The sequence below is a fragment of the Kitasatospora sp. NPDC058243 genome (assembly GCF_042882025.1).
In the GTDB taxonomy this organism is placed as follows: Bacteria; Actinomycetota; Actinomycetes; order Streptomycetales; family Streptomycetaceae; genus Kitasatospora.
Genome location: NZ_JBHVWW010000019.1, coordinates 1 through 42,941, shown reverse-complemented (window position 1 = coordinate 42,941; position 42,941 = coordinate 1). Strand labels below are relative to the sequence as shown.

The following is a 42,941-nucleotide window of genomic DNA, read 5'->3' as shown; positions in this document are numbered from 1 at the left end:
CACCCCGCCTTCTAGGTGGTCCCCGAATGGTGTAAAGGTCCGACAACAGAAACGGGGGTGGATCGGGGGGGCGGCCCCCCCCCTCCCCCCCCGGGCCTGGTCACTTGACCAGGCGGGACCAGTCGGCCGGCTGCCCCGGGTCCAGCGCGCGCAACTGGTCGAGCACCTTGGGGTCCTGGGCGTCCAGCCAGTCGGCGACCTGGCGGAAGGACACGCAGCGGACGCCCTCCCGGGTGCAGACGCTCTTCATCACGTCCTCGATGGCCTGCATGTAGATGCCGCCGTTCCAGCTCTCGAAGTGGTTCCCGATGAAGAGCGGGGCCCGGCTGCCGTTGTAGACCCGTTCGAAGCCGTTGAGGTAGCCGTTGCGGGTCTCCTTCTCCCACGCGTCGTACTTCTTCGGATCGCCCTTGGTGGTGTCCCCGGACTGGTTGGCGAGGAAGTTGAAGTCCATCGAGAGGACCTGGGCCGATTTGCCCGGGTAGGGCAGCAGTTGGAGCGGGAAGTTCCAGATCCCGTCCTTCTTGCCGGGCCAGACCTGGAACTCGCCCGGTGAGCTGGCGTCGTACCGGAAGCCGGCCGCCTTCTCGGCCGCGAGCAGGTTCTTCTGGCCCTCCAGGCAGGGGGCGCGGCCGCCGACCGCCTCCTTGGTGTAGTCGAAGGGCAGCGGCGGGAGGTTCTTGAAGCCGGTGTTGGTCTTCCAGTTGGTGACGAAGGAGATCGCCTGGTCGAGCTCGCTCTTCCACTCCTCGGTGCTCCAGTCGCCGCCGCCCTTGGAGCCGCAGAAGTGCCCGTTGAAGTGGGTGCCGATCTCGTTCCCGTCCTGCCAGGCCAGGCGCAGTTGCTCCAGGGTGTCCTTGATGTGGGCGTCGGTGGCGAAGTCGATGGCGGAGGCGCCGGCGTCGTGCTGCGGCGGGTGGTAGAGCGTGCGTTTGGACTTGGGCAGGGTGTAGATGCCGCTCAGGAAGAACGTCATCTGGGCGTTGTTCTCCGTGCCCAGCTTGCGGAAGCGCGAGAACTGTTCGTCGTCGCCCTCCAGCGCGCCGTCCCAGGAGAACACCACGAACTGCGGCGGCTTCTCACCGGGCTTCAGCTTCTCGGGCCGGGGTTGTCTGGGCTGCGGGCCGGTGTCGGAGGTGGAGCCGTCGCCGAGCACCTTGACCTGGCCGTCCCAGGTCGGCGTGGCGCTGGGGGTCGGGGTGGGGTTGGTGCTGCTGGGACTGTCGGAGGGTGTGCCGCTCGGGTCGGGTGTGCTCTCCGGCGCGGCGCCGGCGGTGGCCGGTCTGCCCTTCGAGTCGGGGCCTCCCGTGCCCAGGCCGAGGGCCACGACGACCCCCGTTGCCAGCAGGACAGCCACGCCACGAGCAGGCCGCACCGTTCCTCCGCTTCTCCGACCCGCCGTCAAATGCTGGTCAGATAGTCATACGTATGGTGCGAACATCAGAACACCTTGATCGACAATGTGTCGAGGCTTGCATGGGACGGGAGTTGGGAGATAGGTGTGCGACAGGAGGCCGGCCGCGCCCCGGGTGGGTGCGGCCGGCCTCCGGTCGGGCGGGCTCAGCGGCCCGCGTAGACGTCCTCGACGTAGCGGCGCTCGTCGATCAGGCCCTGGAGCCAGGCCTGGGCCCGGCCTTCGTCGGCGCCGGGGGTCCGGCTCCGGTAGAGCTCGCGGAAGGCGGCGCGGACGCCCGGGGCCATCCGGGCGCCGTCGCCGCACACGTAGACCTCGGCGCCGGCGGCGAGCAGGCTCCAGACCTCTGAGCCCTCGGCGGCGATGCGGTCCTGGACGAAGCGCCGGCCGTCGACGGGCTGTTCGCTGAAGACCGGGCGCATCGAGACGGCGCCGGCCTGCTCGGCGGCGAGCAGTTCGTCGCGGTGCAGGTAGTCGGCGTCGGGCGCGTCGCAGCCGAAGTAGAGCAGGGCCGGGGCGAGTTCGGTGTCCCTGGCGGTGGCCTCGTCGGCGGTGGCCTTGTCGGCGGTGGTGGCGGCGGCGAGCAGGGCGCGGCGGTCGGCGACCGCGCCGCGGAACGGCGCCAGGCCGGTGCCGGCCGCGATCATGATCACCGGAGCGCGGTGGCCGATCCGGAACGTCTCGCGGCACGGCTGGAGGCGCGCCAGCACGGTGTCCCCGACGGCCACCCGGTCGAGGTAGCCGGAGCCGACGCCCCGGAAGGAGCCCCGGCCGGAGCGGGCCGGGGCGTCGAGCACGGAGACCATCAGGTCCACGTGGCGCGGGGCGCTGGTCGGCGAGGTGGAGATGGAGTACATCCGGGGTCGGATCGGCGGCAGCAGTTCCAGCAGCACCGGCCAGGTCAGGACCTCCCGCAGGGCCGGGTGGTCCTCGACCAGGTCCAGCAGCGTCCGCGGGTCGTCCTCGGGCAGCGCCCGCAGCGCGGCCCGCTCGGGCGGGCAGGGGTTGAGGTCGGCCAGCGTCGCGCGCTGGGCGGCGCTCGGGCGGTCCTGCAACTCGACGTGGTGGGTGAGCAGTTCGCGGACCGTCAGCGGCCGGTCCACGGCGAGGATGGTGCGCCGGTTCGCCACGATGCCGAGCAGGGTATCCGGGTCGGCGCCGAACACCTTGGCGGCGCGCTCGACCAGGGCCGGGTCGTTGGCCGGCAGCACCGAGACGTGGTCCGCGGTGCGGTAGTCGACGCCCTCCGGCAGGGCCAGCCGGACCAGGCGCTTGACCCGGGGGTAGGCGGGGTCGGTGAGGCTGCCGACCGCCGTGACGGTCAGCCCGATCACGCGGCGCTTCGCGGCCAGGGCGTCCAGCGGGCCGCCGGCCAGCTCGGTCACGGTGTACGTCTCCAGGGCGGCGGCCTCGGCGGGCGCGGTGCCGGTGCCGGGGGCGGGGGCGACGACGGGTGCAGCGGCGTCGCCGTACCGCTCCAGCAGGGCCCGGCTCAGCGCCGTGGTGAACTCCGCCACCTTCCCGGCCAGATCGCCGGAGGCGTCGGCCGCGCCCCGGGCGAGCAGCCGGGTGCCGCCGAGGGCGGCGAGGCCCTCGTCGATCAGCGTCGGCACGCGCTGGTACGTGGCGGCGTACGTCCGGTCGCCGATGCCGAGCACCGCGTACCGGACGTCCTTCGCGAACCCGGCGGTGCTCGCGGCGCCCTCGCCGCCCTCGGCCTGTTCGGCCTGCTCGGTCGCCGTCCGGAGCCGGCGGACGAACTCCGCCGCGTCGTCCGTCGGCTGGCCGTTGTACGAGGCGGCGGTGATCACCACCGGCCGGTCGGTGGGCAGCCCGTCCGCGTAGGCGTCCAGCGGGGCGACGGCGGTGTCGCAGCCGAGCGCGGCCGCCGCGTCGGCCAGCTGCCGGGTGAACTCGCGGCAGGCGCCGTAGTTGGAGCCGTGCAGGAGCAGCAGGCCGGTGCCCTGGCGGACCCGCCCGGGCAGGTCGGCGGCGCGGACGGGCGCGTCCGCCACCGCCGGGGGCGTGGGCGTGCGCGGGGCGAGGGCGAGGGTGAAGTCGTCGGGCTTGATGGTGAGCGTCTGCTTGATGGTCAGCTGGTAGTCGGCGTGGTCGATCAGCCGGTAGCGGTGGACCAGCATGCCGAGCAGCATGGTCGCCTCGTGCAGCGCGAACTGCCGCCCGATGCAGGCGCGTTCACCGGTGCCGAAGGGCTTGAAGGCGTGCGGTGAGCGGGCCGCCTCCGGCTCGGGGTCGAAGCGGGAGGGGTCGAACAGCTCCGGGTTGTCGCCCCAGACGGGGTCGCGGTGCAGCATCATCGTGGCCACCAGGACCGGCTCCCCGGCGCGGACCGGGATCCGGCCGCCGAGCAGGGTGTCCGCGCGGGCCTCGCGGCTGAACGCGGGGGCCGTCGGCCACAGCCGCAGCGCCTCGTTGAGCACCTGCCGGGTGTACCGGAGCCGGCCGATGTCCTCGTACGAGGGCTCCGGATCGGCCTGGTCGCCCCAGAGCGCGTCCACCTCGCGCTGGACCTCGCGGAGTACGGCGGGGTGCTTGACGAGGTAGTACAGCGCGAAGGAGAGCGCGCCCGAGGTGGTCTCGTGGCCGGCGATCAGGAAGGTGATCACCTGGTTGCGGATGTTCTCGGCGTCCAGTCTGCTGCCGTCGGCGGGGTGCACGGCGTCGAGCATCAGGCCCAGCAGGTCCTCGGCCGGGCCCTGTTCGGGGCTGCCGGCGCGGGCGGCGATCACCTCGTCCACCACCGAGGCCAGGTACCGGGCGTCGCCCCGGGCGGCCTGGTCGGGCTCGCTGTGGTCGAGTTCCGGGTCGCGCAGGAGCTTGTTCATCGCCCAGTTCAGGGAGCGGACCATCGCCTCGACGAAGGGGTGCGGCTCCTCCCGGTCGAAGGAGCCGAAGTCGAAGCCGAAACCGGCCAGCCCGATGGTGTCCAGGGTCATCCGGGTCATGTCGCCGGGCACGTCCACGACCAGCCCGGCGGCCGACCGGCCGTCCCAGGACTCGATCAGGCGGCGGGCCACCCGCAGCATCACGGGGTGGTAGGTGCGCATCGAGCCGAGCGCGAAGGCGGGCATCAGGATGTCGTGCGCCCTGGCCCAGTTCGGCTCCGCGTTGTACGCCGTGAACAGGCCGTCCCCGGTGAACTCGCGGACGTTCTCCAGGGCCGGTCCGATCGACTTGGTGAACCGCTCCTCGTCGGCCAGCTCCTCGACCAGGTCCAGGCCACTGACGATCAGGGTGTCCCGCCCGTGCAGGCGCTGGACGAAGGCCGGGGCGTGCCGCCGGGCCAGCTCCATGGTGCGCAGCAGGGGGGCGGCGATCGGCGGCGCCGACGAGATGTCGACCAGCGGCACCCCGGCGGGGCTCTGCCGGGGCACCAGGGTCCCGGGCGGGAGCCCGGCCCCGGCCGGATTCGCAGCCTCGGCTGCCGCCGGGGTCATCGTCTCGGTCATGGGTTGTCGCCTTCCGTGGCAGGAGAAACCTCGTCGTCCTCCACTCTCGCCCGATCAGGGCGGGAACCCGGGCCCGAGGACTACATGTTTGTGCAGTAGCGGCGGGCGCGGAAGACTTGTCAACGGACCGTCAGGTCTGCTGCACGCGCAAGTTGTACACGGGAGGGGCCGGGCATGAGACTGACCGACTGCGAGTCGACGGCGGAGAGCTGGCAGGACCTCGCCGTCATCTGGCGCAACCGGACGCTGCGGTTGCTCGACCACGTGCCGGTGGCGCTGGCGGTGTGCGAGTTCAGCGGCCGGATCATGATCGTCAACCGGGCGATGGCCGCCGAATTCGGCCTGCTGCCCGGGCAGTTGCGCAACCGGAAGATCCTGGAGTTCTTCACCCTCCGGGACAGCGCCACCATACCGGCGCTCGCCGAGGCCGTCCGCCTGCACCGCCGCTCGCAGTACCCGGCGCCGGTCTCCTGGTCGGCCGCCGACGGCACCGAGCGGAGTGGCGAGATGACCGTCGCCCTGGTCGGCGACACCCCGGAGGACGCCCCGAACCTGCTGCTCTCGCTGCCGGTCCGCACCGGGCCCGCCGGCCCGCCGGCCGCCCCCCGCCCCGAGGTGAGCCCGATCGAGGCCCGGATCCTCGCCGCCGCCGCCCGCGGCGCCACCACGGCCCAGATCGGCCGGGAGATCGGCCTCACCCCGGACGGCGTCAACTACCACCTCGCCCGGCTCACCCGCCGCTGGCGGCTGCCCAACCGCACCGCACTGGTCGCCCGCGCCTACGCCACCGGCGTCCTGGCCCCCGGCGCCTGGCCGCCGGAGCCGGCCCCCCGACCATGACGGGGGCGGCTCGCGGGGGGAGGCCGGCGGGCTGGGTTGCGCGGGCTGGGTTGCACGGGGCTGGGCCGTTCGGTGATTTAGTTATATGCTCACAATGATTTCAACAATACAAATACTTGTGGAGCCCCCACCATGCCGGACGCCGCCCCACGACGGCCCTGGCTCGTGCTCGCCATCTGCTGCATGAGCCTGCTGATCGTCAGCCTCGACAACACGATCCTGAACGTCGCCCTGCCCGCCATCCAGCGCGACCTGCACACCTCGGTGTCCGGGCTGCAATGGACGGTCGACGCCTACACGCTGGTGCTGGCCAGCCTGTTGATGCTCTCCGGCTCCACCGCCGACCGGGTGGGCCGCCGCCGGGTCTTCCAGATCGGACTGGTGGTCTTCACCGCGGCGTCGCTGCTGTGCAGCCTGGCCCCCGGGCTCGGCTGGCTCGTCGTCGCACGGATGCTCCAGGCGGTGGGCGGATCGATGCTGAACCCCGTCGCCATGTCGATCATCAGCAACACCTTCACCGACTCCCGGCAGCGTGCCCGCGCCATCGGCGTGTGGAGCGGCGTCGTGGGCATCAGCATGGCCGCCGGACCGATCGTCGGCGGCGCCCTGGTCGAGTCGGCCGGCTGGCGGGCCGTCTTCTGGATCAACGTGCCGATCGGCCTGGCCGCGCTGTTCCTGACCCGCAGGTACGTGCCGGAATCACGGGCGCCGCGGCCCCGCCGGGTCGATCCGGTCGGCCAGGTGCTCGTCATCGTCCTGCTCACCGCGCTCACGTACGCGATCATCGAGTCGCCGGAGCGCGGCTGGACCTCGCCGCTCGTCGTCGGCTGCGCGGCGGCGGCGCTGGGCGCGCTGCTGGGCCTGCTGTGGTACGAGCCCAGGCGCGCCGACCCGCTGATCGAGCTGCGGTTCTTCCGGTCCGCGCCGTTCGCGGGCGCCACCGTGATCGCGGTCGCCGCCTTCGCCTCCCTGGGCGGGTTCCTGTTCGTCAGCTCCCTCTACCTGCAGAACGTGCGCGGGCTCACCCCGCTGCACGCCGGGCTGTTCATGCTGCCGATGGCGGTGACGGCGCTGCTGACCGCACCGTTGTCCGGCCGCATGGTCGCCTCCCGGGGGCCGCGCATCCCCCTGCTCCTCGCCGGGGCGGCCCTGTGCGCGAGCGCCGTGCTCCAGGCGCTCACCTACTCCGAGCACCTTCCGACGGCCGTGCTGGTCGTCGCGTACCTGCTCTTCGGCACCGGCTTCGGCCTGGTCAACGCGCCCATCACCAACACCGCCGTTTCGGGCATGCCCCGTTCGCAGGCCGGTGTCGCGGCCGCGGTGGCCTCCACCAGCCGGCAGATCGGCCAGTCCCTCGGCGTGGCCGTCGTCGGCGCCCTGATGGCGGGCGGCGCGTACGCGCACACGGCGGCCTTCACCGACGCCGGGCGGACGGCGTGGTGGATCATCGCAGGCTGCGGCGCTGTCGTGCTGGTCACGGGTACGCTCACTTCCGGCCGCTGGGCCCGGGAGACGGCCCTGCGCACGGCGGAGCGGCTCGCCGCCGAGGAGACGCCTGAGACACCGGAGGCGCCGGGGACGAGGGAGACGAAGGAGACGGTGAACACCTGATGGACCGCCCGCACACCGGCGAGCACCACGAGGGGGACGAGGCCGCCACCAGCACGGCGACCAGGGTCTGGCAGGGGCTGAACGCGCTCGTCCTGGAGCGCTACGACCGCCGCAAGACCGTCGCCGAAGCCCTCGGCATGAGCTTCAGCCGGGTCAGGGCGCTGCGCCGCCTCGGCGCCGACCCGATCACCCTGCGGGACCTGGCCGAGCGGCTGGGCAGCGACCCGCCCTACACCACCGTCATCGTCGACGACCTGGTGCGGCGCGGCCTCGCCGAACGCGTCACCAATCCCGCCGATCGCCGGTCCAAGCTGGTCCATCTGACCGAGGAGGGCCAGGCGAAGGCCGCCCTCGCCGCCAGGATCCTCACCACCCCGCCCGACGACCTGCTCGCCCTGCCCCCGGAGGACATCCAGGCGCTCGACCGCGTCCTGGCGAAGCTCCTGGACTGAACCCCCCGGGGCGGGTGCCGTCATGGCCGCCGACGGGCTGTGAGGCCAGCGTGAAGGTCGTGGGTGGGGCCGGTGATCGGCCGTTGATCGGGCGTAGACGGCAAGCCTGCAGCATCTGGAACCGGAGGGGACCGGTTCGGAGGCCACAGCCTGACCACCGGGACCCACGCGGTCGGACCACGGACCGCGCGGGTGCCCAGCGCTGATGCCGCCACCGGTCCCGACCCCCATCAGGAGTCCGGACCACGAAGGGCAGACGAGGCATGGACGGCGGGCAGTGGGTGCAAGCGGTGAGGCCGGCGGCGGGCTTCGGCGAGCAGTTGAGGGTACGGCGCGAGCGGATCGGCCTGACCCAACAGTGCCTGGCCGATCACGCCACCCTGAGCGTGCGGGCGATCCGGGACATGGAGAGCGGCCGAGTCAGAAGGCCGCGGAACGAGACCGTCCGGCTGCTGGCGGACGCGCTGCGGCTGGAGGGCCGCAGCCGGACGGACTTCGAGGAGGCCGCCCGTCGGCACCCGCTCGCCGATGAGCCGGCGGCCGTGGCGCCGGTCGCCCCGCCGGTGGCGCGCGGGGCCATCGTCGGCCGGGAGATGGAGGCCGAGGTGCTGTCCGACGCCTTCGCCGTGCACGGGGACCGGCTGGTCTCGCTGGTGGGGCTCGGCGGGGTCGGCAAGACCCGGCTCGCCCTGGAGGTGGCCCGCCGCCTGCACCTGGCCGCCTGCTGGTCGGTGCGCTGGGTGGACTGCGCCGGCGACCCGGCCCCCTGGCACGGCCGGATGGACGACATCGTCCGGGACATCGGCGACCGGCCCGCCCTGCTGGTGCTGGACGGCGCCGACGGCGGGGTGGACGCCGGCCGGCTGGACGGGCTGTTCCACCACTGCCCCGGGCTGCGGGTGCTGATCACCGCCCGGGAGGCCTGGCCGCTGCCCGGCGGGCAGGTCGTCCCGCTCGCGCCGCTGCCCGTACCGGCCCCCGAACTCGACGCCGAACCGGAGGCGCTGGCGCAGATCGGCGCCGTCCGGCTGCTGCTCTCGCACCTGCGCCGGCTGCGCCCCGGCTACACCCTGGAGCGCTCCGAGGCCCCCGCCGTGGCCGCGCTCTGCCGCCACCTGGACGGCCTGCCGGGGGCGTTGGAGCGCGCGGCGGGGTGGACGCTGGTGCAGTCCACCGCCCAGCTGCTGGCCCGGCTGTCGGCCGGCCCGTTCACGCTGGCGGCACCGCCGGTGGTGTACGGCACACGCGGTGACGTCCGGGACGAGGTGGAGCCGGCGATCCAGCGGTTGACGGAGCGCCAGCGGGCCCTGCTGGACGTGCTCGTGGACGAGCCCGGCGACTGGTCGGGGGAGGACGCGGTGGTCCGCAGCGGCTGGGCGCCGCAGACCTGCCTGGCGACGGTGCACGAACTGCTGTCGCGCGGGCTGATCCGCAGCGTGCCCGCCCGCGACGGGGTGCGCTTCACGGTGCTCAACGTGTGCCGCCGCCTCCTCCAGGAGGAGCCCGGGCACCGGTTCGCGCCGGCCGGGGACGTCCAGCTGCTCGCCGTCGCGGGCTGACCACACGGCGGCCGGCCGGGTGATACTGCCGCATCTTGCCCGCATCTTGCCGCACGAGCTGCCGGTCGCCGGGCCCGATCGTTCCTAGCGTTCTCCGCAGGGCTGGACCGTCGCGGAATACGCGCCGGAATTCCCGGGCCGCCGGCTGGGGCGTCGGCGGAATTCCATCGAGGATCGCTACCGACGAGGGCTGGATTGTGGAGCACAGAAATGCTGGAGAGAGAAGACTGGACGTCGTCGTGACGACGACGGCCTCGGATTCGCACACCTGGAACCTGGTGTTCCTGCAACTGCTGCTGGAGGAAATGGGCCACCGGGTGACGAACCTGGGCGCGTGCGTCCCCGACGCCCTGCTGCTCTCCGAATGCCGCCGGATCGAACCGGACCTGATCGTGGTCAGCAGCGTCAACGGGCACGGCTACCAGGAAGGACTGCGGGTGATCCCGGCCCTGCGCGCCTGCCCGGAACTGCGGCGCACCCCGACGGTCATCGGCGGCAAGCTCGGCATCGCCGGAACCGACGACCCCGACCGCGAGCGCACGCTGCTCGCGGCCGGCTTCGACCGGGTCTTCGAGGAGGACTCCGCGGTGGCCGGGTTCCGCGAGTTCGTCGACGGGCTGCACTCCCGGGTCCTGCTGTGACGAGCTTCGGCGCGTTCGTGGCGCAGGCCGCGGAGGCCGGCGCACTGGTGGTCCAGCCCCGGATGGGGATGGCGCAGGCGGCCCGGATGCGGGAGGGCCTGCTCGCCACCCGGGCGGCGGCCGCCGTCACCGTCGGCACCATCACCCTGGACAGCTACACCCGCACCGGCGACCTCGACGCCGCGCGGCGGGCCCTGGCCGCCGGGGCCGGCCTCAACGGCTACCCGATCGCCACCCACCCGGTCGACGTCACCCGGGCGGTCCTGGCCGGGGTGGCGGACGCGGGCTTCCCGGTACAGGTCCGGCACGGCTCGGCCGCGCCGGAGCACATCATCGGGGCGCTGCTGGCGGCCGGCCTGGACGCCACCGAGGGCGGACCGGTCTCCTACTGCCTGCCGTACGGCCGCACCCCGCTGCACGAGGCGGTGGCCCGCTGGCAGCGCAGCTGCGAACTGCTGTCGTCCATGCGGGAGTTCGGTGCGGATCCGCACCTGGAGACCTTCGGCGGCTGCATGATGGGCCAGCTCTGCCCGCCCTCGCTGCTGATCGCCATCAGCGTCCTGGAGGCGCTGTTCTTCCGTCAGCACGGGCTGCGCAGCATCTCGCTCAGCTACGCCCAGCAGGCCAACGCCCGCCAGGACGAGGAGGCGCTGGCCGCGCTCGGCCGGATCGCGGGCGAACTGCTCGCGGACGTCGGCCACCACCTCGTGGTGTACGCGTACATGGGCGTGTACCCGCGCTCGCCCGGCGGCGCCCGGCTACTGCTGGAGGACGCCGCGCGGCTCGCGGTGCGCGGCGGCGCCGCCCGGCTGATCGTCAAGACCACGGCCGAGGCGCACCGCATCCCGACGGTCGCCGAGAACGTCCGGGCGCTGGAGACCGCCGCCGCGGCCGCCACGGCGGAACGCGCCCGCCCCCGGCCCGCCGCCCCGCCGGACACCGGGATCGAGGCCGAGGCCAGGGCGCTGATCGGTGCGGTGCTCGACCTGGACGCCGACCTCGGGCGGGCCCTGGTGCGGGCGTTCGCGGCCGGCTACCTGGACGTGCCGTACTGCCTGCACCCCGACAACGCCGGGCGGACGCGCAGCTCGCTCGGCCCGGACGGACGGCTGCTGTGGTCCGCCGTCGGCTCGATGCCGATCGCCGGGCTCGCCGAGGGCGGCCGCGCGCCGATCCTCGGCTCGGCCGGGCTGCTGGCCGCGCTCTCCCAGGTCCAGCAGCGCTACGACGACCGGGCCGGGCGCTCGCCCGCACCCGCACTGCGGGGGCTGCCCGCCGCGCGGTGAGACGCCCGGTGAGACGTCCGCTGAGACGCCCGGTGAGACGCCCGGTGAGACGTCCGGTGAAACGCCCGCTGAGAAACCACGCTTCACGCTTCACGCTCCACGAGAGAACGAGAGAAGAGGACCCCGACCATGCCCGACACCACGCCCCTGCCGCCGACCGACCCGGGCCGGCACCTGACCGCGCCGGCCACCCGCAGCGCGCTCCGGATCCAGCAGCACCTGCTCACCGCGGCCCGCGAGTTCCTGCGCGGCCGGGGCTTCACCGAACTGCTGCCGCCGATCATCGGCCCGGTCACCGATCCCGGTGCGCGCGGCTCCAAGCAGGTGGACATCGACTTCTACGGCCACCGCTACAAGCTGATGACCAGCGCGATCCTGTACAAGCAGGCCTCGCTGCTCGCCTTCGACAAGATCTTCTGCATCGCCCCGAACGTCCGCCTGGAACCGCTGGAGACCGCCGGGACGAACCGGCACCTCGCCGAGTTCCACCAGTTGGACGTGGAGGTCGCCGGGGCGAGCCGGGACGACGTCGTCCAGCTGGCCGAGGACCTGGTGGTGCACATGGTCGACAGCACCGTCCGCGCGCTGCCCAAGGAGTTCGCCGAACTCGGCCGGGACCCGCAGGCCTTCGCCGAACTGCTGCAGGGCTCCTTCGGCCGCATCCGGCACGCGGAGGCGGTCGCCGAACTCCAGGGCATCGGGCACCCGCAGAGCCCCGAGGCCGAACTCGACTGGGAGGGCGAGGCGTTGCTGTCGGCCCGGCGGGACCGGCCGTTCTTCGTCACCGACTACCCGAAGGGCTCGCGCGGCTTCTACGACCGCGAGCACCCCGACGACCCGGGCCTGCTGCGCAACTTCGACCTGCTGGCGCCCGAGGGCTACGGCGAACTGTGCAGCGGCAGCCAGCGCACCAACGACTACGCGGAGATCGTCACCCGGATGCGGGAGACCGGCGAGAACCCGCAGAAGTACCGCTGGTACCTGGACCTGGTGCGCGAGGGCGTGCCGGCCAGCGCGGGCTTCGGCATCGGGGTCGAGCGGCTCACCCGGTACGTCGCCGGGCTGGACGCCGTCTGGCAGGCCAGCGCCTTCCCGAAGATCGCCGGGGTGGTGTCCCCGTGAGCGACCTCAGCGCGCCGGGATTCCCGGAGGAGGAGGTCCGGCGCCGGGCCCGCGCCGGGGCGGCCGCCGCCTTCCCGCCCGCCGAGGAGTACGGACACGTGCTGTTCGGCGCCGGCCAGCCGGGCGCGGCGGACCGGGCGGCGCCGCCGGACGCCCTGGACGCGCTGCGGATCGTCCCGCCGCTGTTCCTGCCGCAGCGGCTGGCCAAGCTGATCGACCTCGGCCGCGAGCCCGACTACCGGGACGTCGAACTCACCACCGTCATCGGCGGGTTCGCCTCAGCGCTGCCGGTGTACGTCTCCGCGACCGGCTCCACCCGGGCCGCCGGCGGTGACCTCGGGCTGGCGCTGAGCCGGCAGGCCGGGGCACTCGGCATCCCGATGGTGATCGGCGAGAACGTGGTGCCGGTCAACGGCTACGGCCGGCTCGGCGAGGCGGCCGACCGCACGCTGCTCGGCCGGCTGCGCGCCTACACCGAAGAACTTCCGGACGGCCTCGGCGGCGTGGCCGTCCAGCAGAGCACCGAGGACGCCGACGCCGAGGTGTGGAACCTCGTCCACAGCGACCCGGCCGCCCTGCCGCTGCTGGAATCCGGGCGGCTGGCCTTCGAGTTGAAGGTCGGCCAGGGCGCCAAACCGGGCCTGGGCGGCATGACGGTGCTGGAGGCCGAGGCCGCCGCCGCGCTGGGCGACCGCTTCGGGCTGGACCCGTTGTTCGGCGACGGGCGGGTGCTGCGCGCCGCCACCCCGGGCACCTTCACCGCGGAGATCCTGCGCCAGCAGATCCGGCTGATGCGCAACAACTACCCGCGGGTGCGGATCTGGGTGAAGCTCTACCCCGGCCGGGACGTGGCCGAGGCCGCCCGGGTGGCGCACGAGGCCGGGGCGGACGCCGTCGTGGTGGACGGCGCCGAAGGCGGAACCGGCTGGGCGCCCGGGGTGTTCCTGCCGCACGTCGGACTGCCGCTCGCGGAGTGCCTGCGCCGGCTGGCGGTCGCGCCGCCGCCCTCGCTGCTGGTCTCCGGGCGGATCTGGGAAGGCGCCAGAGCGGTCAAGAGCCTGGCCTCGGGGGCCCGTGCGGTGGGCCTCGGGCGGGCGGCGCTGATCGCCGTGGCGGAGGACCGGGAATCCGGGCTCCGCCGTTTCGTGGACTGTCTGGCGCTGGAACTCCGACTGCTGATCAGCGCGCTCGGAAAGTACGCTCCGCAGGCCCTGAACCGGGAGGACGTCTGGTCCCCCGAGGAATGCGGAATCACCGCCGGCCGGTAGTCCCGGCCTGCCCGGGTCGATTCCTGCGGCATGTCCGGAAAGTGGCAGCGGAAAACTGCCGATTTCCTTCCTCCTTTCCTGCCGATAGGGCCGTCGAATTGCCCCTATCGTCGAACTCGTCGCCGATTCATCTCACTTCTGGGGCTGGATGATGTCCTCTCGCGGTTTCCCTACTGAGAATGCTGCGCCCGAAAGCGCGGCGCCCGAAATCACGGTGCCTGAAATAACGGTGTCCGCTTTCGAGCCGCCCGCTTTCGAGCCGTTCGCCTCCGCCGTCCGCCGCTTTCCGGAGCGGCCGGCCGTCCGCACCGGCGGCCGGACCGTCAGCTACCGGGAGCTGGACGGCCTGACCGCCGCGCTCGCCGCCCGGCTCGCCCCCGGGGGGACGGTCGCCGTCACCGGCCGCGACCGGCTGGACCACGTGGTCGCGCTGCTGGCGGTCCTGCGGGCCGGCGCCACCTACCTGCCGCTGGACCGGGAGGCCCCGGAGGAGCGCAACCGCTGGATCACCGAGGACGCCGGGGCCTCCCTCGCCCTCGGCGGCGAGGAGCTCACCGAGCTCACCGGGCGCAGTGCCGCAGCCGGTGCCGCTGCCGGCTACGTCATCTACACCTCCGGCACCACCGGCCGCCCGAAGGGCGTGCACGTCCCGCTCGCCGCGCTCACCGGCCACCTGGCCGCCGCCGTCCGGACCTTCGGCCTGACCGAGCAGGACGTGGTGCTGCAGTTCGCCCGTCCGACGGTGGACGTGGCCGTGGAGCAGGTGCTCGGCGCGCTGTCCGCCGGGGCCTGCCTGGTCCTCCCGGAGCACCAACTCCTCTCCCCGGCCGAACTGCTGGACCTGCTGGACGCCGAGGGCGTCACCGTCGCCAACCTGGCCGCCGGCTACTTCCAGGACGTGGTGGCGGCCCTGGGCGGCCGGGTGCCGCGCACCCTGCGGCTGATGATCTCGGGCAGCGACAAGCTGGAGCCCGCCACCGCCGCCGCCTGGTGGGCCGCGACCGGGGTGCCGCTGCTGAACGCGTACGGACCGACCGAGACCGTGGTCACCGCCACCACCCACCGGCTCGCGGGCGAGCAGCCCGAGGCGGGTGTGCCGATCGGGACCGCGCTCGGCGGGCGGCGGCTCTACGTGCTCGACGAGCGGCTGCGTCCGGTGCCGCCCGGCACGGCCGGCGAACTGTACGTCGGCGGGCCGCTGCTGGCCTCCGGCTACCTCGGCCGCCCGGGCCTGACCGCCGACCGCTTCGTCGCGGACCCGTTCGTGGACCCGTTCGCGGACCCGGGCGGGGCGGCGCCCGCAGCGCCGAGCGGCGCTCCCGGCGCGCGGATGTACCGCACCGGCGACGTGGTGCGCCGCACGACCGAGGACGGCCCGCTGGAGTTCGTCGGCCGCAGCGACCACCAGGTGAAGGTCCGCGGCTTCCGGGTCGAGCCGGGCGAGATCGAGCAGGTGCTGGCCGGGTACCCGGGCGTCACCGGCTGTGTGGTGGTGGCGCGCGAGGGCCGGCTGGCCGGCTACCTGACCGGCGCCGCGCCGCAGTACGCCGAGGCGCGGGCCTGGCTGGCCGAGCGGCTGCCCGAGCACATGATCCCGGCGACGCTCACCGCGCTGGACGCCTTCCCGCTGACCGGCGGCGGCAAGGTGGACCGCCAGGCCCTGCCCGAGCCGCAGGCAGCCCCCGAGGGCCAGCCGACCGGCCGCCCGCCGCGCACGCCCGCCGAGCAGCTGATCGCGGCGGTCTGGGCGGACGTGCTAGGGGTGCCCGAGGTCGGGGCGGACGACAACTTCTTCCACCTGGGTGGCGATTCGCTGACGGCCGTGCGGGTGGTGGGTCGGGTCTTCGACGTCTTCGGCATGGTGTCCCCGTACACCATCTTCGACGCGCCGACGCTGGCGGAGTTCGCCGCCGCGGTGACCGCCGCCTCCGGCGGTGAGCGCCCGGCGCTGGTCCGCTCGGGCGCCGCCGAGGCCCCGCTGTCCAAGTTCCAGCGCGGCCTCTGGTTCCTCGACCAGTGGAACCCGGACGCGCCGACCTACGTGGTGCCCTGGGTGTTCCGGTTCGCCGGGCCGGTCGACCCCGAGCTGCTGCGCCAGGCGCTGGCCGGGGTGGTGGCGCGGCACGAGAGCCTGCGGACGACCTTCGAGCTCGCCGAGAACGGCCCGCGCCAGGTCGTCCACCCGGCCGTGGAGCTGCCGTTCACGCTCACCGAGACCACCGCCGGCCAGGTGGACGACCTGGTGGCCGAGGCCGCGCTGGAGCCCTTCGACCTGGAGGCCGGGCCGCTGGTGCGGGCGCGGGTCTTCCGGGCCGCCGGGGCGACCACGCTGCTGCTGCTCCTCCACCACATCGTCTGGGACGAGGGCTCGCTGCCGGTGCTGGAGGCCGAACTCCAGGAGCTGTACGCCGCGGCGGCCGAGGGGCGCCCGGCCGAACTGCCGGAACTCGCCGTCCAGTACGGCGACTACGCGGCCTGGCAGTACCAGGACGACACCGCCGAGCGGCAACTCGATTACTGGCGCGAGCAGTTGGCCGACGCGCCGGACGCCGACGCGCTGGTGCCGGACCGCCCCCGCCCCGAGGAGCAGGCCTTCCGTGGCGCGTTCCACCGCTTCGCGATGGCGGATCCGGTGGCCGGGGCCGTCCGGGCGCTCGCCCGCAGCGAGGACGCCACCCCGTTCATGGTGCTGCTCGCCGGGCTGGCGCTCACCCTGCACCGCCGCTCCGGGCAGTGCGACCTGGTGCTCGGCTCGCCGGTGAACGTCCGTGGCCGGGCCGAACTCGACGGCCTGATCGGCTACTTCGTCAACCTGCTGCCGCTGCGCCTGAAGGTCGAGGAGGGCGTCTCCTTCCGCGAGCTGGTCCGGCACGTGCGCGAGGTGTCGATCGCCGGCTACCGGCACCAGGAGGTGCCCTTCGACGACATCGCGAACGCGGTGGTGGAGGAGCGCCCCGAGGACCGCAACCCGCTGTGCCAGGTGCTGCTGGAACTGCACCCGCTGGACACCCGCCCGCTGACCGTCGGCGGCTGCGAGGTCACCCGCGAACTGCACTCCAACCCCGTCTCCCGCTTCGACCTGTCCGTCTCGGTGGACGACCGCGGCACCGGCTTCACCGGCCGCTTCGAGTACGACAGCGACCTCTTCGAGGCCGCCACCATGGCCGGCCTGTGCGAGCAGTGGCTGGGCACCCTGGCCGCCGCCCTGGAGGTGCCGGGGCACGCCCTGTTCGAGGCGCAGGCCGCCCGGGCCCCGCAGGCCACCGCCCTGATCTCCGGTGAACGGACCGTCCCGTACGGCGAGCTGAACGCCGCCGCGAACCGGCTGGCCCGCCACCTGGTGGGCCTCGGCATCGGCCGCGGCGACACCGTCGCCGTACTCGCCGAGCGCGGGCCGGAGATGGTCACCGCGCTGCTGGCCGCCCTCAAGACCGGCGCCGCCTACACCCTGCTCGACCCGGACTTCCCGGCCGAGCGGCTGGCCGGCGCGGTCGCCGACACCGGCGCCGCCACGGTGATCACCCACGGCCACGCCACCGTGCCGTTCGCCGTCCGGCGCCAGGTGGACCTGGACGCCGCGGCCGCCGAACTGGCCCGGTGCGCGGCGCACGACCTCGGCCTGCCGGTCGACGGCGGCGACCTCGCCTGCGTGATGTTCACCTCCGGCTCCACCGGCCGCCCCAAGGGCGCGGCCGTCCCGCACCGCGCGCTCACCACCACCTACCTCGGCCAGGACTACGCCCGCTTCGGCCCGGACGAGGTCTGGCTGCAGTGCTCGCCGGTTTCCTGGGACGCCTTCGCGCTGGAGCTCTACGGCGCGCTCTGCTTCGGCGGAGCGTGCGTCCTGCAGCCCGGCCAGCGCCCCGACCCGCAGGCCATCGCCGAGCTGACCCGCCGCCACGGCGTCACCGAACTCCAGCTCTCCGCCAGCCTGTTCAACTTCCTGCTGGAGGAGCTCCCGGAGACCTACGACGGCCTCAAGCTGGCCATCACCGCCGGCGAGCGGGCCTCCGTCACCCATGTGGCCAAGGCCCTGGAGGCCTACCCCGGCCTGGTGGTCGCCAACGGCTACGGCCCGGTCGAGAGCCTCGGCCTGACCACCTGCCACCAGGTCGGCCCGGAGGACGTCACCGGCAGCTCCGTCCCGATCGGCGTCGCGCTGAACGGCAAGGGCATCCTCGTCCTGGACGAGCTGCTGCGCCCCGTCGAGCCCGGCGTGACCGGCGAGCTGTACGCCTCCGGCGGCGGTCTCGCCTACGGCTACCTCGGCCGGCCCGGCCTCACCGCCGAGCGCTTCGTCGCCTCCCCGTTCGGCGCCCCCGGCGAGCGCATCTACCGCACCGGGGACCTCGGCTACGTCAGCGCCGGGGGCCTGCTGGAGGTCACCGGCCGGATCGACGACCAGGTCAAGATCCGCGGCTTCCGGGTCGAGCCCGGCGAGATCGAGGACGCGCTCACCCGGCACCCCGCCGTCCAGGAGGCCGCCGTCACCGTCCACGAACCCGCCCCGGGCGACCACCGCCTGGCCGCCTACGTCACCGTCGGGGCCGACGCGCCGGACCCGGAGGTGCTCCTCGACCACCTGGCCGGCCTGCTGCCCGAGCACATGGTGCCAGCCACCCTGGACGTCCTGGACGCCCTGCCGCTCAACCACAACGGCAAGGTCGACCGGAAGGCGCTGCCCGCCCCCGCCGGGCGCCGGGCCGCCGCCCGCGACCCGCTGACCGAAGCCGAACGGCTGGTCGCCGAGGCCATGTGCGAGGTCCTCGACCTCACCGAGGTCGGCCGGGAGGACAACTTCTTCCGGATCGGCGGCAACTCGCTGGCCGCCGTCCGGGTCGCGATGCGGCTGTCCCGGGAGACCGGCACCCGCGTCCCCCCGCAACTGGTGTTCCGGGCCAGGACCGTGAGCGCCATCGCCGAACGGCTGGCCGCCCGATGACGGGCCGCACCGCACACGAAGGGAACGAGGCCGTGAGCCCGTCCGACCACCCGGCGCGCACCGCGCCCGCCTCGGGGCTGCAACGCGGCCTCTGGTTCCTCGACCGCCTCGATCCGCGGCAGGTCACCTACTGCACGCCCTGGACGGTCGACGTCACCGGCCCGCTCGACCTCCCGCTGCTCCAGCGCGCGCTGGACGCCCTGGTGGCCCGGCACGAGGTGCTGCGCACCACCTTCGCGCTGCACCCCGACGGCCCGCGCCAGCAGGTCCACCACACCCTCGCCGTGCCGCTCGCGGTGACCGACCTGCGCCCGCAGGGCGGCCCCGAGCAGGCCGGACGCCTGGAGGAACTGCTCACCGCCCGCTGCGCCGAACCCTTCGACCTGGCGGCCGGCCCGCTGCTGCGCGCCGAGGCCTTCCAACTGGCGGACGAGCGCACCACGCTGCTGTTCACCGTCCACCACATCGTCTGGGACGGCTGGTCCGCCGAGGTCTTCGAGCGTGAACTCGCCGACCTGTACGGCGCCGCGGTGCAGGGCCGGCCCGCCGAACTGCCGGAACTGACCGTGCAGTACGCCGACTACGCGGTGGAGGAGCTCGACACCTCCTTCGAGGAGCACCTGACCTACTGGAAGGAGCAGCTGCACGGCGCGCCCGCCCTGCTGGAGCTGCCCACTGACCGGCCCCGGCCCGCCGAGCACGGCGCGGCCGGACGGACCGAGGAGTTCGGGCTCGCCCCCGGCACGGCGGCGAAGGTGCGCGCCCTGGCCGAGGCGGAGGGCGTCACCCCCTTCACCGTCCAACTGGCCGCCTTCGCCCTGCTGCTGAACCGCTGGACCGGCGCCGACGACCTGGTGATCGGCACCCCCGTCACCACCCGCAACCGGCCCGAACTGGAGCACCTGCTCGGCTACTTCGTCAACCTGCTGCCGCTGCGCCTGCGGCTCGCGCCCGGGCTGAGCTTCCGCGCCCTGCTGGAGCACGTCCAGGACGTCGCCTTCGAGGCCTACGGCTACCTCGACGTGCCCTTCGACCAGCTGGTCGACCAGCTCGGCACCGCCCGCACCGCGCAGCACCCGCCGCTGGTCCAGGTGGTGTTCGGCGCCCACGGCGAGGACCGCACCCCGCTCGTGCTCGGCGCGGCCACCGCCGAGAGCCGGGTGCGCTCCAACGGCACCAGCAAGTTCGACCTCACCTGGTCCGTCTTCGACAGCAGCGGGACGGGCAGCGGGGCCGGCAGCCGGACCGGCGACCCCGGCGGCTCCGGCGGCGAACTGCGCGGCGAGGCCGAGTACCGCAGCGAGCTGTTCGACGCCGGGACGGTGCGCCGGCTGGCCGCCGACTTCGGCGCCCTGCTCACCGCGGCCCTGGACGACCCCGACGCCACCGTGCTGCGGCTGACCGGCCGCACCGCCGCGGCCGAGGCCGTCCGGGCCACCGACACCCCCGGCCACTGCCTGCACCGGCTGTTCGAGCAGGCCGTCGACGCCTACCCCGACCGGCCCGCCGTCAGCGACTCCGGCCACACCCTGAGCTACGCCGAACTCGACCGCCGGGCCAACCGCCTGGCCCACGCCCTGCGCGCCCGCGGGGCCGGCCCCGGCGACCGCGTCGGCATGCTGCTGGACCGCACGGCCGACGTCCTGGTCACCGTCCTCGGCGTGCTCAAGACCGGCGCCGCGTACGTGCCCGTCGACCTCGCCGCCCCCGCCGACCGCGCCGCGCTCGTCTTCGCCGACGCCGACGTCACCCTCGTCGTCACCGACCGCCCGGACCGGGCCCCCGAAGGCCCCTGGCAGGCCTACGACCTGACCGCCGAGGCCGCCGACCTGGCCGCCCGGCCGGACCACCGCCCGCCGGCCGCCGGGCGCCCCGGCGACGTCGCCTACATCATCTTCACCTCCGGCTCCACCGGCCGCCCCAAGGGCGTCGCCGTCGCCCACGAGCACGTCAGCCGGCTCATGGCGGACGGCGCGGAGCACTTCGGCTTCGGCCCGGAGGAGACCTGGACGCTCTTCCACAGCTACGCCTTCGACTGGACGGTCTGGGAGATGTGGGGCGCCCTGCTGCACGGTGCCCGCCTGGTCGTCGTCCCCTACGTCACCAGCCGCTCGCCGGAGGAGTTCGCCGAACTGCTGGAGCAGGAGCGGGTCTCCTTCCTCTGCCTCACCCCCTCGGCGCTGCGCCAGCTGGAGCCCGTGCTGCGGCGCGGCCCGCGCGACCTGTCCGCGCTGAAGTGGATCATGCTCGGCGGGGAGGCGCTGGACCCGGGCGTCGTCCAGCGCTGGTTCGAACTCGACCCGCCGCCCCCGGCCCGGCTCTGCAACCTGTACGGCATCACCGAGACCACCGTCCACGTCACCACCCACGACCTGGCCGGCAGCGCCGGCTTCGAGCGCAGCCTGATCGGCGCGCCCATGCCGCACCTCACCGCCCAGGTCCTGGACGACTGGCTGCGCCCGGTGCCGCCCGGCGCGGCCGGCGAGCTGTACATCGGCGGCGGCAGCCTCGCCCACGGCTACTGGGGCCGCCCCGGCCTCACCGCGGGCCGCTTCGTCGCCGACCCCTACGGCCCGCCCGGCGCGCGGCTCTACCGCACCGGCGACGTCGCCCGCCGCCTGCCCGACGGCGGACTGGAGTACATCGGACGCGCCGACTTCCAGGTCAAACTGCGCGGCTTCCGGATCGAGCTCGGGGAGATCGAGAACGTGCTCGCCGCCCACCCGGACGTCGACGCCTGCGTCGTCACCGTGCACGACGACCGGCTCGCCGCGTACGTCACCGGGCGCGAGCCCGCCGACGTGCGCGCCTTCCTCGGCCGCGCGCTGCCCCCGTACATGGTCCCGGCGAGCTTCACCGTCCTGGAATCGCTGCCGCTCACCGTCAACGGCAAGGTGGACCGCGCCGCGCTGCCCGCCCCCGGCCAGCGCAGCACGGCCACCGGAGGCCGCCACGTCGAGCCGCGCACCCCGGAGGAGGAGGCCTTCGCCGCCGTCTGGACGGAGGTCCTCGGAGTGGACGGCATCGGCGTCCACGACGACTTCTTCCACCTCGGCGGCGACTCCATCCGGGCCGTCCAGCTCGCCGGCGCGCTGCACGAGCGCGGCTGGGGGGTGAGCCTGCGGGACGTCTTCAACGCGCCCACGGTCGCCGCCCTGCTGCCGCTGGCCGAGCCCGTCGCCGAAGGCCCGGCCGACCACGAGCCCTTCGCCCTGATCACCCCGGAGGACCGCGAGGACCTGCCGCCCGGCCTCGCCGACGCCTACCCGATGGTCTCCATGCAGCTCTCCATGGTCTTCCACATGGAGATCGCCGGCGGCACCGACAGCTACCACAACGTCAACTCCTACCGGATCTCGGGCGACCTCGACGAACAGGCCTTCCGCCGCTCGGTCGCCGAGGCCATGGAACGCCACGCGGTGCTGCGCACCGGCCTCGACCTGTCCGGCTACGGCGAACCGCTCCAGCTCGTGTACGGGCGGCTGCCCGCGCCCGTCGAGTTCACCGACCTGCGCGGCGAGCCCGACCAGGACACGGCGGTCCGCGAGGTGTTCGACACCCACCGGTGGACGCCCTTCGACCTCGCCACCCCGCCGCTGTTCCGGATCACCGTGCAGCGCCTCGCCGAGGACGCCTTCCAGCTCACCATCTCCGAGCACCACGCCATCCTCGACGGCTGGAGCTTCACCTCGCTGTTCACCGAGATCCTGGAACGCCACACCGCCCTGGCCGCCGACCCGCTCGGCGCCCCCACCCCGCCGCCGCGCACCGCCTTCCGCGACTTCGTGGCCGTCGAACGGCAGGCCGCCGGGGACGAACGGTCGCTCGCCTACTGGCGCGACCGGCTGTCCGGCGTCAGCGGCCAGCTGTTCCCCGGCAGCGAGGACGTGCACGAGGCGCCGCGCACCGTCGAGCGGGTGCTGCCCGAGGCGCCCGAGCAGCTGCGGCAGGTCGCCGACGCACTCGCGGTGCCCCTCAAGTCGGTCGCCCTCGCGGCCCACCTGCACGCCCTCGCCGCCATCACCGGGCGACGGCGCGTCACCACCGGCCTCGCCGTGAACGGCCGGCTGGAACGGCTCGGCGGCACCGAGGTGTACGGGCTGTTCCTCAACACCGTCCCGCTGAGCTGCGAGCCCACCGACGACCTGCTCGCCCTGGTGCGCGAGGTGCACCGGGAGGAACTGGACATGATGCCGCACCGCCGGGTGCCCTTCGCCCGGCTCGCCCGGCTGATGACCGACACCGCGCTGGACAGCCAGTTCGGCTACCTGCGCTTCCACGCCCTGGGCCGGCTCAGCTCGGCCCGCATCGTGGACGGCCGGATCGGCTGCGAGCCGACCCTGCGCCACGAACCCAACAGCTTCGCGTTCGGCGCCTCGCTGATCCAGGACCCGGTCTCGCAGCGCGTGCTGCTCGCCGTGGACCACCAGCGCTCCCTGGTCACCGACACCACCGCCGAGCAGTTCATCGACACCTACACGGCAGCCCTGCACGCCATGGCCGCCTCCGTCCGAGAGTCCTGAGGAACCGTCATGACCGACCTCCTGCACCGCCTGCGCGATGCCGTCGCCGCCCACCCCGAGCGCACCGCCGTCCTCGCCGGAACGGCCCGCCTGGACTTCGCCGAACTCGACCTGCGCACCGCCGCGCTGGCCCGCGCCCTGCGCGCCCACGGCGTCGGCCGCGGCGACCGGGTCGGCGTCCACCTCGCCCGCACCGCCGACCTGCCGGTCGCCCTGCTCGCCGTCTGGCGGGCCGGCGCCGCCTACGTCCCGCTCGACCCGGCCTACCCCGCCGAGCGGCTGGCCTTCATGGCCGCCGACGCGCGGCTCGCGGCCCTGATCAGTGCGGACGGCCTCCCGGCGGCCCAGGGCGTGCCGGTCCTGCGCCCGGACGCCGCCGGGCCGGACACCGCCGCCGGGCCGGACACCGTCGAAGGCCTTGAGCTGCCGGAGGCGGCCGACCCGCTCGACCCCGCCTACGCCATCTACACCTCCGGCTCCACCGGGCTCCCCAAGGGCGTCGAGGTGCCGCGCGGCGCCGTCGCCGCCCTGGTGGAGGCACTGGAGGCCACCGGCGCCTACCGCGCCGAGCCCGGGGTGGTCGGCTGGAACGCCAGCGTCTCCTTCGACGCCTCCGTCCAGCAGTGGGCCCGGATCTGCCGCGGCGACACCGTCCTGGTCATCGGCGACGAAGACCGCGCCGACCCGGCCCGGGTGGCCGCCCTGCTGGCCGAGCACGCCGTCACCGACCTCGACCTGACCCCCTCGCACTGGGAGCTGCTGCGCGAGCCGCTCACCGGCGCCCGGGTGCCGCGGCTGTTCATGGGCGGCGAGCCCGTCCCCGAGCACACCTGGCGGGAGCTCGCCGACGGCGGCATCGACGCGCTCAACCTGTACGGGCCCACCGAATGCACCGTCGACGCCGTCACCGCGCCGATCAGCGGCCCCGGGCCGCACCTGGGCGAGCCGCTGCCCGGCGTGCGCCTCCACCTGCTGGACGAGAAGCTCGCCCCGGTCGCCGACGGCGTCGTCGGCGAGCTGTACCTCGCCGGGCCCGGGCTCGCCCACGGCTACCCGGGCCGCCCCGGGCTGACCGCCGGACGCTTCGTCGCCGACCCGACCGCCCCCGGCGAGAGGATGTACCGCACCGGCGACCAGGCCCGGCGCGGCGAGGGCGGCCGGCTGGAGTACGCCGGCCGGGTGGACCGCCAGGTCAAGCTGCGCGGCTACCGGATCGAGCTCGGCGAGGTCGAGCACGCGCTGGCCCGGCTGGAGGGCGTCCAGGCCGCCGCCGTCACCGTCCACGAGCCCGCCCCCGGCGACCGCCGGCTCATCGGCTACGTCACCGGCGCCGCCACCGCCGCCGAACTGACCGAGCGCCTGCGGGCCACCCTGCCCGCACACCTGGTGCCCTCGGCGATCACCGTGCTGGACGCCATGCCGCTCACCCCGAACGGCAAGGTCGACCACGCGGCCCTGCCCGCCCCCGCGGCGCAGCCCGCCCCCGCGGCCGAGGAGACGCCCGCCGAGGGCGCCGACGGGCTGGCGGAGCAGGTCGCCGAGGTCTGGCGCACCGTGCTCGGCCTGACCGGCGTCACGCCCACCGACGACTTTTTCTCGCTCGGCGGCCACTCGCTCGCCGCGCTGCGCGTCGTCCACCTGCTGCGCCGCCGGCTCGGCATCGAGCTCCAGCTGCGCCACCTGCTGGACTCGGCCGACCTGGCCGCCTTCACCGCCACCGTCGGGAAGGCCGTCGAGGCCGGCACCGCCGCCCCCCGGCCCGCCCTGACCGCCCGCTCCCGGGTGAGCGGCGCATGACCACCGCCGCGCGGGTGCGCCCCCGCGTCGAGGGGGACTGGCTGCTCGTCCCCGCGCCCCAACCGCACCGCCCGTTCCGGCTGTTCTGCTTCCCGCACGCCGGGGGAGACGCCACCGCCTACACCCCGCTCGCCCGCGCCCTCGCCCCGACCGCCGAGGTCTGGGCCGTGCGCCCGCCCGCCCGCGGCGGCCGCCTCGGCCACCCGATGCCCGCGAGCTTCGACCTGCTGGTCGACGCCGTCGTGGACGCCCTCACCCCGCACCTGACGGGCCGGTTCGGCTTCTACGGGCAGAGCTTCGGCGCCCTGCTCGGCTACGAGGTCGCCCGGGCGCTGCCCGCCGAGCGGCGGCCCGAACTGGTGGTCGCCGCCTCCGCCTCGCCGCCCGCCACCTGGGCCGGCCGGGACCGCCCGCAGCACACCGCCGACGACCTGCTGCGCCTCGCCGGCATGGGCGAACTCATCGAGGGCGACCAGGAGTTGAAGGAGCACGCGCTCCAGGGCATCCGTACCGACCTGGCCGTGGTCGCCACCTACCGCCCCCGCCCGCACCCGCCGATCGGCTCCGACCTGCACACCGTCGCCGGCGCCGACGACCCGATGCTCGCCTCCGCCGGACTCCAGGGCTGGGCCGTCCACACCCGCGGCGCCAGCGGCCACCACGTCGTCCCCGGCGGCCACCTGCTCGCCACCGTCGACGGGCCCGGCCCGGTCGACCTGCTGACCTCCCTCATCGAGCGACCGGGCCCGGGCCACCGGGCCGGCGCCGCCGCCGACCAGTCCACGACGGAGTAGCCATGCTGACCACCACCCCGGTCGACCTCACCGACCCGGACCTGTGGGCCCGCCCCGACACCCCCGCCCTGGTCGCGGAGCTGCGCCGGGAGGCCTCCGTCCACCGCACCGACACCGTCGACGACGGGCCGATCTGGTCGGTGCTCTCCTACCGGCACTCCGCGGAGGTGCTGCGCAACGCCACGCTCTACAGCTCCGAGCAGGGCTCGCTGCTCGGCGCCGGCGAAGGCAACGTCCCGGTCGGATCCGGCCGGATGATGGCCCTCACCGACCCGCCCCGGCACCGCGAACTCCGCGCGCCCGCCAACCCGTTCTTCGCCCCCGGCCCGGTGCGCGGAGCATCCCGCGGCATCACCGAACTCGCCGCCTCGATCGTCGACCGGGCCGTCGAGCTGGGCGAGGTCGACCTCGTCGACGCCGTCTCCGCCCTGCCGCTGTCCGTCATGTGCGACCTCCTGGACGTCCCCGAGAAGGACCGCGAGATGGTCGAGCGGGTCTGCGACGTCGCCTTCCTCGGCCGCACCCCCGAGGAGCGCCGGGCCGGCCACCAGCAGCTCATCCCCTACCTGCTGCACCAGGTGATGCTGCGCCGCACCGACCCGCGCGACGACCTGATCAGCAAGATGGCCACCTACCGGGTCGGCGGCAAGCTGCTGCCGATCGAGGACGTCGTCCTCAACCTGGACAACATCGTGGTCGGCGGCGTCCAGACCGTCCGCCACACCGCGGCCATGGGCCTCCACACCCTCGTCCAACACCCGGAACTGTGGCGGCAGTTGCAGCGGGGCGAGGTCGGCATGGACTCGGCGCTGGACGAACTCCTGCGCTGGACGTCCGTCGGGCTGCACACCCTGCGCACCGCGAGCCGCGACACCGAGCTCGACGGCCGCACCATCCGGCGCGGCGACCGGGTCGCGGTCTGGGTGTGGTCCGCCAACCGCGACCCGGAGGCCTTCGACCGGCCCGAGGAGATCCTGCTCGACCGCGCCCCCAACAAGCACCTCGCCCTCGGCCTCGGCGCCCACTACTGCATCGGCGCGCCGCTGGCCAAGGCCGAACTCGGCGCCCTGTTCACGGCGATGCTGGAGCGCGTCGCCGAGATCGAACCGACCGGGCCGGTCGTCCACAACCGCTCGATCATCAACTTCGGCCTGGACCACTTCCCGGTGCGCCTCACCCCGCGCTGAACCTGCCCGCCGCGGACCGCGCTGAACCTGCCCGCCGCGGACCGCCGACGGGGGCCGAGTCGAACTGCCGCGTTCCTGCCGCGACTCCTGCCGTTGCGCCCCCCGGCCCGCCCCTACCTTCGAAGCAACCCAAGGAGGACACCATGAGCAACCCGTTCGAGGACGACAACGCCGGCTACCTGGTGCTGGTCAACGACGAGAACCAGCACTCGCTGTGGCCGGTCTGGATCGACGTGCCGGCCGGCTGGACCACCGTCCACGGCGAGGACACCCGCCAGGGCTGCCTCGACCACATCGAGGCCAACTGGACCGACATCCGGCCCGCCAGCCTGACCGCCTCCCTCGCCCGGCAGTGAGCGCGACCATGCTGAACTGGGAACTGAACCCCGGCCGCCCGGCCCTCGCCCACGCCCCGCGCACCGCCGACATCGGCGAGGCCGGCGCGTGGCTGCGCGAGAACGAGACCGAGCTCACCGAAGCCCTCCACCGGCACGGCACGATCTTCCTGCGCGGCCTGCCGGTCGCGAGCACCGAGGACGTCGCCGCCGTGCGCGACGTCCTCATCCCCGAGCGCACCCCCTACCGGGAGAAGGCCACCCCGCGCAGCGACTACGGCAACGGCGTCTTCTCCTCCACCGACCTGCCGTCGCCCCAGCCGATCCGGATGCACAACGAGAACAGCTACACCCTCACCTTCCCGGGCCGGCTGCTCTTCGCCTGCCTGACCGCCCCCGAGGAGGGCGGCGCCACCCCGACCGCCGACTGCCGCCAGGTGCTCGACCACCTGCCCGCCCGCCTGGTCGAGCGGATGCGGACGTCCGGCTGGACACTCACCCGCAACTACTCGGACTACGTCTCCCTCGGCTGGCGCACCGCCTTCGCCACCGAGGACCGGGCCGCGGTCGAGGCCTACTGCCGGGAGAACGGCATCACCTGGGAGTGGCTGCCGGACGGCAACCTGCGCACCGGCCAGCTGCGCCCCGGCACCATCCACCACCCGGCGACCGGCGAGGAGGTCTGGTTCAACCACCTCGCCTTCTGGAGCGAGTGGTCGCTCGACCCGGACATCCGCGAGGCGATGACCGACGAGTTCGGCCCGGACGGCTTCCCGTTCAACACCGGCTTCGGGGACGGCGAACCGCTGGAGCGCGCCGACGTCGACGCCCTCAACGAGGCGTACCACGCCGCGACCGTGCGCGAGCGCTGGCAGGTCGGCGACGTGATGCTGGTCGACAACGTGCTGTGCGCGCACGGCCGGGACCCGTACCGCGGCGACCGCAGGATCGCCGTCGCGATGGGGCAGCCCCTGGACGTCCTGGACTGCCGGCCCAGCGTCCGGCCCACCCTGGCCTCCGCCTGACCGTCTGCCCAAGAACACCCCGTGCCGTGACGTGAGTAGAGGAAGCACCGTGATCCCGGTTTCGTACGCACAGCAGCGTCTCTGGCTGATCGACCAGATCGAGGGGCCGACCGCGCTGTACAACCTTCCGTTCGCCCTGCGCCTGCGCGGCGAGCTCGACACCGCCGCGCTGCGCGCCGCGACGGTGGACGTGGTCGCCCGGCACGAGGCCCTGCGTACGGTGTTCCCGGTGGACGGGGGAGTCCCGGTGCAGCAGATCCTGCCGGCCGAGGAGGCGCAGCCGCGCTTCCTGGTCGTGGACTGCACACCGGACGACTACCCCGCCCGCCGGGACGCGGCCTCCGCCGAGACCTTCGAGCTGAGCCGCGAACTGCCCATCCGGGTCACGGTGTTCACTCTCGCTCCGACCGAGCACGTGCTGCTCGTCGTCCTGCACCACATCGCCGGTGACGGCTGGTCGCTCGGCCCGCTGCTGCGCGACCTCGCCACCGCCTACCGGGCCCGGCTCGCCGGCCGCGCCCCCGACTGGGAGCCGCTGCCCGTCCAGTACGCCGACTACGCGCTCTGGCAGCGCGACCTGCTCGGCGACGAGCGGGACCCCGAGAGCCTGCTCGCCCGCCAACTCGACCACTGGCGAACCGCCCTGGCCGGACTCCCGGAGGAACTGGAGCTGCCGACGGACCGCCCCCGACCGCCCACCCCCACCGGCGCCGCCGACTCCGTCGACCTCGCCTGGGGCGCCGACCTGCACACCGCCCTGCTCGGCCTCGCCCGGACGCATCGCACCACCCTGTTCACCGTCCTCCAGGCAGGCCTCGCCGCACTGTTCACCAGGCTCGGCGCCGGCACCGACATCCCGCTCGGCACCGGCCTCGCCGGCCGCGCCGACGAGGCCCTGGACGACCTGGTCGGCTTCTTCGTCAATTCGCTGGTGCTGCGCGCCGACACGTCCGGCGACCCGAGCTTCGCCGAGCTGCTCGGCCGCGTCCGGGAGGCCCAGCTCGACGCCTTCGCCCACCAGGACATCCCCTTCGAGCGCCTCGTCGAGGAGCTCAACCCGACCCGCGCCCTCGGCCGCCACCCGCTGTTCCAGACCCTGCTGGTGCTCCAGAACCACGGACAGCAGGCCGAACTCGACCTGCCCGGGCTGGAGTCCGCGCCCGAGCCGATCGGCCTGCGGGTCGCCAAGTTCGACCTCAACATCGGCATCGCCGAACGCCACGGACCCGACGGTGCCCCCGCCGGGCTCACCGGCTCGATCGAGTACGCCGCCGACCTCTACGACCACGCCACCGTCGCCGCCCTGGCCGCCCGGCTCGGCCTGCTGCTGACCGGTGCCGCCGCCGACCCGCACGCCCCCATCGGCACCCTCGACGTCCTCGCCCCCGAGGAGCGCACCCGCATCCTCACCGAGTGGAACGCCACCGGCGCCCCGGCCCGGCCCGGCACCCTCGCCGAGTCCTTCGAGCGCCAGGCCGACCGCACCCCGCACACCACCGCCCTCGCCCACGACGGCGGCACCCTCGACTACGCCGAACTCGACGCCCGGGCCAACCGCCTCGCCCACCACCTGATCGCCCTCGGCGTCGGCACCGAGACCCCCGTCGCGATGCTGATGGAGCGCTCCGTCGAGGTCGTCGTCGCCACCCTGGCGATCCTCAAGGCCGGCGGCTGCTACGTGCCCATGCACCCCGGCCTGCCGCCCGAGCGGATGACCGACGTGCTCGCCGACACCGGCGCCCCCGTGCTGCTCACCGACCGCGCCGACCCGGGCTTCCCGCACCGGGCCGTGGTGGTCCGTCCCGGCGACGAGGCGGCCGCCCCCGCCCACCGCCCCGGCGTGCCCGTCCACCCGGACCAGCTCGCCTACGCGATGTACACCTCCGGCTCCACCGGCCGCCCCAAGGGCGTCGCCGTCCGCCACCGCGACGTCCTCGACCTCGCCGCCGACCGGCGCTGGCAGGACGGCCGGCACGAGCGGGTCCTGCTGCACTCCCCGCACGCCTTCGACGCCGCCACCTACGAGATCTGGACGCCCCTGCTGGCCGGCGGCACCGTCGTGGTCGCCCCGCCCGGCGCCCTCGACGCCACCTCCCTGCACGCCGTCACCACCCGCCACGGCGTCACCGCCGTCTTCCTCACCAAGGCCCTGTTCGACCTCGTCGCCGAGCAGGCCCCGCAGACCTTCGCCGCCCTGCGGGTCGTCTGCACCGGCGGCGAGGCCGCCTCCGGCACCCTGATGCGGCGCGTCCTGGACGCCTGCCCCGACCTGCTGCTCGCCCACGTCTACGGGCCCACCGAGACCACCACCTTCGCGACCCACCACCCGCTCGTCCACGCCGACCTCGACGGCCCCCGGGTGCCGATCGGCGGCCCGCTCGACGCCATGCGCAGCTACGTCCTCGACGCCCGGCTGTGCCCCGTCCCGCCCGGCGTCCCGGGAGAGCTGTACATCGCCGGTGCCGGCCTGGCCCGCGGCTACCTGAACCGGCCGGCCCTGACCGCCGAACGGTTCGTCGCCTGCCCGTACGCGCCCGGCGAGAGGATGTACCGCACCGGCGACCTGGTGCGGCTGCGCGCCGACGGCGCCGTGGAGTTCCTCGGCCGGATCGACGGACAGGTCAAGCTGCGCGGCTTCCGGATCGAACTCGGCGAGATCGAGGCGACGCTCTCCCGCCACCCCGCCGTGCGCCAGGTCATCGTGATCGCCCGCGAGGACCGCCCCGGCGACACCCGGCTGGTCGCCTACTGCACCGCCGACGCCTCGCTCACCCCGGCCGAGCTGCGCACCTTCGCCGGCACCACGCTGCCCGGCTACATGGTCCCCGCCGCCGTCGTCCTCCTCGACGCCCTGCCGCTCAACGCCAACGGCAAGGTCGACCGCCGGGCCCTGCCCGCCCCGGACGTCGCCGCCGACGGCACCGGCCGCGAGCCCCGCGACGAGCGCGAACGGGCGCTGTGCGAGCTCTTCGGCGACCTGCTCGGCATCGACGACATCACCATCGACGACGACTTCTTCGCGCTCGGCGGGCACTCGCTGCTCGCCACCCGCCTCACCGGGCGGGCCCGCGCCGAACTCGGCATCGAACTCGCCATCGGCGACCTCTTCCAGGCCCCCACCGTCGCCGGGCTCACCGACCGGCTCGCCGACCGCGCGGCCGACGCGCCCGCCCCGGCCCGCCCGGCGCTGCGGCCCGGCCCCCGGCCCGACCGGGTGCCGCTCTCCTTCGCCCAGCGCCGCCTCTGGTTCCTCGCCCAGGCGGACGGCCCCGCCAGCACCTACAACGTGACCCTCGCCCTGCGGCTGCGCGGCCCGCTCGACCCCGCCGTCCTCGCGGACGCCCTCGGCGACACCGTCCGGCGGCACGAGGCCCTGCGCACCGTCTTCGGCGAACAGGACGGCGTCCCGTACCAGCACGTCCTCGACGGGCCGACCGCCCCGCTGCTCACCACCACCGACCGGCCGGTGGACGAACTCGCCCGCCACACCTTCGACCTGGCCGCCGACCTGCCCCTGCACGCCTACCTGCGGCCCGAGGGCCCGGACGAGCACGTCCTGGTCCTCGTCCTGCACCACATCGCCGGGGACGGCGCCTCGCTGGGCCCGCTCTACCGCGACCTCACCGACGCCTACCGGGCCCGGCTCGCCGGCCGCACCCCCGGCTGGGAGCCGCTGCCCGTCCAGTACGCCGACCACGCGCTCTGGCAGCACGCCCTGCTCGGCGACGAGGACGACCCGCAGAGCCTGGCCGCCCGCCAACTCGCCCACTGGCGCGACGCACTGGCCGGCCTGCCGGAGGAGCTGCCGCTGCCGCTCGACCGGCCCCGGCCCCCGGTCGCCAGCCACCGCGGGACCGTCCTCCCGCTGGAGCTCGACGCCGAACTGCACGCACGCCTCGGCGCCCTCGCCGTCGAGCACGGCGCCACGCTGTTCATGGTCCTCCAGGCCGCCTACGCCACCCTGCTGCACCGCTTCGGCGCCGGCACCGACCTGCCGATCGGCACCCCGGTGGCCGGCCGCCTCGACGAGGCCGTCACCGACCTGGTCGGCTACTTCGCCAACACCCTGGTGCTGCGCACCGACGTCTCCGGCCGCCCCAGCTTCGCCGAACTGCTGCACCGCGTCCGCGACACCGACGTGGCGGCGTACGAGCACCAGGACACGCCGTTCGAGTCGCTGGTCGAGGAGCTGAACCCGGCCCGGTCACTGGCCCGACACCCCCTGTTCCAGGTGATGCTGGCCTTCGCCGGCACCCCCGAGGACGGGCCGGACCTGCCCGGCGTCACCGTGACCGAGGAGCCGGTCGACTTCGGCACCGCGACCTTCGACCTCACCCTCAGCCTGGTCGAGCGGCTCGCCGCCGACGGCTCCCCGGCCGGGCTGAGCGGCGGCCTGGAGTACGCGACCGACCTGTTCGACCGGGAGACGGTCCGGCGGCTCGCCACCGCCCTGGAGCTGATCCTGCGCCAGGCGGTCGAGGACCCCGAGCGCCCGGTCGCCGCCCTGGAGGTGCTCGGCGAGGCCGAGCGGGACGCTCTCGCCGCATGGAACGACACGGCGCTGCCGGACGCGGGCGCGCCCTACCTGACGGTGTTCGAGGAGCAGGCCGCGCGCACCCCCGGGGCCGTCGCCCTGGTCTGCGGCCCCCAGTCGCTGACCTTCGCGGAGCTGAACGCCCGGGCCAACCGGCTGGCCCGCGCCCTCGCCGACGAGGGCGCCGGGCCGGACACCGTGGTCGCCCTCGCCGTGCCGCGCTCGGTGGAGTCGGTGGTCGCCACGCTGGCGACACTGAAGGCCGGCGCGGCCTTCCTGCCCCTGGACCCGGAGTACCCGGCGGAGCGGATCGCCCACATGCTGGCCGACTCCGCCCCGGCGGTCGTGCTCACCGACCACCGCTGGCCGCTCGCCGAGTCGCTGGACGGACGCACCGTGCTGCCCGTCGACGACGAGCTGTGGGCCTTCCACGACGACCACGACCTGCCCGGCACCGCCCACCCGGGGCACGCCGCCTACGTCATCTACACCTCCGGCTCCACCGGCAGGCCCAAGGGCGTCGTGGTCTCCCGCGGCAACTTCGCCAATCTGCTGGCCTTCCACCGCGCCGAGGTCGGGGCCGCCGTCGAGCGAGCCCGGCCGGGCCGCCGGCTGACGGTCGCGCTCACCGCCTCGCTGTCCTTCGACGCCTCCCTGGAGGGCTTCCTCTGGCTCGCGGCCGGGCACGAGCTGCACCTGATCGGCGACGACGTGCGCCGCGACGCCGCCGCGCTGGTGCGCCACGCCGAGCGCACCGGGATCGACGTCCTCGACCTCACTCCCACCTACGCGGACCAGCTGATCGAGGAGGGACTGCTCACCCGCTGCCCGCCGGCCCTGCTGCTGCTCGGCGGCGAGGCCACCGGCCAGGCCCTGTGGACCACCCTGCGGGACGCCCCGGACCTGATCGCGTACAACCTGTACGGCCCGACCGAGTGCACCGTCGACGCCCTGTACCACCGCCTCGCCGACAGCGAGCGCCCGCTGATCGGCCGCCCCCTCGGCAACCTCCGCGCCTACGTGCTGGACTCCCGGTTGAACCCGGTGCCGGCGGGGGTGCCCGGTGAGCTGTACCTGGCGGGGGCGGGTCTGGCCCGGGGGTACCTGAACCGGCCGGAGCTGACCGCCGAGCGGTTCGTGGCCTGCCCGTTCGAGCCCGGGGAGAGGATGTACCGCACCGGCGACCTGGTGCGCCGCCGCCCGGACGGCGACCTGGACTACCTGGGCCGCACCGACCAGCAGGTCAAGATCCGCGGCTTCCGGATCGAACTCGGCGAGATCGAGACCGCGCTGACCTCGCAGCCCGGGGTGCTCCAGGCCGCGGTGCTGCCGTACGAGCAGGGCCCGGGCGGGGCCCGGCTGGTCGCCTACCTGGTCGGCCCGGCCGCGTCGGACCCGGCCGAGCTGCGCGCTGCCGTCGCGGCCGAACTGCCCGCCCACATGGTGCCGGCCGCCTTCGTGGGGCTGGAGGCGCTGCCGCTCAACGCCAACGGCAAGCTGGACCGCTCCGCGCTCCCGGCGCCGGACTTCGCGGAGTTCGCGGGTGGCCGGGCGGCGCGGACGGCGGAGGAGGAGATCCTCTGCGGCCTGTTCGCCGAGGTCCTCGGTGTCGAACGGGTGGGCGCCGACGACGACTTCTTCGCGCTCGGTGGTCATTCCCTGCTGGCGACGCGGCTGTTGAGCCGGGTGCGGTCGGTGCTGGGGGTGGAGCTGGGGGTGCGGGATGTGTTCGAGGCGCCGACGGTGGCGGGGCTCGCGGCCCGTTCGGGCGCGGCGGCCGGCCGGCCGGTGCTGTCGGGGGGCGTCGAGCGTCCGGAGCGGGTGCCGCTGTCGTTCGCGCAGCAGCGGCTGTGGCTGATCGACCGGATGGAGGGCCCCAGCGCGCTCTACAACGTGCCGGTCGCGCTGCGGCTGGGCGGTGAGCTGGATGTGGCGGCGCTGGAGGCGGCGCTGGGTGATGTGGTGGCGCGGCACGAGAGCCTGCGCACGCTCGTGGCCGAGGCGGACGGCGAGCCGTACCAGCGGATCCTGCCGCCCGAGGAGGCCCGGGTCACCGTCGAACGCCGGGACTGCCCGGCCGACGCGCTGGCCGACGCCGTGGACGAGGAGTCCCGCCGCCCCTTCGACCTGGCGGCCGAACCCCCCTTCCGCGCGACCCTGCTGAGGACGGCCGAGGAGAGCCACGTGCTGCTCCTGGTGCTGCACCACATCGTCAGCGACGGCTGGTCGATGGGTCCGCTGCTGCGGGATCTGTCGACGGCGTACGCGGTGCGGTCCGGTGGCGAGGTGCCGGTGGTGGAGCCGCTGCCGGTGCAGTACGCGGACTACGCGCTCTGGCAGCGCCGACTGCTGGGGGAGGAGTCGGACGAGAACGGCCTGCTGTCACGTCAACTCGACTACTGGCGCGAGATCTTGACCGATCTCCCGGAGGAGTTGGCGTTGCCGGTGGATCGTGCGCGTGGTGTGGTGGCGTCGCATCGGGGCGACCGGGTGGTGCTGCCGTTGGGTGTGGAGTTGCATCGTGGGTTGGTGGGGTTGTCGCGTGCGCATCGGGTGACGTTGTTCATGACGGTGCAGGCGGCGTTGGCGGCGTTGTTGACCCGGTTGGGTGCGGGGACGGATGTGCCGATCGGTACGGTGGTGGCCGGTCGTTCGGATGAGGCGTTGGACGAGTTGGTCGGGTTCTTCGTCAACACGCTGGTGCTGCGTACCGATACGGCGGGTGACCCGAGTTTCGCGGAGTTGTTGGGTCGGGTGCGGGAGTCGGATCTGGGGGCGTTCGGGCACCAGGATGTGCCGTTCGAGCGTCTGGTGGAGGAGCTGAACCCGGCGCGGTCGCTGGCCCGCCACCCCCTCTTCCAGGTGATGCTGGTCCTGCAGAGCAATGAGCAAGCCGAACTGGAGCTGCCCGGACTGCACGTCGAGACTCTGCCGGCCGGGACCGGGGTCGCCAAGTTCGACCTCAACGTGATCATGGAGGAGGTCTTCGGCCCGGACGGCGAACCTGCCGGGATCGACTGCGCGATCGACTTCGCGACGGATCTGTTCGACCGGGAGACGGTGGAGTCGCTGGCGGTGTGGTTCGGGCGGTTGCTGCGGGCGGTGGTGGAGCGTCCGGAACTGCCGGTGGGCCGGGTGGAGTTGTTGGCGGCGGAGGAGCGGGCCGGGCTGGTGGGTGGCGGGTTCACGTCGCTGCCGTCGCGGGTGCCGCTGGTGCCGGCGGTGTTCGAGGCGCAGGTCGCGCGGACTCCGGAGGCGGTGGCGCTGGTGTGCGGCGCCCAGACGTTGACGTTCGCCGAGTTGAATGTGCGGGCGAATCGGCTGGCGCATCGGCTGATCGCTGCGGGCGTGGGGCCGGAGTCGGGTGTGGCGTTGGCGCTGCCGCGCTCGGTGGAGTCGGTGGTGGGGTTGCTGGCGGTGCTGAAGGCCGGCGGGGTGTACCTCCCGCTGGACGCCGAGTACCCCGCCGACCGCACCGCCGACACCCTGGCGGACTCCCGTCCGTCGCTGGTACTGACCGACCCGCGGTGGCCGCTGTCCGAGGTCCTGGCGGGCCTGCGGATGCTGGACGTCACCGAGGACGGCCCCGGCCCCGAGAGCGATCCGGCCCCCCGCGTCACCGCGCAGGACGCGGCGTATGTGATTCACACGTCGGGTTCGACGGGTCGTCCGAAGGGCGTGGTGGTGTCGCACGGGAGCCTGGCCGCTCTGCTGGCGGCGCATCGTGTCGGTGTGATGGCGGGTCGGGTGCGGTCGCGGGTGGCGTTGACGGCGTCGTTGTGCTTCGACGCTTCCTGGGACGGCCTTCTCTGGCTGGTGGCCGGGCATGAGCTGCATCTGGTCGGTGATGAGGTGCGCCGGGACGCGGCAGCGCTGGTGTGCCATGTCCGCGAGCGCGGTATCGGGGTGCTGGAGGTGACGCCGTCCTTCGCCGAGCAGTTGGTGGAGGAGGGGTTGTTGGCCGAGTCGGCGCCGGAGCTGTTGCTGCTCGGTGGTGAGGCGGTGGGCCAGGCCCTGTGGACCATCCTGCGGGAGGCGTCGGCGACGGAGGCGTACAACCTGTACGGCCCGACGGAGGCGACGGTGGACACGCTCGTCCACCCGCTGGCCGCCACGGAGCAGCCGGTGCTGGGCCGTACGGTCGCCGGGACGCAGGCCTATGTGCTGGACGAGTGGTTGAACCCGGTGCCGGCGGGGGTGGCGGGGGAGTTGTACCTCGCAGGGGCGGGTCTGGCCCGGGGGTATCTGAACCGGCCGGGGCTGACCGCGGAGCGGTTCGTGGCCTGCCCGTTCGCGTCCGCTGGGCCCCTCCGGCCCGATGGCGGGCAAGGAGGGAGGATGTACCGTACGGGCGACCTGGTGCGCCGTTCGCGGGACGGTGAGTTGGAGTACCTGGGCCGCACCGACCAGCAGGTCAAGATCCGCGGCTTCCGGATCGAACTCGGCGAGATCGAACAGGTGCTGGTCCGCCACGAAGCCGTCCGCCAGGCGGTCGTCACCACCCGGGAGAGCGACGACGGCGACCGCCGGCTGGTGGCCTACTGCGCGGTGACCGAGCAGATCCCTGGGATCGCCCTCGACCTGCGGGAGTTCGTCGCCCGGGCACTGCCCGGCTACATGGTGCCGGCCGCCGTCGTCCCGCTCACCGCCCTGCCGCTCACCGGCAGCGGAAAGGTGGACCACCGGGCCCTGCCGGCGCCGGACTTCGCGGAGTTCGCGGGTGGCCGGGCGGCGCGGACGGCGGCGGAGGAGATCCTCTGCGGGCTGTTCGCCGAGGTCCTGGGGATCGCCGGGGTCGGCATCGACGACGACTTCTTCGCGCTCGGTGGTCATTCCCTGCTGGCGACGCGGTTGTTGAGCCGGGTGCGGTCGGTGCTGGGGGTGGAGCTGGGGGTGCGGGATGTGTTCGAGGCGCCGACGGTGGCGGGGCTCGCGGCCCGTTCGGGTGCCGGGGTCGGTCGTCTGGTGCTGTCGGGAGGTGTCGAGCGTCCGGAGCGGGTGCCGTTGTCGTTCGCGCAGCAACGGTTGTGGCTGATCGACCGGATGGAGGGCCCGAGCGGGCTCTACAACCTCCCCGTGCTGCTCCGCTTGGGCGGTGAGCTGGATGTGGCGGCGCTGGAGGCGGCGCTGGGTGATGTGGTGGCGCGGCACGAGAGTCTGCGCACGCTCGTGGCCGAGGTGGACGGCGAGCCGTACCAGCGGATCCTGCCGCCCGAGGAGGCCCGGGTCACCGTCGAGGTCCTGCCCGTGGGCACCGACCCCGAGAGCTGCGTCGACCGGCCGTTCGACCTGTCCGCCGACCTGCCCATGCGCGTCCAGGTGATTCCGGGCGGGTCCGACGGAGACCTGCTGGTGCTGGTGCTGCACCACATCGCCGGTGACGGCTGGTCGATGGGTCCGTTGCTGCGGGATCTGTCGACGGCGTACGCGGTCCGGTCCGGGGGCGGGGTGCCGGTGGTGGAACCGCTGCCGGTGCAGTACGCGGACTACGCGCTCTGGCAGCGCGGACTGCTGGGGGAGGAATCGGATTCCGGGAGTGTGCTTTCACGTCAGTTGGATTACTGGCGCGGGGTGTTGGACGGCCTTCCGGAGGAGTTGGCGTTGCCGGTGGATCGTGCGCGTGGTGTGGTGGCGTCGCATCGGGGCGACCGGGTGGTGCTGCCGCTGGGTGTGGAGCTGCATCGTGGGTTGGTGGGGTTGTCGCGTGCGCATCGGGTGACGTTGTTCATGACGGTGCAGGCGGCGTTGGCGGCGTTGTTGACCCGGTTGGGTGCGGGGACGGATGTGCCGATCGGCACGGTGGTGGCCGGTCGTTCGGATGAGGCGTTGGACGAGTTGGTCGGGTTCTTCGTCAACACGCTGGTGCTGCGCACCGATACGGCGGGTGACCCGAGTTTCGCGGAGTTGTTGGGTCGGGTGCGGGAGTCGGATCTGGGGGCGTTCGGGCACCAGGATGTGCCGTTCGAGCGTCTGGTGGAGGAGCTGAATCCGGCGCGGTCGTTGGCCCGCCACCCCCTCTTCCAGGTGATGCTGCTGCTGGAAGGCGACCGGACGGCCTCGGCGCCGCTCACCCTCGGCGCCCTGCCCGCCACCGTGCAGTCGACGGCCGGATCGGTGGCCAAGTTCGATCTGAGCATCGGCATGGGCGAGACCTTCGACGCGGACGGCGAGCCCGCCGGCCTGGAATGCGCGATCGATTTCGCGACGGATCTGTTCGACCGGGAGACGGTGGAGTCGCTGGCGGTGCGGTTCGGGCGGTTGCTGCGGGCGGTGGTGGAGAGTCCGGAACTGCCGGTGGGCCGGGTGGAGTTGTTGGCGGCGGAGGAGCGGGCCGGGCTGGTGGGGGGCGGGTTCACGTCGCTGCCGTCGGGGGTGTCGCTGGTGCCGGAGGTGTTCGAGGCGCAGGTCGCGCGGACTCCGGAGGCGGTGGCGCTGGTCGTCGGCTCGGAGCGCCTCACGTTCGCGGAGTTGAATGTGCGGGCGAATCGGCTGGCGCATCGGTTGATCGCTGCGGGGGTGGGGCCGGAGTCGGGTGTGGCGTTGGCGCTGCCGCGTTCGGTGGAGTCGGTGGTGGGATTGCTGGCGGTGCTGAAGGCCGGCGGGGTGTACCTCCCGCTGGACGCCGAGTACCCCGCCGACCGCATCGCCCGTACGCTCGCCGACGCGCAGCCCGTCCTCGCCGTGACCGACGATCGCTGGCCGCACCCGGAGTTGCTGGCCGGGCTGACCGTGGTGGAGGCCGGTGACGTGGCCGGTCCGGAGTCGGAACCGGTCGCGCGGGCTTCGGCCGGGGACGCGGCGTATGTGATTCACACGTCGGGTTCGACGGGTCGTCCGAAGGGCGTGGTGGTGTCGCACGGGAGCCTGGCCGCTCTGCTGGCGGCGCATCGCACCGGTGTGATGGCGGGTCGGGTGCGGTCGCGGGTGGCGTTGACGGCGTCGTTGTGCTTCGACGCTTCCTGGGACGGCCTGTTGTGGCTGGTGGCTGGGCATGAGCTGCACCTGGTCGGTGATGAGGTGCGCCGGGACGCGGCAGCGCTGGTGCGCCATGTCGGGGAGCGCGGTATCGGGGTGCTGGAGGTGACGCCGTCCTTCGCCGAGCAGCTGGTGGAGGAGGGGTTGTTGGCCGAGTCGGCGCCGGAGCTGTTGCTGCTCGGTGGTGAGGCGGTGGGCCAGGCCCTGTGGTCGCGGTTGCGGGAAGCTCCGGCGACGGAGGCGTACAACCTGTACGGCCCGACGGAGGCGACGGTGGACACGCTCGTCCACCCGCTGGCCGCGACGGAGCAGCCGGTGCTGGGCCGTACGGTCGCCGGGACGCAGGCCTATGTGCTGGACGAGTGGTTGAACCCGGTGCCGGCGGGGGTGGCGGGGGAGTTGTACCTGGCGGGGGCGGGTCTGGCCCGGGGGTATCTGAACCGGCCGGGGCTGACCGCGGAGCGGTTCGTGGCCTGCCCGTTCGTGTCCGGGGAGAGGATGTACCGCACCGGCGACCTGGTGCGCCGTTCGCGGGACGGTGAGTTGGAGTACCTGGGCCGCACCGACCAGCAGGTCAAGATCCGGGGCTTCCGGATCGAACTCGGCGAGATCGAACAGGTCCTGAGGCGGCACCCCCGGGTGTCGGCGGCCGTCGTCCGCCCGGTCGAGGACCGGGCAGCGGGCACTCGTCTGGTCGCCTACGTGGTGGCCGACGGCCGGCTGGACCAGGCAGGTCTGCGGGCCTTCGCGGGCGGGTTCCTGCCCGGCTACATGGTGCCGGCCGTCGTCGTCCCGCTCGACGCGCTGCCGCTCACCGGCAGCGGCAAGCTCGACCACCGGGCCCTGCCCGCCCCGGACTTCGCCGAACTCGCCGGGGGCCGCGCGCCGCGCACCGAACAGGAGCGGGTCCTCTGCGGGCTGTTCGCCGAGGTCCTGGGGATCGCCGGGGTCGGCATCGACGACGACTTCTTCGCGCTCGGCGGTCACTCCCTGCTCGCGATGAAGCTGCTCGCCCGGATCCGCGCCACCCTCGGCGCCGACCTCGGGATGCGCGCGCTGTTCGAGGCCCCGACCGTCGCCGGACTGGCCGGCCGGCTCGGTGCCGGGCCAGCTGCCGACGCCCTGGACGTGCTGCTGCCGCTGCGCACCGGTGGCGGCCTGGCCCCGCTGTTCTGCGTCCACCCGGCCGCCGGCATCAGCTGGGTCTACTCCGGCCTGCTGCCGCACCTCGGCGCCGACCGGCCGGTCTACGGTCTGCAGGCCCGCGGCCTGCGCGGGGAGGCACCGGCGAGCGTCACCGAGATCGCCGAGGACTACGTGCGGCAGATCCGGGCGGTGTGGCCGTCCGGCCCCTACCACCTGCTCGGCTGGTCCTTCGGGGCGGTGGTCGCGCAGGAGATGGCCGTCCGGCTCCAGGCCGAGGGCGCACCGGTCGGTGTGCTCGCCCTGCTCGACGGCGCACCGGTCACCGGCCACGGTCCGGCGGCCGCCGACGGGCCGGAGGAGGACGAACCCGTCGACACCCTGGCCGAGTTGCTGCTGTCACTGGGCTACGACCCGGAGGCCGGGCGCGGCCAGGCCGAGCTGGCCGCCGTCCTGGGGGAGGCCGCCGCCGAGCTGCCCGGCATGTTCGAGCGGCACCGCAAACTCATGGCCGAGCACGTGCCCGGCCGCTACCGGGGCGACGCCGTCTTCTTCGGCGCGACCCTCGACAAGCCCGCCGACTGGCCCTACGAGCGGTCCTGGCGGCCGTACCTGGACGGCCGGATCGAGCCCCACCGCCTCGCCTGCGCGCACGGCGAGCTGACCCGTCCGGAACCCCTCGCACGGATCGCCTCCGTGCTCGCCGAGAAGCTTGGAGAGTGACCCGCGATGTCCGTCACCACCCCCGCCATGGCTCCGCCGGAGCCGTCCCGCAGCCGCTGGGGGCTGTGGGCCCAGGCCGACTTCCGTCGGCTCTGGATCGGTGAGACCACCAGCGGTCTCGGTACGGCGGTCGGCAACGTGGCGCTGGCCCTGGTGGCCGTCGTCACCCTGCACGCCAGCCCGCTCGCGGTCGGCCTGCTGACCGCCTCGGCCTGGCTGCCCTGGCTCTTCCTCGGGCTGCCGGCCGGTGCCTGGGTGGACCGCTGGCCCAAGCTGCGGGTGATGCTGGTCTGCGACCTGCTGCTGCTCGTCCTGTTCGTCAGCGTGCCGGTGGCCGGCTGGCTCGGCGTTCTGACCATGGCCCAACTGGTGCTGGTGGCCCTGCTGACCGGCGGGGTGAAGGTGTTCTTCTCCACCGCGTACGGGGCGGTGCTCCCGTCGCTGGTGGCCAAGGAGGACGTGCTGGAGGCGAACGTCAAGCTGCGTTCCGGGGAGTCGGCGGTGGAGATCGCCGGTCCCGGTGCGGCCGGCCTGCTGTCGCAGGTCTTCGGCGCGACCAGCGGCCTGCTCGCCGACGCGGTGAGCTACCTCGTCTCGGCGGTCTGCGTGGCCCGGATCACCGTGGTGGAGCAGCCTCCGCCGCCGTCGCAGCGGCGGGGCATCCTGAAGGAGATCGGCGAGGGCGTGGGCTTCCTGGCCCGCGACCCGTACCTGCGGACGCTGGCCTGCTTCGGGGCGGTCGGCAACCTCGGGCTGAACGGCATCCAGGCCGTCCAGACGGTCTTCCTGGTGCGCAGCGTCGGCATCGGATCCGGCGAGGTGGGCCTGGTGTTCGCGGTGGTGAGCATCGGCGGGCTGGCCGGCGCGGCGGTGGCCGGGCGGCTGGCCCGGCGGCTGGGCAGCGCCCGCGGGCTGCTGCTGTGCGAGCTGGTGGTCGCGCCCTTCATCTTCCTGCTGCCGATGGCCGGCGACCAGCTGCCGCTCGCGGTCAGCGCGCTCGCGTGGTCGGTGGCCGTCTGCGGCGTCGTGGCCGGGAACGTGCTGGCCGGCAGTTTCTACCAGTCCTACTGCCCGCCCGCGATGATCGGGCGGATCAGGGCCAGCGCCTCGACCGTCAACTACAGCGCGATCCCCCTCGGCGCCCTGCTCGGCGGCTGGCTCGGCGAGGTGCTGGGCCCGCGCACCACGATCTGGATCATGGCGGGCGTGCTGCTGTCCGCAGGCGCCGTGCTGCTGGCGAGCCCGCTGCGCGGAATGCGCGACTTCCCGGCGCGCCCCGAACACGGCGACCACCGCGCCG

General features: G+C 74.1%; 19 protein-coding genes. 17 read left to right on the top strand and 2 right to left on the bottom strand.

The window, feature by feature from the left end:
* Positions 1 to 100 precede the first annotated feature (100 nt).
* The gene (locus ACFVX9_RS15400) at positions 101 to 1,357 is read right to left on the bottom strand and encodes a hypothetical protein (protein WP_387981986.1); all 1,257 of its coding nucleotides are present in this window, start codon (positions 1,355 to 1,357) and stop codon (positions 101 to 103) included.
* Positions 1,358 to 1,560: 203 nt separating this feature from the next.
* The gene (locus tag ACFVX9_RS15395) at positions 1,561 to 4,884 is read right to left on the bottom strand and encodes a cytochrome P450 (protein WP_387981984.1); all 3,324 of its coding nucleotides are present in this window, start codon (positions 4,882 to 4,884) and stop codon (positions 1,561 to 1,563) included.
* Positions 4,885 to 5,058: 174 nt separating this feature from the next.
* Between ACFVX9_RS15395 and ACFVX9_RS15390 the strand changes: the two genes are divergently transcribed.
* From ACFVX9_RS15390 to ACFVX9_RS15310, 17 genes are all read left to right on the top strand, one after another.
* On the top strand, positions 5,059 to 5,724 hold the full coding sequence (locus tag ACFVX9_RS15390; protein WP_380376847.1) for a PAS domain-containing protein: 666 nt from the start codon (positions 5,059 to 5,061) through the stop codon (positions 5,722 to 5,724).
* A gap of 132 nt (positions 5,725 to 5,856) precedes the next feature.
* A complete protein-coding gene (locus ACFVX9_RS15385) occupies positions 5,857 to 7,335 on the top strand; it encodes an MFS transporter (protein ID WP_387981982.1) in 1,479 nt (492 codons plus the stop codon).
* A complete protein-coding gene (locus ACFVX9_RS15380; protein WP_380376841.1) occupies positions 7,335 to 7,787 on the top strand; it encodes a MarR family winged helix-turn-helix transcriptional regulator in 453 nt (150 codons plus the stop codon). The genes ACFVX9_RS15385 and ACFVX9_RS15380 overlap by 1 nt, the downstream gene beginning before the upstream one ends.
* A 263-nt stretch (positions 7,788 to 8,050) precedes the next feature.
* Complete coding sequence (locus ACFVX9_RS15375) at positions 8,051 to 9,346, top strand: helix-turn-helix domain-containing protein (protein WP_380376838.1); 1,296 nt, start codon at positions 8,051 to 8,053, stop codon at positions 9,344 to 9,346.
* A 239-nt stretch (positions 9,347 to 9,585) separates the two neighbouring features.
* Positions 9,586 to 9,987, top strand: coding sequence for a cobalamin B12-binding domain-containing protein (locus ACFVX9_RS15370; RefSeq protein ID WP_380343369.1), 402 nt, complete (start codon positions 9,586 to 9,588; stop codon positions 9,985 to 9,987).
* Entirely contained in the window at positions 9,984 to 11,273 is a 1,290-nt protein-coding gene (locus tag ACFVX9_RS15365; RefSeq protein ID WP_380483957.1) for a methylaspartate mutase, read from the top strand. Before ACFVX9_RS15370 ends, ACFVX9_RS15365 begins: the two co-directional genes overlap by 4 nt.
* Positions 11,274 to 11,402: 129 nt before the next feature.
* Entirely contained in the window at positions 11,403 to 12,395 is a 993-nt protein-coding gene (locus ACFVX9_RS15360; RefSeq protein ID WP_380376833.1) for an asparagine synthetase A, read from the top strand.
* Positions 12,392 to 13,663: a glutamate synthase-related protein gene (locus tag ACFVX9_RS15355; RefSeq protein ID WP_387981980.1), complete on the top strand. Its 1,272-nt coding sequence runs from the start codon at positions 12,392 to 12,394 to the stop codon at positions 13,661 to 13,663. Before ACFVX9_RS15360 ends, ACFVX9_RS15355 begins: the two co-directional genes overlap by 4 nt.
* Before the next feature lie 229 nt (positions 13,664 to 13,892).
* Positions 13,893 to 18,605: an amino acid adenylation domain-containing protein gene (locus ACFVX9_RS15350; protein ID WP_387981978.1), complete on the top strand. Its 4,713-nt coding sequence runs from the start codon at positions 13,893 to 13,895 to the stop codon at positions 18,603 to 18,605.
* Between the two features lie 32 nt (positions 18,606 to 18,637).
* Positions 18,638 to 23,128: an amino acid adenylation domain-containing protein gene (locus ACFVX9_RS15345; protein WP_387981977.1), complete on the top strand. Its 4,491-nt coding sequence runs from the start codon at positions 18,638 to 18,640 to the stop codon at positions 23,126 to 23,128.
* Positions 23,129 to 23,137: 9 nt separating this feature from the next.
* A complete protein-coding gene (locus tag ACFVX9_RS15340; RefSeq protein ID WP_387981976.1) occupies positions 23,138 to 24,925 on the top strand; it encodes a non-ribosomal peptide synthetase in 1,788 nt (595 codons plus the stop codon).
* A complete protein-coding gene (locus ACFVX9_RS15335) occupies positions 24,922 to 25,719 on the top strand; it encodes a thioesterase II family protein (RefSeq protein WP_387981975.1) in 798 nt (265 codons plus the stop codon). The genes ACFVX9_RS15340 and ACFVX9_RS15335 overlap by 4 nt, the downstream gene beginning before the upstream one ends.
* A gap of 2 nt (positions 25,720 to 25,721) precedes the next feature.
* Entirely contained in the window at positions 25,722 to 26,906 is a 1,185-nt protein-coding gene (locus ACFVX9_RS15330; protein ID WP_363370834.1) for a cytochrome P450, read from the top strand.
* 143 nt (positions 26,907 to 27,049) lie between these two features.
* Positions 27,050 to 27,262 carry an MbtH family protein gene (locus ACFVX9_RS15325; RefSeq protein WP_063350320.1) on the top strand — a complete coding sequence of 71 codons (213 nt, stop codon included), beginning with the start codon at positions 27,050 to 27,052 and terminating at the stop codon, positions 27,260 to 27,262.
* An 8-nt stretch (positions 27,263 to 27,270) separates the two neighbouring features.
* Positions 27,271 to 28,266, top strand: coding sequence for a TauD/TfdA family dioxygenase (locus ACFVX9_RS15320; protein ID WP_380483971.1), 996 nt, complete (start codon positions 27,271 to 27,273; stop codon positions 28,264 to 28,266).
* Positions 28,267 to 28,315: 49 nt separating this feature from the next.
* On the top strand, positions 28,316 to 41,641 hold the full coding sequence (locus ACFVX9_RS15315; RefSeq protein WP_387981973.1) for an amino acid adenylation domain-containing protein: 13,326 nt from the start codon (positions 28,316 to 28,318) through the stop codon (positions 41,639 to 41,641).
* Between the two features lie 6 nt (positions 41,642 to 41,647).
* On the top strand, positions 41,648 to 42,941 hold a 1,294-nt coding region (locus tag ACFVX9_RS15310), incomplete at its 3' end, for an MFS transporter (protein ID WP_387981971.1).

What these genes read in the sequence shown, in the direction of transcription:
- ACFVX9_RS15395 (WP_387981984.1), bottom strand. Translation starts at nt 4,884, where the DNA reads ATGACCGAGACGATGACCCCGGCGGCAGCCGAGGCTGCGAATCCGGCC.
- ACFVX9_RS15390 (WP_380376847.1), top strand. Translation starts at nt 5,059, where the DNA reads ATGAGACTGACCGACTGCGAGTCGACGGCGGAGAGCTGGCAGGACCTC.
- ACFVX9_RS15385 (WP_387981982.1), top strand. Translation starts at nt 5,857, where the DNA reads ATGCCGGACGCCGCCCCACGACGGCCCTGGCTCGTGCTCGCCATCTGC.
- ACFVX9_RS15380 (WP_380376841.1), top strand. Translation starts at nt 7,335, where the DNA reads ATGGACCGCCCGCACACCGGCGAGCACCACGAGGGGGACGAGGCCGCC.
- ACFVX9_RS15375 (WP_380376838.1), top strand. Translation starts at nt 8,051, where the DNA reads ATGGACGGCGGGCAGTGGGTGCAAGCGGTGAGGCCGGCGGCGGGCTTC.
- ACFVX9_RS15360 (WP_380376833.1), top strand. Translation starts at nt 11,403, where the DNA reads ATGCCCGACACCACGCCCCTGCCGCCGACCGACCCGGGCCGGCACCTG.
- ACFVX9_RS15340 (WP_387981976.1), top strand. Translation starts at nt 23,138, where the DNA reads ATGACCGACCTCCTGCACCGCCTGCGCGATGCCGTCGCCGCCCACCCC.
- ACFVX9_RS15335 (WP_387981975.1), top strand. Translation starts at nt 24,922, where the DNA reads ATGACCACCGCCGCGCGGGTGCGCCCCCGCGTCGAGGGGGACTGGCTG.
- ACFVX9_RS15330 (WP_363370834.1), top strand. Translation starts at nt 25,722, where the DNA reads ATGCTGACCACCACCCCGGTCGACCTCACCGACCCGGACCTGTGGGCC.
- ACFVX9_RS15325 (WP_063350320.1), top strand. Translation starts at nt 27,050, where the DNA reads ATGAGCAACCCGTTCGAGGACGACAACGCCGGCTACCTGGTGCTGGTC.
- ACFVX9_RS15320 (WP_380483971.1), top strand. Translation starts at nt 27,271, where the DNA reads ATGCTGAACTGGGAACTGAACCCCGGCCGCCCGGCCCTCGCCCACGCC.